Below are 55,135 nucleotides of genomic sequence, written 5' to 3' on the forward strand. Positions count from 1 at the left end.
TGGTTGGGTTCGGACGCTTACATGAAAGCTGGGAATGCACTTGGCTCACAAGCGAAAAAAAGTGAGTGTGTCATTCCTTTTTTGATCGACCTTCAGGGCCCTTTCGCGGGTAAACCCGCTCCCGCAGTGGCTGCGCAACGCCCTTGTGGGAGCGGGTTTACCCGCGAAGAGGCCCTCAAGCCTGAAGCTGCTCGTGAATCCATTCCACCAACGCCCGCACCTTGGGCACCTCCGCCGCATGCTCGGCATACGCCAGGTAATGCGCCCCGGCACTGCGCATCGCATGGTTCCACGGCACCACCAGGCTCCCGTCCGCCAGTTCCTTCGCCGCCAGGTAACGCGGCACCAGCGCCACGCCGCACCCGGCCTGTGCCGCGCTCAACGCCATATAGAACGTATCGAAGCGCGGCCCGTGATAGGCGCTGACGCTCTGCAAGCCCAGCTCCTGGAACCACTCATGCCACGCTTCCGGCCGCGACGTGCTTTGCAGCAGCACCAGGTCGGCAAGCTCTGCCGCATCGCCCAGCGTGCGCCCGGCCAGCAGCTCCGGCGCGCACACCGGTACGACCTCTTCGCGGAACAGCTCCACGCAGGTGGCCCCCGGCCACGTGCCCTGGCCATAGAAGAACACCACGTCAGCCGAACCCTGCAGCAAGGCGAACGGCTCCATCTCGTTGCGGATGTCCAGGTGGATATTGCTGTGCCGTTTGCCAAAGCCCTTCAGTTGCGGGATCAACCAGCGCACGCCAAAACTCGGTTGCGTGGCTACCTTCAATATCTCGGTCTGCTCGCCATAAGTGAGCACGTAGCGGCTGGACATATCCACCTGGGTGAGGATCTTGTTGACCTCGGCCAGGTACAGGCTTCCGGCCGGGGTCAGCTGCAGGCGCCGGCGGATGCGCAGGAACAGGTGGTGGCGCAGCATGTCTTCAAGCTGCGCCACCTGCTTGCTGACCGCGCTCTGGGTCAGGTGCAGCTCTTCGGCGGCACGGGTAAAGCTCAAGTGGCGGGCTGCAGCTTCAAAGCACTGCAGGGCGGTCATGGAAGGCACCAGGCGTTTGGACATAGCGGTCTCTGCGGCTCGAATCATTACCTGGTGGAATGATATGCGGAATAAAGGTCGTTTGTTGTACCTATGTGATCGGATTAATACTGATCCCCATCAATTTTCCACCCCATCACCCGATGTAGGAGAAGCACTAATGGTTGCTGGATTGCTCGAGCGCCTTGGCGTTGCCGCCGAGGCTTACACCCAGGGCGACTACCCTGTTCACACGCCGATCGACGGCAGCCAGATCGCCTCGGTGAAACTGCTCGGCAAGGCCGAGACCATCGCCCGCATCGATCAGGCTCAAAGCGCCTTCGACGCCTGGCGCACTGTGCCGGCCCCGCGCCGTGGCGAATTGGTACGCCTGTTCGGCGAAGTGCTGCGCGAGCACAAGGCCGACCTGGGCGAGCTGGTTTCGATCGAAGCCGGCAAGATCACTCAGGAAGGCCTGGGTGAAGTGCAGGAAATGATCGACATCTGCGACTTCGCCGTGGGCCTGTCGCGCCAGCTGTACGGCCTGACCATCGCCTCCGAGCGCCCAGGCCACCACATGCGCGAAACCTGGCACCCGCTGGGCGTGGTCGGTGTAATCAGCGCCTTCAACTTCCCGGTTGCGGTGTGGGCCTGGAACACCGCGCTGGCCCTGGTGGCCGGTAACTCGGTAGTGTGGAAGCCGTCCGAGAAGACCCCGCTGACCGCCCTGGCCTGCCAGGCGCTGTTCGAAAAAGCCCTGAAAGCCTTTGGCGACGCCCCGGCTGGCCTGGCGCAACTGGTGATCGGCGGCCGTGAAGCCGGCGAAGCCATGGTCGATGACCCGCGTGTCCCGCTGGTCAGCGCCACCGGCAGCACCCGCATGGGGCGCGAAGTCGGCCCACGTGTGGCCGCCCGCTTTGGCCGCAGCATCCTGGAACTGGGCGGCAACAACGCCATGATTCTGGCCCCGAGCGCGGACCTGGACCTGGCCGTGCGCGGCATCCTGTTCTCCGCTGTCGGCACCGCCGGCCAGCGTTGCACCACGCTGCGCCGCCTGATCGTGCACCGCTCGATCAAGGACGAAGTGGTTGCCCGCGTCAAAGCCGCCTACGGCAAAGTGCGCATTGGCGACCCGCGCAAGGACAACCTGGTGGGCCCGCTGATCGACAAGCTGTCGTTCGACGCCATGCAAGGTGCGCTGGCCAAGGCCCGCGACGAGGGTGGCCAGGTATTTGGTGGCGAGCGTCAGCTGGCCGACCAGTACCCGAACGCCTACTACGTGTCGCCTGCCATTGCCGAAATGCCGGCGCAAAGCGACGTGGTGCGCCACGAAACCTTCGCCCCGATCCTGTACGTGCTGGCTTATGACGACTTCGAAGAGGCCCTGCGCCTGAACAACGAAGTGCCACAAGGCCTGTCGTCGTGCATCTTCACCACCGACATTCGCGAAGCCGAGCGCTTCCAGAGTGCTTCGGGCAGCGACTGCGGCATCGCCAACGTCAACATCGGCACCAGCGGCGCCGAGATCGGCGGTGCGTTCGGTGGCGAGAAGGAAACCGGTGGTGGCCGTGAGTCGGGTTCGGATGCCTGGAAGGGCTACATGCGTCGTCAGACCAACACCGTGAACTATTCGCGTGAGCTGCCGCTGGCACAGGGTATCGTGTTCGACTGATGGTTTGATGCTGCATGGCCGGGGGCTATGCCCCCGGTTCGCGGGTGAACCCGCTCCCACAGGGACAACACAGCTTTCGGAACCTGTGATGTCCCTGTGGGAGCGGGTTCACCCGCGAATGGGCCGCAAAGCGGCCCCAATAAACCAGATGCACCTGCAATAAGAACAACACTGCTGGAGCCGGGCCATGTCCGAACTGCGTCAAGAATGCTTGTGGGAATTCGTCAGCAAACCGAGCGTTGCCGCCCAGGCCCTGGCCGGTGAGCACAAGGCCGATGTCTGCGTGATCGGCGGCGGTATCACCGGTCTGTCGGCGGCCATCCATCTGCTCGAACAGGGCAAGTCGGTGATCTTGCTGGAAGCGTGGAAGATCGGCCACGGTGGTTCCGGGCGCAACGTCGGCCTGGTCAACGCTGGCACCTGGATCCGCCCCGACGACGTCGAGGCCACCCTCGGCCAGAAGCAAGGCAGCCGCCTGAACAAGGTGCTTGGCGAAGCCCCGGCTGAAGTGTTCGCCATGATCGAACGCCTTGGCATCGACTGCCAGGCCCAGCACAAAGGCACGCTGCACATGGCGCATAACGCCACGGGCATCGCCGACCTCGAAGCCCGCCACGAACAATGGCGCCGCCGTGGTGCCGACGTCGAGCTGCTGACCGGCGCCCAATGCCAGGAATACTGCGGCACCAACAAGATCTCTGCCGCGCTGCTCGACCGCCGCGCCGGCACCATCAACCCGATGGGCTACACCCAGGGCCTGGCCGCCGCCGTGGCCCGCCTGGGCGGCAAGCTGTTCCAGCAGTCTTCGGTCGAAGGCCTGGAGCGTGACGGCGATGCTTGGCGGGTGAAGACTGCGCGGGGTTCGGTGCGCGCCGACAAGGTGGTGATTTCCACTGGTGCCTACACCGAAGGCGACTGGAGCAACCTGCAGAAGCAGTTTTTCCGCGGTTACTACTACCAGGTGGCTTCCAAGCCTTTGCAAGGCGCAGCCGCCGACAAGGTGCTGCCGCATGGCCAGGGCTCGTGGGACACCCGCACCGTGCTCAGCAGCATCCGCCGCGACGACCAGGGCCGCCTGCTGCTCGGCAGCCTGGGCCGGGTCGACAACAAGCCAGCGTGGTTCGTGCGCAGCTGGGCGGACCGGATCCAGAGCCACTACTACCCGGAACTGGGCAAGGTCGAGTGGGAAATGCACTGGACCGGTTGCATCGACTTCACCCCCGACCACCTGATGCGCCTGTTCGAGCCGGCGCCGGGGCTGGTGGCGGTGACGGGGTACAACGGGCGGGGCAATACCACGGGCACCGTGATCGGTCGGGCATTTGCCGAGTTTTTGCTGAAAGGGGAAGCGGACAGCCTGCCGATTCCGTTTTCGCCCATGAGCGGGGTGAGTGCGCCTTCATTGCGCACCGCGTTCTATGAGTCCGGCTTCTCGCTGTACCACGCGGGGCAATGCTTGAGAGTTGTGCTGTAAGCACTGGCCTCTTCGCGGGTGAACCCGCGAAGAGGCCAGTGCCGGCTTACTTGTGTAACCAGCTGAGGAAGCCGCCTTTCTTGATCAGGGCCGGCTTCTGCAGCAACAACGACTCGCGGTTCTGCCGCCGAAACCGCTGCAACTTGCTCAACGCCGTCTGCACTTCGCCACGCTGCTGCAGGCAGCTCTTCACCTGTTCCTTGTCGATGCGGTACAGCACGCAGCTGGTCAGCGTGCGGAACTCGGCCAGCGAATCGTCTTCGTCGATGATGCCCTCGATCCCCAGCACTTCACCCGGCCCCATGCGCCCGGCTTCCAGCAGTTTGTCGCCATCGCGCACCGACGCCGATACCACCCCGCTGCCAATCACCAGCAAATGATCTGAATGCTCGCCAACCCCCAGGATCACCTGGTCCGGCAGGTACTCCACTGCGGTCATGCGCTGGCTCAAGGCGTCTCGCTCTTCATCGCTCAGCGAGCGGAACACGCGGACCTCGTCCAGCACTTCGCGCTGGCGGCTGCGCGGCGGCACGGCCAGGTCGACGTTCCACATCACTCCGCTGGCTTCCAGATGCCGGTGCGCCAGGTCGAACAGCTGGTTGCGCGCGTCACCCTTGGCGCCCATATCGGCCACGAAGCCACTGGCCTCGTACTCCACTGACTCCAGCGTCGAGGCCTTCACCGTTACTTTCGGTTTTGGGGTGGCAAGAATGGCACTGACGCCTTGCAAGGCCTTTTCCAGCGCGTCGAACACCCGCTTGGGGCGCACCTTGGCCGGCACCACCACGCTGATCGTGACCCCATGCACATCGGCCGGGCGGCTGTGGTTGAGCAGCCGTGCCTTGGCCGCCACCGAGTTGGGGATTACCGCCAAACTGCCGCTGCCGGTGAGCAAGCGGGTGGCGCGCCAGTCGATGTCCAGCACCTTGCCTTCGGTGCCGTCGATAGAGATGGAGTCGCCGATCTGGTAGGGCCGCGTGGTGTTCAGCACGATGCCGCTGAACACGTCGGCCAGGGTGCTCTGCAGCGCCAGGCCAATGACGATGGCCATCACCCCGGAGGTGGCCAGCAGGCCCTTCACCGGCAGCTGCATCACATAGCCTGCGGCAGCCACCACGGCGGCGAGGAAGATCAACGCCCCCAGCACATCCTGCAGCAACCGCCCGCCATGGCTGCCACGGGCTACCAGCAACAGGCCGAACACCACGGTTACCGTGCGTGCGCCAAACAGCCACCAGCCGATCGCCAGTACCGTGGCCATCAGGTTGCGCGAGACATCGTCGGGCCAGGGTGGCGGCTGCAGCGGGCTCATGCCGGCGGCCACCAGCACTGAACTGAACAGCAGGAATATCACCAGCCGCGTGCCGATGCGCCAGGCTCGGCGCTGCATGGGGATGGCTTGCCAGAGCACGAGGTCGAGCAGGATCAGGGCGGTACCGAGCAACAACGGGGATGACTGGATGAACGCCAGCATGGTGGTCTCGGGGTGAGGGGAGGGCTGTGGGTAGTAATAGAGCAGGTTTGCAGGGCAGGCAATGGCAGCCCGCGAAGAGGCCAGCAAAATCAACGCCAATCTATCGTTCCTAAAACAGAACGTTAAAGCCAAAAACCACCATCTACCGCTCCAAAGGTCCTGGTTTTAATCTTCAACCATCAACGCGAAACACCCTACTTACTGAAAATCAAAACCATCAGGAGCTGCCACCATGACCCACTTCAAATACAACCGCCTGAACAAAGACGACGCCGCCGTACTGCTGGTCGACCACCAGGCAGGCCTGCTGTCCCTGGTCCGCGATATCGAACCCGACGCATTCAAGAACAACGTGCTGGCCCTGGCTGACCTGGCCAAGTTCTTCAACCTGCCGACCATCCTCACCACCAGCTTCGAGCAAGGCCCCAACGGCCCGCTGGTGCCAGAACTGAAAGCCCTGTTCCCGGACGCCCCGTACATCGCCCGCCCAGGCCAGATCAACGCCTGGGACAACGAAGACTTCGTCAAGGCCGTGAAGTCCACCGGCAAGAAGCAGCTGATCATCGCCGGCGTCGTGACCGAAGTGTGTGTTGCCTTCCCGGCCCTGGCGGCACTGGAGGAAGAGTTCGAAGTGTTCGTGGTGACCGATGCCTCCGGGACCTTCAACGCCATGACCCGTGACGCCGCCCATGACCGCATGAGCCGGGCCGGTGCGCAGCTGATGACCTGGTTCGGCGTGGCCTGTGAGCTGCACCGCGACTGGCGCAACGACATCGAAGGCCTGGCCGCGCTGTGCTCCAACCACATCCCGGACTACCGCAACCTGATGACTAGCTACAACGCCTTCAACGCCGGCAAGTAAGCCAACCTTTCCGGGCACCCCCAGGCGGTGCCCGGCCAGGGCTGCATACCCATCCAATCCACCGCCCGTCCGCCGTTGCACAGTGGATGCGGGCAAGCTCATCCCAAGGAACGCCGATGAACACCGCACTCCAAGACAACCGCGAAGTGGTGACCGTATGCCTGCAACACAAGGTGCTCGGTAGCCCAACGGGCGCCACGGTAGCTCAACCGCCGCGCTGGAAGCAGGCGCTGCTGACCTACCTGGTGATCTGCCCGATGACCATGGTCATTCCGCAACTGCTGGCGCCGCTGTTCGCACGCTTCCCGCAGTTGGGCGGCCCGATCACCGGCAACCTGGTCGTGAACCTGTTCGTCATCCTGCCCGTGGTGTTCTACATCATGCCTTGGGTAACCCGCCGCTGCGCCAATTGGCTGCGCGGTTGAGCCGCGCCGTCGCGGGCTTGACCCCGAAGGGTACAGCCTTGGCGGCACGAAACTTGATCAGGGCTAACCTTCTACAACTCTGCACCAACCGGCATGCCCCGCAGTTGCGCCTGCCACCGCACCCAGAGACGGAGAACAGCATGTCCCAGGACCGCAACGACAAGACCCGTCGCCAGTTCCTCGCCACCAGCACCGTGCTCGGTGCCGCCGGCGCGCTCTGGTCCGCATTGCCCTTCACCGGCCAAGCCGGTTCAGCTCACGCATCCAGCCAAGGAGGTTCCATGTCCGCCGACCTGATTCTGTTCAACGGCAAACTGCACACCGTTGACCGTGAAAAACCTACCGCGACTGCTGTCGCCATCAAGGACGGCCGCTTCGTTGCCGTGGGCAACGATGCCGAGGCCATGGCCCACAAGGGGGCAGCCACGCAAATCATCGACCTCAAACAGCGCACGGTGATCCCAGGCCTGAACGACTCGCACCTGCACTTGATCCGCGGCGGCCTGAACTACAACCTGGAGTTGCGCTGGGAAGGCGTGCCGTCGGTGGCTGATGCCTTGCGCATGCTCAAGGACCAGGCCGCACGCACGCCTACGCCGCAGTGGGTGCGTGTGGTCGGTGGCTGGAACGAATTCCAGTTCGCCGAGAAACGCATGCCGACCCTGGAAGAGATCAACCAGGCCGCGCCCGACACCCCGGTGTTCCTGCTGCACCTTTACGACCGCGCACTGCTCAACCGCGCGGCACTCAAGGCTGTTGGCTACTCCAAGGACACGCCGAACCCGCCGGGTGGTGAAATCCAGCGGGACAAGTTCGGCAACCCGACCGGCATGCTGATCGCCCGCCCCAATGCAATGATCCTCTACGCCACGCTGGCCAAGGGGCCGAAGCTGCCACTGGAGTACCAGGTCAACTCCACCCGCCAGTTCATGCGTGAACTCAACCGCTTGGGCCTGACCAGTGCCATCGACGCCGGTGGCGGCTACCAGAACTTCCCCGACGACTACTCGGTGATCCAGGAGCTGGCCGACAACAACCAGCTGACCGTGCGCATTGCCTACAACCTGTTCACCCAGAAGCCCAAGGAAGAACTGGACGACTTCAAGAAGTGGACCGCCAGCGTCAAGCTGCACAGCGGCACCGACTTCCTGCGCCATAACGGCGCCGGTGAAATGCTGGTGTTCTCGGCCGCCGACTTCGAAGACTTCCTCGAGCCGCGCCCGGACCTGCCACAGACCATGGAGGAAGAGCTGGAGCCGGTGGTGCGCCACCTGGTCGAGCAACGCTGGCCATTCCGCTTGCACGCCACCTACAACGAATCGATCACGCGGATGCTCGACGTGTTCGAGAAGGTCAACCGCGACATCCCGTTCAACGGCCTGCCGTGGTTCTTCGACCACGCCGAAACCATCACCCCGCAGAACATCGAGCGCGTGCGCGCCTTGGGCGGTGGTATCGCCGTCCAGGACCGCATGGCCTTCCAGGGTGAATATTTCGTCGATCGCTACGGCGCCAAGGCGGCTGAGCAGACCCCGCCAATCAAGCGCATGCTCGACATGGGCGTGCCGGTGGGCGCTGGTACCGACGCCACCCGTGTGTCCAGCTACAACCCGTGGACCTCGCTGTACTGGCTGGTCAGCGGCAAGACCGTTGGCGGCATGGCGCTGTACCCGGAAGGCCTGAGCCGCGATACCGCGCTGCAGCTGTTTACCCAGGGCAGTGCCTGGTTTTCCAGCGAACAGGGCAAGAAGGGCCAGATCAAAGTGGGCCAGTTGGCCGACCTGGCGGCGTTGTCGCTGGACTTCTTCAGCGTCGATGAAGAGGCGATCAAGGGCATCGAGTCGGTGCTGACGATCGTCGATGGCAAGGTGGTGTACGGCGCAGGTGAGTTCGACAAACTGGGCCCGCCGCAGGTGCCTGTGTTGCCGGAATGGTCGCCGGTGGTCAAGGTGCCGGGGCACTGGCGCGTCGGTACGCCATCGTTGGCCGCCGCCGTGCACCAGTGCAGCGGGCCATGCGGGGTGCATGCGCACAGCCATGAGAAAGCGCGGCATTCGAGCGTACCGGTGAATGACTTCCAGGGCTTCTGGGGTGCGCTGGGTTGTTCATGCTTTGCTTTCTAAGCTGAACTGATGTGAAAAAGGGGGCCAGTTTTGGCCCCCTTTTCTGTTCTTTCACTGCTGGCGCTTTCGCCGGTGCTCAAGCCATGTCGCTGATGGCAAATTCCTCAGCCAGATGATCGATCAACGCTCGCACCGACGGCAGCAACCCGCGCCGCGACGGGAAGATCGCATGCACGATCCCGCAACGCGGGTGCCACTCAGGCAGCAGCTCTACCAGCCGCCCTGCCGCCAGGTCTTCACGCACCGCCACTCGCGGCAAGTGGGCAATCCCCACGCCTGCCACCACGAAGTGGCGCAACGCGAACAGATCGTCAGTCACCATGCGCGGCTTATGCGGGATGACGATGCTGCGGCTGTTGCCCTCACCCTGAAACAGCTCCCACTGGTACTCACGCTGGGCACTGCCCCAGTGCACGCTCGGTAGCGTGCCGAGCAGCTGTGGGTCGAAACCTTTGGGCAATTGCTCCAGGTATTGCGGCTGGCCGACCAGGCACTGGGTGCTGTTGCTCAGCACCTTCATCACCATGTCGGTGTTCTCCAGCGGCGGAAAGCGCACCCGCAGGGCAATGTCGAAGCCCTCGTGCAACAGGTCGACACGGCGGTTGGTACTTTCGATGAACAACTCCACCTGCGGGTACTTGAGCATGTAGCGGGTCAGCATCGGCCCAACCCAGGAATTGAGCAGGGTAGTCGGGCAACTGATGCGCACCAGCCCGCGTGGTTCGCTGCGGTTGCGCTCGATGATCTCTGCCGCGCCCTCGGCCTCTACGCGCATGGCCAGGCAGCGGTTGTAGTAGGCCTGGCCGATCTCGGTCAGTGAGCAGTGCCGGCTGGTGCGGTGCAGCAAGCGCACGCCCAGGCGGTCTTCAAGGTCGGCGATGCGCCGGCTGAGCTTTGACTTGGGCATGTCCAGCGCCCGGCCGGCTGGGGCGAAGCCACCGTGCTCAACGACTTGGGTGAAGTAGTAGAGGGAGTTGAGGTCTTCCAATGATCGTTCTCCAAATGGAACGCTAAAGGCATTTTTCGCAGTCTACCGCCGTGAAGGTGATGATTTTAATCTGTGCCCATCAACGCGAAACACCCCGAATTGCTGAAAAACTCATAACCCTTAGGAGCACAGACCATGAGCAAATTCACCTACAACCGCCTGAACAAAGACGACGCCGCCGTGCTGCTGGTGGACCACCAGGCTGGCCTGCTGTCCCTGGTGCGCGACATCGAGCCGGACAAGTTCAAGAACAACGTGCTGGCCCTGGCTGACCTGGCCAAGTTCTTCAACCTGCCGACCATCCTCACCACCAGCTTCGAGCAAGGCCCCAACGGCCCGCTGGTGCCAGAACTGAAAGCCCTGTTCCCGGATGCCCCGTACATCGCCCGCCCAGGCCAGATCAACGCCTGGGACAACGAAGACTTCGTCAAGGCGGTGAAGGCCACCGGCAAGAAGCAGCTGATCATTGCCGGTGTGGTGACTGAGGTCTGCGTAGCCTTCCCGGCGCTGTCGGCGCTGGAAGAAGAGTTCGATGTGTTTGTGGTGACTGATGCTTCCGGTACTTTCAACGAAATGACCCGCGATGCCGCCCATGACCGCATGAGCCAGGCGGGCGCCCAGCTGATGACCTGGTTCGGCGTGGCCTGTGAGCTGCACCGCGACTGGCGCAACGATGTGGAAGGGCTGGCTGCGCTGTGCTCCAACCACATTCCGGACTATCGGAATTTGATGACCAGCTACAACGCGTTGACTGCGGGGAAGTAATCAACCGATAGCAGCACGCACAAAGGCCGGCTCTCTCTATAGGGGGCCGGCCTTTTTTGTTTGCTGTGCTGGCCTCTTCGCGGGTCCACCCGCGAAAGGGCCGGTACAGGCGGCATCAATTCATTGGCTGTGACTCAATCCCATCCAGCAGTGCCTCAACCAGCCCTTCTGCCATTTCGAGTGAGTTTAGGTTGCTCCAGAACAGGCTTTTGCCTGTCTCATCCAGATGCTCCAGGGCTTTGTAGCCACAGTCGTAGGCACCGCGCAGGTACTGGGCGACATGTACCAGGGCGTCGTGGGCTGAGACGCCGGGGTTTACGGTGAACAATGGGGGATGGCCGGCATCGCAGCGGCTGAAAGGGCGTTGTGTGGTGTTGGGGAGGGGTGGATCGGGAACAATCTTTTTCATAGCCAAACTCCGATAGAGGTTGGCCGGCACCATCCGTTTCCACGCGAAGGGTGGCGGCTGCACGCGGGGTGGAAAGCCGGGCTATCGGAACCCCGGCAGGCCATACGGCCTCCCGCGTGCAACTGCCATGACGACAGCTGTTCCGATTACCTGCCGGGTTTCCACACCCGATCGCTGAACCGACAGCGACCCGGTCAGCCTAGAGAGCAGGCCTTCCCCGGACAATCAGACGGGCGTCGACACGGGGTGTAGGATAAATCCTCGGGATCGGCGGTGACGTAGGAAATGGTTGGTCGGGAAGTAGGATCTTGCTGAGAATCGGACGATTCCGTGATGGTTTCTTGGGTGCGCGTAATGGCGCCACAACCCTCAAGGCGTACGACAAAGGCCCTCAATCCGCATCCGAATCAAACAACCGCGCCAGCTCCACCCGCGCCTCCTTGGCCGTCTGCATCACCTTGGCCCGGTCATCGCGCACATGCCCCTGGGCCACCAGCACTTCTTCGTCATGTTGGGTAAACCGCGCAATACGGTCCGCCGCCTGTTCATCGCTCAAGCCCAACCCCACCAGCGCCCGGCGGGTCATTTCCAGGCTGGAGTAGAACGTCTCGCGAATCGGCTCGGCGCCTGCATCCACCAACTTGTGCACATGCTGGCGGTTACGTGCCCGGGCGAGCACTTTAAGGTGTGGGTACAGGCGTTTCACCCGTTCGGCGGTATGAATGGCAGCTTCAGGGTCATCGATGGTGATGATGAAGTACTCCGCTTCACCCACCTTGGCGGCGTGCAGCACCTCGGGGCGCAGGGGGTCGCCGTAGAACACCGGCACCTGTTCGAACATGCGGGTCATCTCGATGGTGTCCACCGAGGTTTCCAGGGCAATGAACGGGATCTTCTGCGCACGCAGGATGCGCGCGACGATCTGGCCCATGCGGCCCATGCCGACGATCACCACCCGCGGCGTATCCGTCTGGATCTGCTTGTACTGCTCGGGCACTTCACGCGCCGGTTGCGGGCGTTTGAGGGCGCGGGCGCAGCCCAGCATCAGCATCGGGGTAATGGCCATCGACAGGGTGATGGTCATCAGCAGCAGGTCGTAGGTCTGGGTGTCGAACAGGCCCTGGTCCTTGCCCAGCTTGAACACCACGAAGGCGAACTCGCCACCCGCCGCCAGCACCATGCCCAGGCGCAGGGCGCTGGCGCTGTTCAGGCCACCAACCATTCGGCCGACGCCTATCAGCAGCACCAGCTTTACCGCCACCAGCAGCAGGGTCAGGCCCAGCACCACCAGCGGCATGTCCAGCAGCAGGCGAAGGTTGGCGCCCATGCCCACGCTGATGAAGAACAGCCCCAGCAGCAGGCCCTTGAACGGCTCGATCTGCGATTCCAGCTCGTGGCGATATTCCGAATCGGCCAGCAGCAGGCCGGCGAGGAAGGCGCCAAGGGCCATGGAAATGCCGGCTTCTTCCATCAGCCAGGCCGTGCCGATCACCACCAGCAGCGCGGTGGCGGTGGACACTTCCGGCAGGCCGGTGCGGGCCACGGTGCGGAACACCGGGCGCAGCAGGTAGCGGCCGCCGATGATCACCACGGCGATGCTGGCGAACACCTTGAGGCCGTGTTGCAGGCTGTCGCCGTGACTGGTGTCCGGGCCACTGGCGGCCAGCAGCGGCACCAGGGCGATAAGCGGTATGGCGGCGATGTCCTGGAACAACAGGATGGCGAATGCCAGGCGGCCGTGCGGGGCGTTGAGCTGCTTGCTCTCAGCCAGGCTCTGCAGGCCAAGGGCGGTGGAGGATAGCGCCAGGCCCAGGCCGAGCACGATGGCAGCCGGCAGTGTCTGGCTGAAGCCGAACAGGGCGATGGCACCGATCAGCGCGCCGGTCAGCAGCACCTGGGCAGTACCGACACCGAACACCGACTTGCGCATCAGCCACAAGCGCTTGGGCGACAGTTCCAGGCCGATGATGAACAGCAGCAGCACCACCCCCAGCTCGGAAATGTGCGCCACGCTTTCGGTGTCGCGGATCAAACCCAGCGCTTGCGGGCCGATGACCACGCCGGCCAGCAGGTAACCGAGCACGGCACCCAGTTGCAGGCGCTTGGCCAGCGGGACAGCGAGGACGGCGGCAAGCAGGAAAATCACCGCGGTTTGCAGAAGGCTGCCTTCGTGTGGCATTGGCTCGTACTCCATGAGCTGCCGGGGCAGCGTTTGAACAGTTTGGCCGACGATTCTGGGGCTTGGAGTGGGGGCAGACAATCTGCTACCAGGGAGAAACATTGTCCTGATAAAAGAGACGATAGCGGTGGCCAGCGATCAATTGGCGAGCAGCCATGGGCCGCACAAGGCGAATCTAACCGCTCCCTGGTCGGTATTGCAGGGCCTCGGCCAGATGCGGCCGGCCAATCGTCTCACAACACTCCAGGTCCGCCAGTGTCCGCGCCACTTTCAACAACCGGTGTGCCGATCGCAACGACAAGGTCAGCCGCTCGCAGGCCCCTTCCAGCCAGGCCTGGTCCGCCGGCGCCAACCCGCAGTGGCGGCGCAAGCCCTCGAGATCGAGAAAAGCATTCGCACACCCTTGCCGCTTGTGCTGCACCGCGCGCGCCTGGGCCACTTTGGCCGCCACATCGGCACTGGGCTCACCGCAGGGTTGGTTGTTCAGCGTAGTGCTCTCGCGGGCCACGGTCAGGTGCAGGTCGATGCGGTCCAGCAGTGGTCCGGACAGCTTGTTGCGATACCGTGCGATCTGCTCGGTGCTGCAGCGGCAGCGGCCGGTGGGGTCGCCCAGGTAGCCGCAAGGGCACGGGTTCATCGCCGCCACCAGTTGGAAGCGCGCTGGGAAGCGCACCTTGTCGCGGGCCCGGGCAATCACGATTTCGCCCGACTCGAGCGGCTCGCGCAGCACCTCCAGCACGCGCCGCTCGAACTCTGGCAGCTCATCCAGAAACAGTACGCCGTGATGGGCCAGGGTTATTTCGCCTGGTTGCGGTCGGCTGCTGCCCCCGACCAGCGCCGGGCCGGAGGCGGAGTGATGAGGGTGGCGGAACGGCCGCTGCGGCCAGCTGTTCAGCGGTGCATGCCCGCTGATTGACTGGATTGCCGCCACTTCGAGCGCCTCGTGCTCGTCCAGCGGCGGCAGCAGCCCCGGCAAGCGGCTGGCAAGCAACGTTTTACCGGTGCCGGGAGGCCCGGTGAACAGCAGGTTGTGTGCCCCGGCGGCCGCCAGCAACAGGGCACGCTTGGCCGCCAGCTGCCCCTGCACTTCACTCAGGTCCGGGTAAGGCCGTTGCTGCAGGATCAGGCCGTTGGCAGCATACGGCGGCAGCGGCACCTGGCCATTCAGGTGGGCGACCAGCTCCAACAGGTGCCCCACCGCATACACCACCAGCCCGCCTGCCAGGCTGGCTTCCTCGGCATTCTCCCGTGGTACTACCAGTGCCCGGCCTGCCTCGCGCGCCGCCAGTGCCGCCGGCAGCACACCCTGCACCGGGCGCAGTTTGCCAGACAGCGCCAGTTCGCCCAGGCACTCGACCTCGGTAAGGGCGGCAACCGGCACCTGGCCGTCGGCGGCGAGGATGCCCAAGGCAATGGCCAGGTCGTAACGCCCGCCATCCTTGGGCAGGTCGGCGGGCGCGAGGTTTTGGGTAATGCGACGCTGCGGGTAGTTCAGCCCGGAATTGACGATGGCACTGCGCACCCGGTCCTTGCTTTCCTTGACCGTGGTTTCCGGCAGGCCGACTAGGGTGAGATGGGGCAAGCCATTGGCCAGGTGGGTTTCGACACTGACTGCTGGAGCCTGCACGCCCACTTGGGCGCGGCTGTGGACGAGTGCTAGGGACATGGACACTCCGTTGTCACTGGAAAGGGCCGCTTCCTGCGGCAGGTGCAAAGGATAGCCAGCACTGCCACGGCAGGCGCAACAACTATGCGTCCTGGTATTTCAGGGCAGTGTTTTTCCCTGTGTTTCGATGCCGTCCGGCAAAAATGGATCCAATAGACTTTGCGCAGTCGCCAGGTATGGCTTAGTGTTGTTGGGCAATTGCAGTTGCCATGGGATGGCACCGCGTCTTTTTTCAAATGGACTTGAGGTATTGCGCCGTGCAAACGCTTACCCGCACGCGCCAGGTAATCCGCGAACTGGTACAGGCCAGTGCATTCGTTGAACTCAACCGCTTTTTCGACAGCCTTGAGGCACGGTGGCGCCAAGCCCCGTTCGGCGAGTTCCCGGCCTACCTGGCTGCCATCGAAGGGCACATGCTGGTCGACCTGGAAAACCAGGGTGACAGGGCCCTGAGCCAAGCGCTCAAAGCCTGGATTGACGCCTGCCCCAAGGCGTACCACCCACAAGTGGTCATGGGCATGCATTGCTTCCACCGAGCCTGCCAGGTGCAGGGGGGCGGCCAACGCAACGCTGCCCGCGTGCTGGCCGTCGAGCAAATGTGTGAAACCGCAACCGCGCACCTGTTGCGTGCAATGGACCGGTCTGCACAACCCGTGGCCGCGGCCATTGGCATGCTGCGTATCAGTGCGCAGCTGCGCGAGCCTGGCTGGTTGATCGAACTGTTTCAGGGGCATCCAGCGCGTTACAGGCCCAGTGCCCATGCTGATGTGGAAGTGCAGGAAGCCGCAGCGCCCTTGCTGGTGAAGCATGGGGTATTCCCCCTGGCTGAGCTGCCACAGGCGTTGCCGCCTTGCCTGGGCAGGCGGGTCGATCATGAAAACGAAGACCCCCGCTATTACTGGCTGCGCCATGCACTGGTCGCTCGCCCTGGATGCTTCGAAGCGATTCAGGCCATTGCCGTTTACCTGCAGCCCCGCTGGGGTGGCAGGATCGATGCGCTTGAGCTTTTGGCCAATGGCCCGTTGTGTTCAACCTGGGACGAAAGCTTGCGCAATGCGCTGCGCTGGATGGCCGTCGAATGCAGGCTGATGCTGCCGCATGCCAACCCGTTGCAGGCCGTCGCCGAATGGCAGCCGGTGTTCGAAAGCTGGTCACAACGCCCGAAAAGGCCCCGAGAAAGCGCGGTCGTGCTGGCCTGGCGGGGGGCGCTGCGCAGCCGTGCAGTGCAAGACCATGCCGGCGCAATGCGCGATTTTGCCGCGAGCTTTGCGTGCAATACCGACCACGGCGCCATCCGTGCCATGGGCGAGCCATTTCGCTGCCTGGTCGAACTGATACTGCGCAAAGGCATGACGGATGAGAAACACCTGTTGCGCAGCGCCATCGAGCGGTTGTGTGAAGGCCGCTCCCATGCGGGCGCCTGTGCATTGCGCGCTGCCGGGCACCGGTTCGGGCTGTGGGGGCTGCCACGCTCGGTCGAGCAGGCAAGGCTTTGGTCGCAGCGGGCGGTGAAACGCCAGTGCGCGGGTCAAGCACCGGGGCTCGAGGTGCTCGAGGTGGCGAAGTTGCTGTGGGCAGCCAACCGGCATGAAGTGGCCTGCTACCTGTATGAACGCTGCGCCGAACTGAACCTGCCTGGGGCCGCCCTGGGCCTGTACGAGCTGCACAATGGCGGCTTGGCCAACACACCGGCGCATTACCTGGATGATGAGGCAGCCGAGTACTGGCTGCAGCGCGCGGTGGAAGCGGGCAGCCGGCAGGCCAAGTACAACCTGGCCTGCCTGCGCATGGATGGCGATGAGGACCTGAGTGAGCGCAGTGCCATGCTGGCCGTCAGGCAGCTGCTGGTCGACGCGCTGGGCAATGCGCAGACCAATGCCCGTGCACGTTTGCACCTGGGGATTTTGTTGCGTCAGTTTGGTGAAGCACAGGAGCGAGCCGAGGCAGTTACCTACCTGCTGAGCCTGGTGGAGTACCCGGACCCTTGGATTGCCGGGCGTGCCAGCGCCGAACTGGGGCTGGCGTGGATGCAGGGCCGCGGCACCCGCAAGCAGAGCCGCTTTGCCGCCATCGAATGGGCCAACCGGGCGGCCAGATTACAGCCGGGGGATACGGCCATCGAGGATATCCAGGCCGAGATCCTCAATTCGCACAACCGGGTGAAGACGTTGTTTACCCAGTGTGGCGCGGCATTGTTCCGCGGCACCTTGCATGCCAGCGAGTTGCCACCGAAACAGGCCTGTATGAATTAGACCGGGGCTGCAAAGCAGCCCCCTCTCATTCAGGGCTTGGCGCCAAGGATGATGTGCGAGGCCTTGATCAGCGCGGTGGCCTTCACGCCTGGCGCCAGCCCCAGCTCCTGCACGGCTTCGCGGGTGACGATGGCATACACCTCGGTGCCACCGGCCAGCTTCAGCACTACCTCGGCGTTCACAGCACCATCGCCAACCCGTACCACTTCACCTTCCAGGGCATTACGGGCCGACAGCTTGTAACCGGCAGCGTCAGTCAGCAGCACCACCCAAGGCGCCTTGACCAGCGCCACGGCGTCTTTACCGACATTGATGTTGAGGTTATGCAGGCTGGCCATGGTGACCACTGCCACCAGTTTTTCACCACCACCGAGGGTCAGCTCGACTTCGGCATTGACCGCACCGGGCTGAACTTGGGTGACTTTGCCTTCGAAAACATTGCGTGCGCTGACTTTCATGGGGAAACGCTCCGTGTAACAACCCGCGCCCGAGGGATTCAGGCGCGCACATAAACCCAGGCAGTCAGGCCCGAGGCGAGGGTGACGGCGACGCGCTTGTAGTCGGCGACTTCATAGCGGTCCGCCGCCGCCAGCTCTTCTTCGCTGATCTGGAAGACCATCCCGGCCACGCTGTCGTCGGCCTGGCTGCTGGGGGAAACGATGGGGTGATGGGGCTTGCCGCTGGCGGCCAGTACGCCCGGGTCGGTGATCTCGACCCAGTCCTGGCGGTAGCCAAGCATACGGTCGGCCTGGCCGCTCAGCTCACGGCCGAAGTTGGCCAGTTGCACGGCTTTGTCCTGCAATGTGCCGTAGGAAAACAGCAGTACCGGGTATGCGCTGGAGGGCTGCATTCACTCACCTTGTGGGTTCAGCCGTGCTTCCAGCTCGGCTACTTGTTTTTCCAGTGCTTCCAGGCGCGCGCGGGTGCGCGCCAGCACGACCATCTGGCTGTCGAATTCGTCGCGGCTGACCAAGTCCAGCTTGCTGAAGGCACCTTGCATCAGCACCTTGAACTGGCTTTCCAGTTCTGCACGGGGCTGGGCGGTATCGTTGCTGAACAGGCGCGAGGCTTGATCGCTCAGGGCATCGAGAAGGGCTTTTGGCGCGAGCATGGGGCGGTCCACTGAAACTGAAAGTGGTCGGCAGTGTAGCACGGGCCATTCAGCCACTCAGGCTCGCTCCCCCTGCACATTTTTCGCGCAGTACGCCCTGCCAGCGCGCACCGATATTGTGCATGTTTTCCATACTGGCGACTGGCCAATCCCGACTGTTTCACATAACCCACTGTTTTCCGGTGCTTTGCCGGAACTGGCAAGGTTTCTGCAAAGACCTGAACGAGCCATGCACTGATGCAGTTCCTTGTGACCGGGCAGTGCGCACGCGGAGCCGTATACCGACGACGCGTTACAAAGCCAAGCGCTGCGCTTAGACTTGAGACGGGTTTGTTTTCCTGGGGCAAGTCCACCAAATCGGGAGAGAGTTTCATGAAGCTAGTCACAGCCATCATCAAGCCGTTCAAGCTGGACGACGTGCGCGAGTCGCTGTCGGAAATCGGCGTGCAGGGCATCACCGTCACCGAAGTCAAAGGCTTCGGTCGGCAGAAGGGCCACACCGAGCTGTATCGCGGTGCTGAATATGTGGTCGATTTCCTGCCCAAGGTGAAGATCGATGTCGCCATCGATGACAAGGACCTTGATCGGGTAATCGAAGCCATCACCAAGGCAGCCAACACCGGCAAGATCGGTGACGGCAAGATTTTCGTGGTGAATCTGGAGCAGGCAATCCGTATCCGTACCGGCGAAACCGATACCGACGCGATCTAAGCAGCAAAAAAGCCTCACCAAACCCAACGCCCCAGGAGAAAACAACATGACTCTGCGTAAGATCGCAGGGCTAGGAGCCCTATTGTCCCTCGTAATGCCCGGGCTTGCCCTGGCAGAGGAAGCTGCCCCAGCGCTGAACTCCGGCGATACCGCCTGGATGCTGACCGCAACGGCGCTGGTGCTGTTCATGACCATTCCGGGCCTGGCCCTGTTCTATGGCGGCATGGTGCGTTCCAAGAACGTGCTGTCGGTGATGATGCAGTGCTTTGCAATCACCGGCCTGATGAGCATTCTCTGGGTCGTTTACGGCTACAGCATGGCCTTCGATACCACCGGTATGGAAAAGGGCGTGCTCAACTTCAACTCCTTCGTTGGCGGTTTCTCCAAAGCCTTTCTCAGCGGCGTGACGCCCGAGAACTTGACCTCGGCCACCGCGCTGTTCCCTGAAGCGGTATTCATCACCTTCCAGATGACATTTGCCATCATCACCCCGGCGCTGATCGTCGGTGCCTTCGCCGAGCGCATGAAGTTCTCCGCGATGCTGGTGTTCATGGGTATCTGGTTCACCCTGGTGTATGCGCCTATCGCGCACATGGTGTGGAGTGGTGACGGCGCACTGATGTGGGACTGGGGCGTGCTGGACTTCGCTGGCGGCACCGTGGTGCACATCAACGCCGGTATCGCAGGCCTGGTCTGCTGCCTGGTGTTGGGCAAGCGCAAAGGCTACCCGACCACGCCGATGGCCCCGCACAACCTGGGCTATACCCTGATGGGCGCGGCCATGCTGTGGATCGGCTGGTTCGGCTTCAACGCAGGCTCCGCCGCTGCGGCCAACGGCACCGCCGGCATGGCCATGCTGGTCACCCAGATCGCCACTGCCGCTGCGGCACTGGGCTGGATGTTCGCCGAGTGGATCGGCCACGGTAAACCCAGTGCCCTGGGCATCGCCTCGGGTGTGGTTGCCGGCCTGGTCGCCATTACCCCGGCTGCAGGCACCGTGGGCCCGATGGGCGCTCTGGTGATTGGCCTGGCGTCGGGTGTGATCTGCTACTTCTGTGCCACCACCCTCAAGCGCAAGCTGGGCTATGACGACTCGCTGGACGCTTTCGGCGTGCACGGAATCGGCGGCATCATCGGCGCCATCCTCACCGGCGTGTTCGCAGCCCCTGCACTGGGCGGCTTCGGTACCGTCACCGACATCGGCATGCAGGTCTGGATCCAGGCCAAGGGCGTGATCTTCACCGTGGTGTACACCGCCATCGTCACCTACGTGATCCTCAAGGTGCTGGATGTGGTGATGGGCCTGCGGGTCAACGAAGAAGAAGAGTCGGTCGGCCTCGACCTGGCTCAGCACAACGAACGCGGCTACAACCTGTAACTGCGACGCGGTAAAAATTTGCCCGGCTTGCCGGGCATTTTTTTGTCAGATTTTCAGCATTTCGCGCTCGGCAAACGGTTTATTCGACACGTTCGCGACGTAGGTAAAAAACTTACAAGTCGTAGGGCGTTTATGGAGCTTTGCTTTTTCCACGGGCGCGCTAGAATGCGCGCCGAAGGGTGTTTGACGTGTAGTCCACACACTTCGCCAGCCTTTGCTAGGCTTGCCAATAGCGTGTGGCCAGCAGGGGTTAATGGATTTGTCAGGTCCTGCCAGGAGCAGGGCCTGCTGGGTGCCGCCTCCCATCAGGAGTGCCGACCCAAGGGCAGTGGCCTAACCCACGGCCAGTTGAATTTTCACTGGTGGCTGCCGGTCTACGGCTGCACTGGTCTATAACTAACCTGCTTTTCGCAAGTCATGAGGTAGAACATGAGCGACGACGATCTGGAAAATGATGACCTCGAAGTAGGCGACGAAGACGAGGCTGATGAAGGCCTCGAAGCGGCGGCTGACGACGGCGCCGAAGATGCTGGCGATGACGACAGCAGCCCGGCACCCGCTGCCAAGGGCAAATCCAAGGCGGCGGTCTCGGTAGACGAGATGCCGAGCATGGAAGCCAAGCAGAAAGAGCGTGATGCCCTGGCCAAGGCGATGGAAGAGTTCCTTTCGCGCGGTGGCAAGGTGCAGGAAGTCGAGGCCAACGTGGTCGCCGACCCGCCCAAGAAGCCGGACAACAAGTACGGCAGCCGCCCTATCTGAGTGGCTGATCGCAAAAAAGCCCGCCGTCGCTGCGGGCTTTTTTGTGCCTGTTGTTCAGAACAGGTTGCTGTGCAGGCCGGGCCTTCAACGCCAGCGCGAAAGGATGTCGGGCAGCTGCGACAGGCGCTGGATCTCGGCATCCGGTGCCTGTTCGCCCGCCCATGCCTTACCCTGTGGGTTGAACCATACCGCACGCAGACCGGCGCGCTGGGCGCCAGCGATGTCATCGCCGGGGTGATCGCCAATGTGCACCGCCGCGCTGGCTTCCGATTCTCCACGGCGTAGGGCTTCCAGAAACGGCGCCGGGTCCGGCTTGCCGATACCGAGGTCCTCAGCGCACAGGGCAAAGCGGAAGTAGTCCGCCAGCCCCAGCCGGCTCACATCGGCGTTGCCGTTGGTGACCACGCCCAGGGTGTAGTGGTGGCGCAGAATCTCCAGCACCGGTTGCACTTCGGGGAAGATCTCCACCTGATGGCGGGCATGCAGGAATACTTCGAAACCTTCGTTGGCCAGTTCCTGCGCATGTTTCTCGCTGTAGCCGACCTCTTCCAAGGCATGGAACAGCACGCGCCGGCGCAGGGCGCTGATGCGGTGCTTGAGGCCGGGCTCGGCTTGTACCAGGCGCTCGCGGATGGCGAACAGGTGCTCCACCGGCACGCCGCCAAGGATCGGGGCGTTGGCTTCGAGCCAGTCGCGCAGCACGACTTCGGCAGTGGCAATCACTGGCGCGGTGTCCCACAGGGTATCGTCCAGGTCGAAGGTGATCAGCTTGATGCTCATGAGTCATTGCCCTTGCTGCGTTTGGCCCGAGGGTGGGCGCTGTCATACACCGCGGCCAGGTGCTGGAAGTCCAGGTGGGTGTAGATCTGCGTGGTGCTGATGTCGGCATGGCCGAGCAGCTCTTGCACCGCACGCAGGTCCTGGGACGATTCCAGCACATGGCTGGCGAAGGAATGGCGAAGCATGTGCGGGTGCAGGTGCTGGCCCAGCTCGCGCTCACCGGCGGCCTTTACCCGCAGCCGGACGGCCTGGGGGCTGATGCGGTTGCCCTGGCGGGTAATGAACACCGCGCGGTCGCGCGGGTTGCCAATGCCGCGCAGGCGGTACCACGCCTGCAGCGCCTCGCGCGCCTTGCGGCCAACAGGCAGTACGCGGGCCTTGCCGCCCTTGCCCAGTACCTGTACCAGGCCGGCGGCGAGGTCGAGGTGATCGAGGTCGAGGTTGGTCAGCTCGGACAGGCGCAGGCCCGACGAATAGAACAGCTCAAGGATCGCCTGGTCGCGTCGGGCGATGAAGTCGTCGTCGACGCCGCCATCGAGCAATTGCAGAGCGCGGTCGGTGTCCAGCACCTTGGGCAAGCGGCGCTCACCCTTGGGCGCGCTCAGGCCGGTGGCTGGGTCGTGCTGGCACAGGCCTTCGCGGTTGAGGTAGCGGTACAGGCCGCGCACGGCCGACAGTAGCCGCGCCAGGCTGCGCGAAGACTGGCCATGGTGGTGCAGGCGGGCGATCAGCTGGCGCAGTTGCTGGATCTGCAGCGCCTGCCAGTCGGCAATCCCGTGTTCCTTGCAGTAGGCGATGACCTTGTCCAGGTCACGGCGGTAGCCCAGCAAGGTGTGCTCCGATACCTGGCGCTCGTTGCGCAGGTGTGCGCAATAAGCCTCCAGCTGGCGTTCCATCAGCGTACCGAGCGCAGGGTCTGGGTAACGCGTGGCACAACGCGGCCGAGTACTTCGGCGATGTAGCCGAGGAACAGGGTGCCGACGCTGCTCTTGTAGTGTTGCGGGTCGCGGCTGCCGATGGCCAGCACCCCATGCAGCCCCTGGTACTCAAGGGTGGCCACGGCACTGGAGCCTACTTCCCGGCGCTGTTCCTCGCCGAACAGGAAGGCCAGCTCGTGCTCGCGCAGGTTGCCGCTGACCGTCTTGCCGCCGCCCAGCAGGGCGCCGATGGCCTGCTGGGCCTCGGCGTTGCTGACCCAGCGCCCGACCGGCGCGACGTTGTCGCCGAACAGGATCAAGCTGACGAAGGGCACCTGGAACTCCTGACGCAGGCTGTCTTCGACCGCCATGACCACGTCTTCCAGGCTGCCGGCATCCAGCAGGTCAAGGATCAGCCGGCGGGTCTTGTCGAACAGCCGGTCGTTGTCGCGGGCCACGTCCATCAGTTGCGACAGACGATGGCGCATTTCGATGTTGCGGTCACGCAGCAGCTTGAGCTGGCGCTCCACCAGCGACACGCTGTCACCACGCTGGTGCGGGATGTGCTGTTCGATCAGCAGCTCGTCGTGCTCGGCGAAGAAGGTGGGGTGGGCGCGCAGGTAGGCGACCACCGCTTCGGCATCGAGTTCGGTGGACTGCTTGGGTACAACCTTGGGCTGATCGGTCATGGCGGTTACTCGCTTAGAGACGAACCTGTCCTTCGTAGACGCGTACGGCCGGGCCGGTCATCACTACGGGCTTGCCGGGGCCGGCCCATTCGATGTGCAGGCGCCCGCCGGGCAGGTCGAGGGACACCGGAGAGTCCATCCAGCCCTGACTGATGGCTGCCACGGCTGCGGCGCAGGCGCCGGTGCCGCAGGCCTGGGTTTCGCCCGCGCCGCGTTCCCACACGCGCAAGTTGGCGCGGTGGCGGTCGATGACCTGGATGAAGCCGGCATTCACCCGCTGCGGGAAGCGTGGGTGGTTTTCGATCTTCGGGCCCAGCTCATGCACGGGGGCAGTACGCACGTCGTCGACACGCAGCACGGCGTGCGGGTTACCCATGGACACGGCGGCAATCGAATGCAGCTGGCCGTCGACTTCCAGTGGGTAGCTCAGCGCCTGTGCGTCGGCGACGAAGGGGATTTCGGCAGGGATGAAGCGCGGCGGGCCCATGTCGACACTCACCTGGCCGTCGTTCTGCACGTCCAGCACGATGATGCCGCTCTTGGTTTCCACACGAATGCGCTTTTTCGCAGTCAGGCGCTTGTCCAGCACGAAGCGGGCGAAACAACGGGCACCGTTGCCACATTGCTCGACCTCGGAGCCGTCGGCATTGAAGATGCGGTAGCGGAAGTCCACTTCCGGGTTGTTCGGCGCCTCGACGATCAGCAATTGGTCGAAGCCGATGCCGGTATGGCGATCACCCCATTGCTTGGCGTGCTTGGGCTGGATATGCGCGTGCTGGCTGACCAGGTCGAGGACCATGAAGTCATTGCCCAGCCCATGCATCTTGGTAAAACGCAGCAGCATGGGCTTACTCCGGCAGCAGGCTTTCGCCAGCGTACAGTTCGGCGATGGTCTCGCGGCGGCGTACTTCGAACGCCTGGTCGCCGTCGACCAGGATTTCAGCGCAACGGCCACGGGTGTTGTAGTTGGAACTCATGACAAAACCATAGGCGCCCGCAGACGCTACGGCCAGCAAGTCACCTTCGGCCAGGTTCAGCACGCGGTCCTTGCCAAGGAAGTCGCCGGTCTCGCAGATAGGGCCGACCAGGTCGTAGGCACGGCCTTCGCCCGCACGAGGCTTGACCGCGCTGACACCCATCCAGGCTTGATACAGGGCCGGCCGAATCAGGTCGTTCATCGCCGCATCGATGATGGCGAAGTCCTTGTGTTCGGTGTGCTTGAGGTATTCCACACGGGTCAGCAGCACGCCAGCGTTGGCCACGATGTAGCGGCCCGGCTCGAACACCAGGGCCAGGTCGCGCTCGCCCACGCGCTCGCGGATGGCTTTGATGTAGTCGGCCACCAGCGGCGGCTGTTCGTCGCGGTAGCGAACGCCAACACCGCCGCCCAAGTCCAGGTGGCGCAGGTGGATACCGCATTCGGCCAGGCGGTCGACCAGTACCAGCAGGCGGTCGAGTGCGTCGAGGAACGGCTCCACGGTGGTCAGCTGCGAGCCAATGTGGCAGTCGACACCGACCACTTCCAGGTTCGGCAGCTGCGCGGCACGCACGTAGATGGCCTCGGCGTCGGCGATGGCGATGCCGAACTTGTTTTCTTTGAGGCCTGTGGAGATGTAAGGGTGGGTACCGGCATCGACGTCCGGGTTGACGCGCAGCGACACCGGGGCAACCTTGCCCATTTCAGCGGCCACTACTTGCAGGCGCTCCAGTTCGTCGGTGGATTCGACGTTGAAGCAGTGCACGCCAACTTCCAGGGCGCGGCGCATGTCTTCACGGGTTTTACCGACGCCGGAGAAGACCACGCGGTCTGCGCGCCCGCCAGCGGCCAGCACGCGCTCCAGCTCACCGCCGGAGACAATGTCGAAACCTGCGCCCAGGCGCGCCAGTACATTCAGTACGCCCAGGTTGGAGTTGGCCTTTACCGCGAAGCACACCAAGTGTTCAGTGCCTTGCAGGGCATCGGCGTAGCTACGGTACTGGGCCTCGATGTGGGCGCGCGAATACACGTAGGTGGGGGTGCCGTAGCGCTCGGCGATGGCCGACAGGGCCACGCCTTCCGCGAACAGCTCACCGTCGCGGTAGTTGAAAGCGTTCATCTGGTTTCCTTACTGCGCTGGCGACTGCTCGGGCTCGGGCTGCAGTTCGGGCTGCTGCTCTTGTACCGGGGCCGGCTTGGCTTTGGGCTGGTGCTGGTGCGCCTTGTGCGCTTTGCCGTTATCGCCGTCTTCAGGCAGATACAACGGGCCTTTCTGGCCGCAGGCAGAAACGAGGCAGGCAACAGCGACCAGCGCCGCGAAGGAGGAAATCAGGCGCTTCATGGGTGAAATCCTTAGAAAAATGCAGTATTGCGCCCGAGTATACCGAGCGACCGGCGGCTTGCCTATGCAAGGACCGGTCCGCCGGGCGGGCTATTCTTACCCCCTTCAGTGGCTAATCTTTGCATTCGGCGGCAAGCGCCCGTATCTTGCCCGGCTTGCCTGTAACGCAGCCAATTTCGAGGTTCCTGCAATGAGTTTGAGTGAAGCGCGTTTCCATGATCTGGTCGACGCGACCCAACAGGCCCTGGAAGACCTGTTCGACGAGAGCGGCATGGACCTGGACATGGAGAACTCCGCCGGCGTCCTTACCGTCAAGTTCGAGGGCGGCGCCCAACTGATCTTCAGCCGCCAGGAGCCGCTGCGCCAGCTGTGGCTGGCCGACCGTTCCGGTGGTTTCCACTTCGACTACGACGAAGAGAGCAAGAAGTGGGTGTGCGAAAAGAGCGAAGAACTGCTGGGCGAAATGCTCGAGCGCATCGTCTGGGAGCGGGCCGGCGAGAAGCTGGACTTCGACGAGATCTGACATGAGCAGCGCCCAGGCTCGGCCGCCCAAGCCGCTTTACAGCAACGTCAGCCCCGCCGTGCCATCGCCGTGCATCAGCGTATGCCGGCTGGACGAACAGCGGGTGTGCACAGGTTGCCACCGGCATGTCGAGCACATCCGCGAATGGCGCTCGGCTGACGACGAACGGCGTCGGCAGATCTGCCGCGAGGCCCAGGCCTTGCGCGACCAGGCTAAGGCACACTGAGCGCAGGGGCTTGAGTATTTACCCGGCTGTGGTAGTGTCGGGTTCTGCGTCGGTGACGCCAAAGCCTTCTCAAACCCCGCCCTTGGGCGGGGTTTTGCTTTATTTGCACATTGAAAACTGCCTGTTCAAAGGAGTCTGACTGGATCATGAGCACCAAGCCTTCCCTCATCCTCACCCGATTGGACGTACAACGTCTGGAGCGTCTGATCGACAGCCTCGACGAGAGTACGCCGGGTGTGCTCGCCTTGCAGGACGAGCTGGACCGCGCCGGGCAGGTGGTCGGTCACGAGGAAGTGCCAGCGGGCGTGGTGACCATGAACTCGCGCGTGCACTGCCGTGAGGAAGCCAGCGGCAAGGATTACCACCTGACGTTGGTTTACCCGAAGGATGCCGGGCCGGAAGGCAAGGTTTCGATCCTGGCGCCCATTGGCTGCGCCTTGCTGGGGTTGTCGGTGGGCGAGCAGATCGACTGGCCGGCACCGGGTGGCAAGACCCTCAAGCTGAAGCTGCTGGAAGTGGAATACCAACCGGAAGCGGCGGGCGATTTCGACCTGTAAGGGCCAAGGGGGCCGCTTTGCGGCCCATCGCGACACAAGGCCGCTCCTACAAGGAATCGCATTCCCCTGTAGGAGCGGCCTTGTGTCGCGATGGGGTGCAAAGCACCCCCGGCAATTCAGGCGCTTTGCGCCAAAACCTGCTCCAGCCCCTCATTCAAAGCCTGCTCCAGCACCCGCTTGTAGCTCAGGTACACCTGCGTCGCCCCCAGCCGGTCATCCAGCAACTCGGATAAATCCAGGTCGGTGATATAGCACTGGTACTGCCCTGCGCCGTGGCGCTGGCCAATGATCTGCCGGGCCACCACCGCATACAGCTGCTCGCCATGCTCCAGCTCGGAAAACTCCTGTTGGTCGCAATACAGCGTCACATGCGCCGCGCCCGCGACCCCGGCCTGGATGATCGCCTGCACCTCATAGTAAGGCTGGTCGCTGCCCTCGATCGGGGCCAGGCGCGGCTCGATGCTGCGTGCCTTGCCTGCGCCAGAGGGCAGAAGCTGCGCATAGTGGATATCCAGCGAGGCCGGCCGCAGGCCGTCGAGCGGCAGGCGGGCATCGCGACGCATCACCACCGAGCGCAGAAAGCGTTGCAGCGGCAGCAGCAAGTGCGTTTCGTCATGCAATGGCAGGCGTTGTTGCCACAGCGCGTTGTACTCATCCAACACATACAGCTCGGCCCAACCGTCCTGCAGGCGATAGAACACCTGGATACAGGCCGGCCTGCCGTGCTCCAGTACCAGGCGCAGGTCGTGGTCTTGCAGGGCGTTGGCGTCCAGGTACAGCGGGCTGTAGGCGCCGCGCTCTTCGCCCAGGTAGGCTAGCAGCGCCTCATGCTCGTCCAGGGTGGTCAGGCTGACATGCTGGGGTAGCAGCTCCAGTACATGGGTGTGCTGGGCTACCTGCAGCAGGTAGCGATGGTGCAGCCCCTGGTCCAGCAGCAGTTGCACGGTGTCGAAAATCTCCTCTACACGCTGGCCGATGGCCTGGGCGCGGCTCTGGCAGAAGCAGCGCACCCGCACCCGCGGCCGGTGGCCGTGCAGTACCGGGCTGTTGAGGAAATCGCGCAGGCAGCGCACCAGTGCGTGCTCGCCGTCATAGCGCTGGACCAGCACCTCGTTCCAGCTGTTGATGGTGACCTGGTCCAGGGTCAGCACCAGGTTTTCGCGCACGCCGGCGTAGCTCAGCGAGTCGGTGCGCTCGGTGGTCATCAGAATGTTCAGGTCGCGGTGATGGCGCAGCGGGTCGATGGCGACATTGACCAGCAACAGCACCTCGTCGGCAACGCTGGGCTGCAGCAGGCGCACTTCACTGACGGTCGGCAAGGGCAGGGGAATGCTCTGCTGCAGGCAGCCCAGCAGGTTGAACAGCTCGTACTCGCCAAGGTCGCTACTGCCTGGGTGCAGCGCCAGGCGGGTGCTGCTGTCGATCACGCCGTTGCGATGGGCCCAGGCGAGCAGCTCGAGCAGCTCGCGGCAGCGCTTGATCGGGCTGAAGTGCTCCACCTCGTGGGTGCTCAAGTTGCCGCTGTAAAGCTCCCAGTGGTGGTTGCCCGGCTCCTTGCGGTTGGGTGCCTGGACCAAGGTCAAGGTGCCTTCGGCGAGGTCTGGGGCGATACCGGGGTTGATCACTTCGACCTTGCCGGCGCGGCGCTCGAACGCCGCATACAGGCGCCGGCCCAGTACATTGAGGTCGCGCTGGTCGGCGCGGCTGCTGGCGTTCTGGGTGAGCGCGAACTGGCTGAGGAAGCGGTAACTGTGGTTCAGCTCGGCCACCAGTTCGCGGCGCTCGACAGCAACCTGTTGCACTTTCCATTGACGGCGGCTGTCCAGCAAGGCCAGCTGTTGCTGGCTCCAGCCCCACTCGTCGGTCAGGCGCTGCAGCAGCCGGCGTTGCCAGCCCATGCTGCGACCCTGGTCGCTGAGCTTCTTGTTCACCTTGAGGTACAGGCTGCGGCGTACCAGCTCCAGGCGCGCGTGTTCGCCACGTTGCAGCAGGTAGCGTTCGATGCGCCGGTAAACCATCACGTAGGGGTCGAGCTCGTCGAGGTCTAGCTGGTTGGCGAACACGGCCTGCTTGTAGTCCAGGCTCAGGCAGCGCACGGCAGGGTGTTCGCTGGCGTAGGCTTCGGTCAGCAGCAGTTTGAGCAGCGATTTGTAGGGCGAGTCGATACCTTTGAACAACTGCCACAGGCCGGCGCCGACGAACTCGCCGGGCGGAATGTGCGCCAGGTTGCCGAGGTCGAGGGCGTCATGGCTGCGGATGAACCGCTTGGACAGCAGGGTCTGGGTATAACTGTGGTAGTTGTGTTCCTGATACACCGGCACCAGCCACCATAGCGGTGTGCGCCCGGCCAGCCACAGGGTGGTGCGGTAGAACTCGTCCAGCAGCAAGTAGTGCTGGGTGGTGCCACAGTCGTCGGAGCCGAGCTGGCCATCGCGCTCGCCATGGGCGAAGCCCTGCGTGTCGATCAGGAAAAAGTGTGCTTCGGCTCCCAGGCTTGCCGCCCAGGCCTCCAGTTGCTGGCACTTGCGGCGCAGTTCATCCAACTGGTGTTCGGGCAAGCCGGGTGCGTGGCACACCCACAGGTCCATGTCGCTGTGCTCGGCCTGGGCCAGCGAGCCCAGGCTGCCCATCAGGAACAGGCCGTGAATCGGACGTGGCGGGTTGCCATGCGCGGCCTTGTAGGTGAACGAGCGCGCCAGGCGCTGGGCCTCCGCCACCAGCTCGGCACCTGGCGCATAGCCCGATACGCCGGCAGGCGTACTGCCCGAGACGTAGCCTGGCAACAGCGGGTGGTTTACGTGAAACAGCAGCGGTAGCAGCGTCAGTACCTGTTGCTGACGTGTCGACAGGCCTTCCATTGCCCGCTGCAGCCGCCCTTGGTTTAACTGCAGGAAGCGCGCACGCAATGTCGCCAGGACCTTGCGGTCGATGCCTTCGTCCAGGTCGGGGCGGATTTCGTGAGGGTGGTTCATTGCGCGCTCGGGCAGGCCAGTGAAGCTGTGGCGAGTTTAGCCTGAGTGGCGGGGTCGGATAAGCAGTAATTGTAATTCTGGCGCCATTTTTCCAGCGTTCTCGCGCTCCAGCTTTCGCTGTGCTTCAGGCATGATGGGCGCATTGAGTCCAAGTCGAGAATTTCCGATGCGTGTATGGATCGATGCCGATGCCTGCCCCAAAGCGGCCAGGGATCTGATCGTCAAGTTCGCCCTCAAGCGCAAGTTCGAGGTGGTGATGGTGGCGGGGCAGGCCGTGGCCAAGCCGGCGTTCGCGATCGTGCGCCTGATTGTGGTACCCAGCGGCATGGACGCGGCCGACGATTACCTGGTCGAGCACGCCGTGCCTGGCGAGTTGGTGATCTGCAGTGACGTACCGCTGGCCGACCGCCTGGTGAAAAAGGGCGTGGCGGCACTGGACCCGCGTGGGCGAGAGTTCGACGAACGCAACATGGGCGACCGCCTGGCGGCGCGCAACCTGTTCACCGAGCTGCGCGAGCAGGGCCAGGTGGGGGGTGGGCAGGGCGCTTACGGCGAGCGGGAGAAGCAGGCATTTGCCAATGCGCTGGACCGGATCATTGCCCGGCTGTCCAAGTCCTGAAGAGCTTGCGGTTCTCTGTGGGAACGGCCTTGTGTCGCGAAAGGGGCGCGTTGCGGCCCTTTCGCGAGGCACAGAAGGCCGCGCCGCTTTCGGTGCTTACTCGTGTGTCAGTTCCAGCACCCGGTCCACCAGCTTGTAGATGCCCCCCGCCGCTTCGCTGATCGACTTGGCTTCCATGTAAGCCGGCGTAGTCACCAGTTTGCGCTGGGAGTCTTCGACAATATCGTGCACATCGCACTCCTCATGGGTACCGCCCATCTTCTCGACCGCCGCCGCCGTGCCGGCGTCGCTGCCGATGGTGCAGACCACGCCCGGCCCGTAGATCTTCGCGGCCAGTGCCGGCGAGATGCAGATCAGCCCAACCGGCTTGCAGGCGTCGGCAAAGGCTTCGGCCAGGGTCAGTACGTCCGGGTTGATGCTGCAGTTGGCACCTTCCACGGCAAAATTGGAGAGGTTCTTTGCCGCCCCAAAACCGCCTGGCACGATCAACGCATCGAAGTCCTCGGCCTTGGCCTCGCGGATGTCCTTGACCTCGCCGCGGGCTATGCGCGCCGATTCCACCAGCACATTACGCGACTCGGGCATTTCCTCGCCGGTCAGGTGGTTGATGACGTGCATCTGTGCAATGTTCGGCGCGAAGCACTGCACCTGCGCACCGCGCTGGTCGAGGCGCAGCAGGGTGATCACGCTTTCGTGGATTTCGGCGCCGTCGTACACGCCACAGCCGGAAAGAATCACCGCTACTTTTTTTGTCATGTTCACTACTCCAGTGTCGAGGCGCTAAATGTCCTCTAGTTTGGCAGATGTCGCCATAGGGATTCCCGCGAGTGCGGCCTAATCTTGGTGGATAACGCCTGAGGTCGTGCCCATGGACCTGATACTGCTGGCCGTGCCGTTCTTCTTTGTGCTGATTGCCGTCGAGCTGGTAGCTGACCGCGTGCGTGGCCAGCGCAATTTCACCCTGGCCGACTCGATCAACAGCCTTAGCACCGGCGCACTGTCGACCAGTACCGGGCTGCTGACCAAAGGGGTAGGGCTGGTCACCTATGCGCTGGCCTTCGAACACCTGGCGGTTTTGCGGTTGCCGGCAGAGGCGTGGTGGGTATGGCTGCTGGCCTTTGTCCTGTACGACTTCTGTTACTACTGGCTGCATCGCCTGGGGCATGAGCGCAACGTGCTGTGGGCCGCACACTCGGTGCATCACCAGAGCGAGGAGTACAACCTCACCACGGCGCTGCGCCAGACCAGTAGCGGGTTCATCTTCTCGTGGCTGTTCTACCTGCCGCTGGCGCTGGTGGGCGTACCGCCACTGGTGTTCATCACCGTGGCCTCGCTCAACCTGCTGTATCAGTTCTGGGTGCATACCCGACACATCCCCAAGCTTGGCTGGCTCGAGTGGGTGTTGATCACACCATCCAACCATCGCGTCCACCATGCGCAAAACCCTGCTTACTTGGATCGCAATTACGGCGGTGTGTTCATTCTCTGGGACCGTCTGTTCGGCACCTTCAAAGAGGAAGACCCGGCCGAGCCGGTGGTGTTCGGGGTGACGACACCGTTGGCCAGCTGGAACCCGCTGTGGGCCAACCTGCAGTTCTATGCCCAGCTCTGGCATGACGCCCGGCACACCGCCAGCCTGTGGGACAAGCTGCGCATCTGGTTCATGCCCACCGGTTGGCGCCCGGCCGACGTGGCTGCGCGCTACCCGCAGGCCAAGCAGGACCTGGCGCTGTTTCGCAAGTTCGAGATTGCCCTGGGCCGCGCGCAACAAGCCTACGTGGCGGCGCAGTTCGTGGTGTATGTGGCTTTGGGCAGCTACCTGATGGATGTGGCCGACCGCGTGCCGATCGCCGCGCTGGTGCTCGGCTGGTCGCTGATGGCGTTTGGTCTGTTCGTGCTGGGCGCTTTGCTGGAGAACCGGCGCTGGGCTGCGCGCCTGGAGCTGGCGCGGCTGCTGCTGAATGCGCCGGCGTTGTACCTGGCCGGCGCCTTGGGCTTAGCGGTGGTCGCGCCGCTGGCCTGGTTCCTGCTCGTGGCTTACAGCTTGCTCAGCCTCTGGGGCCTGGGCCAGGCCCGCCGCCTTGCGCTCCGCGCGCAGGGTGCGGAAGCGCCGACGCAGCCACAGCAGGCCGCCCAGCGCCACCAGGCCGCCGAGCACCCATAGCTCGTAACGTTTCACGTTGCCCAGCAGGCCTTCGAGAATGGCGCCGAAGTGGTACGCGGCCGCGCCCAGGGCGATTGCCCAGATAGCCGCGCCAATGCCGTTCAGCAGCAGATAGCGGCGGGGTGGATAGCCCGACAGGCCAATGGCCACCGGCATGACCGTGCGCAGGCCATAGACGAAGCGAAAACTCAGCACCCAAATATCAGGATGGCGGCGGATGTGGTCCAGCGCCCGGTCACCCATTGCCTGCCAGCGCGGCTTGCGCGCCAGGATCCTGCGCCCGTGGCGGCGGCCCATGAAGTACCACAGCTGATCGCCCGCGTAGCTGCCGAAGAAGGCCACCAGGCACACCAGCTTGATGTCCATGTAACCACGGAACGCAAGGAAACCCGCAAGCACCAGGATGGTCTCGCCTTCGAAGAAGGTGCCTAGAAAAAGGGCAAAGTAGCCGAAATCCTGCAGGAATTGTTGAAGCATTTTCTGAGGTGCTGGCGAAATGAACGCGAAGCCTACCCCTTCGCGCGCATTCGTGAAAGTGTCCAAATGTGTCTCGACGTGAACAATTCCTACACAGACAATGCCAGAGGCCACGCGCCATGGCTTGCCCTGGTGTGTAACACAGGCGTCATAATGGGCGCTTATCTTGCCGCTCAATTGATGATAGGGCGTTAACGTCCTCAGGAACGCCAGATGAATAATGAAGTGCTCACCCCTGTCGCGATCAAGGATGCCCAGGAGCTCCCAGAAGAGATGGTGCAGACCCCGCCTGACCTGCCGCCGGCGCCCGAGCCCGTAGCGGAGCAGGTGGCCGAGCCTGTGGCCCCGGTGCCCGCACCGGCCCCGGCAATCACTGTCCCTGGCCTGGACGACAGCAGCCTGTACATTCATCGCGAACTCTCGCAGTTGCAGTTCAACATCCGCGTGCTGGAACAGGCACTGGACGAGAACTACCCGTTGCTTGAACGGCTCAAGTTCCTGCTGATCTTCTCCAGCAACCTCGATGAGTTCTTCGAGATCCGCGTGGCCGGGTTGAAGAAGCAGATCAATTTTGCCCGTGAACAGGCCGGTGCCGATGGCTTGCAGCCGCACCAGGCGTTGGCGCGTATCAGCGAACTGGTGCACATCGAGGTAGAGCGCCAGTACGCGATCCTCAATGACGTGCTGCTGCCGGAGCTGGAAAAGCATCAGATTCGCTTCATTCGCCGTCGTTACTGGACGCCCAAACTCAAGACCTGGGTGCGCCGCTATTTCCGCGACGAAATCGCCCCGATCATCACCCCGATCGGCCTCGACCCGACCCACCCGTTCCCGTTGCTGGTGAACAAGAGCCTCAACTTCATCGTCGAGCTTGAGGGTGTGGACGCCTTCGGTCGCGATTCGGGCTTGGCGATCATCCCTGCCCCACGCCTGCTGCCACGGGTCATCCGCGTGCCTGAAGAGGTGGGTGGCCCGGGTGCCAACTACGTGTTCCTGTCGTCGATGATCCACGCGCACGCCGACGACCTGTTCCAGGGCATGAAGGTGAAGGGCTGCTACCAGTTCCGCCTCACCCGTAACGCCGACCTGGCGCTGGACTCCGAAGAAGTCGACGACCTGGCCCGTGCTCTGCGTGGTGAGCTGTTCTCGCGCCGTTACGGCGATGCCGTGCGCCTGGAAGTGGCCGACACCTGCCCGAAACACCTGTCGGACTACCTGCTCAAGCAGTTCAGCCTCAGCGAAAGCGAGCTGTACCAGGTCAATGGCCCGGTCAACCTCACCCGCCTGTTCAGCATTACCGGCCTGGACAGCCACCCGGAGCTTCAGTACACGCCGTTCACCCCGGCAATCCCCAAGCTGCTGGTGAACGCCGACAACATTTTCAGCGTGATCAGCAAGCAGGACATCCTGCTGATGCACCCGTTCGAGTCCTTCACCCCGGTGGTCGACCTGCTGCGCCAGGCCGCCAAGGACCCACATGTGCTCGCCGTGCGCCAGACCCTGTACCGCTCCGGGGCCAACTCGGAAATCGTCGACGCCCTGGTGGACGCGGCGCGTAACGGCAAGGAGGTCACTGCGGTGATCGAGTTGCGTGCGCGCTTCGACGAAGAGTCCAACCTGCAGATGGCCAGCCGCCTGCAAGCGGCCGGTGCGGTGGTGATCTACGGCGTGGTCGGGTTCAAGACCCACGCCAAGATGATGCTGATCCTGCGCCGCGAACAGGGCGAGATCGTGCGTTATGCGCACCTGGGTACCGGCAACTACCACGCCGGCAACGCCCGCCTGTACACCGACTACAGCCTGCTGACCTCTGACGACGCCCTCACCGAGGACGTTGGCAAGCTGTTCAGCCAGCTGATCGGCATGGGCAAGACCCTGCGCATGAAGAAGCTGCTGCACGCGCCGTTCACCCTGAAAAAGGGCATGCTCGACATGATCGCGCGGGAAACCCAGTTCGCCCTCGAAGGCAAGCCGGCGCACATCATCGCCAAGTTCAACTCGCTGACCGACGCCAAGGTCATCAAGGCGCTGTACAAGGCCAGCCAGTCGGGTGTGAAAATCGACCTGGTGGTGCGCGGCATGTGCTGCTTGCGCCCAGGTATTCCGGGGGTTTCGCACAACATTCAGGTGCGCTCGATCATCGGCCGCTTCCTCGAGCACACGCGGGTGTTCTACTTCCTCAATGGCGGCGAAGAGCAGATCTACCTGTCCAGCGCCGACTGGATGGAGCGCAACCTCGACAAGCGCGTCGAGACCTGCTTCCCGGTGGAAGGCAAGAAGCTGTTGCTGCGGGTGAAGAAGGAGCTGGAAGGCTACCTGACCGACAACACCCACGCCTGGACGTTGCAGCCAGACGGGCGCTACGTGCGTAGCACCCCGACCGGCAATCAGAACCCGCGCAGTGCCCAGGCGACCCTGCTGGAGCGCCTGAGCAACCCGGTCCTCAACGTACGCTGAGGACGAAGCCGACCCGGGCCAGCCACTCCGCCTCGTTGGCGAAGTCGGCCTGGGTCAGCTGGTTCTGCTCCAGCCAACCTTCAGGGAAGGCTACATCCAGGCTGTTGTCGCCGCCCTTGAGCTCTACCTTTGGCATCTGCTGGGTGCCGCGAATGTGGTGGAACAGAATGGCAAAGCGCAGCAGCACGCACAGGCGCAGCAGCTTGACCCCTTCATCACCCAGCTCAGCGTAACGGTCCTTGGGGATGTTGCGACGGTGGCCGCGCACCAGCAGGGCCATCATCTGCTGATCTTCGCGAGAAAAGCCCGACAGGTCGGAGTGCTCGATCAGGTAGGCGCCATGCTTGTGGTAGTGATAGTGGGCAATGTCTAGCCCTATTTCGTGTATTTTCGCGGCCCAGCCAAGCAGATCGCGCCAATTTCCGTCTTTAAGGTCCCAGGCGTCGGCCACTTGGTCGAAGGCGTGCAATGCCTTGCGTTCCACACGCGCAGCCTGGCCCTGGTCCACGTGGTAGCGCTCCATCAACGAGTTCAGGGTGCGTTCGCGCACATCCTCGTGGTGGTGACGGCCGAGCAGGTCGAACAGCACACCTTCGCGCAGGGCACCGTCACAGTGGTCCATGCGCTGCAGCTCCAGGGCATCGAAGATCGCTTCGAGAATCGCAAGGCCTGCGGGGAAGATGGTCCGGCGGTCCGGCTTGACGCCGTCGAAGTCGATTTTGTCGACCTCGCCCAGCTTGAACAGCTTGCGCTTGACCCAGGCCAGGCCTTCGGCGTTGACCTCGCCATTGCCCAGGCCGCCGGCCTTGATGGCGGCACCGATGGCGCGAATGGTACCGGACGAGCCAATGGCCTCGTCCCAGGTCAGGCGGTGCAGGGCATTTTCGATACTCATCAGCTCCAGGCGCGCGGCGGTGTACGCCTGGGCATAGCGGGCCGGGGTGATCTTGCCATCGCGGAAGTAGCGCTGGGTAAAGCTTACGCAACCCATCTGCAGGCTTTCGCGCAGCAGCGGCTCGAAACGCTGGCCGATGATGAACTCGGTACTGCCGCCACCGATGTCTGCCACCAGGCGCTTGCCGGGGGTATCGGCCAGGGTGTGCGATACGCCCAGGTAGATCAGGCGCGCTTCTTCACGGCCGGAGATGACCTCGACCGGGTGGCCGAGGATGGCCTCGGCGCGCTGGATGAATTCGTTGCGGTTGCGCGCTTCGCGCAAGGCGTTGGTACCGACGATGCGTACGGAGCCTGCCGGCATGCCGTTGATCAGTTGAGAAAAGCGCTTGAGGCAATCCAGGCCTCTTTCCATAGACTCTTCACTGAGCTTGCGCTCTTCGTCGATGCCGGCGGCTAGCTGAACCTTCTCGCCGAGCCGCTCGAGAATGCGGATTTCGGTATGGTGGGCCTTGGCCACGACCATATGAAAACTGTTGGAGCCAAGGTCGATGGCGGCGATCAGGGACAGGTTCTTCGCGATGGTATGCGGCATGATCTGGTTGTTCTCGGTCGTTAACCTGGCAATCGTGCCACGATAGCAGGCTGTCGCCAACGCGTGACACTCAGCCGGTGTGCTGGCCTTGATGCAAGGCAATGTGCCATTCGATTCTATGACGGCGACATGACAGTTTCGATTCGCGGCTTCTTGCACAACTATAGTTACACTCAATCGTCCGCGGCTTCCTGTAGGCGGCGGGGGCGGCTATGATGGGCAACGTTTTTTATTGCTTACGACCTTGGAGATTTCCATGAGCGACAAAATCAAACACGTCACCGACGCCAGCTTCGAAGCCGACGTACTGCAGGCTCAAGGCCCGGTGCTGGTCGACTACTGGGCTGAATGGTGCGGCCCATGCAAGATGATCGCTCCGGTTCTGGACGACATCGCTGCCACCTACGAGGGCAAACTGACCGTCGCCAAGCTGAACATCGACGAGAACCAGGAAACCCCGGCCAAGCACGGCGTGCGCGGTATCCCGACGCTGATGCTGTTCAAGAACGGCAACGTCGAAGCCACCAAGGTTGGCGCTTTGTCCAAATCGCAGCTGGCCGCGTTCCTCGACGCCCACCTGTGATGTGAAAAGGCCCCGCAAATGCGGGGCTTTTCTTTTTCAGAGCACTAGACGCAGAAAAAAGCAAGTGTTACATTCGGCCTCGCACTGCTTTTCCAGTGCCCTCTACACGCCGTCGCCGAAGCATCCCTAATTCGAATCAGTACGCGATCCTGTCGCCATCTAGCGGCGCGGCCTCATTAAGCCAGAAGCTTAATTCTCCCTTCTTACATGATTACGTCACTCCCCTTATGAACCTGACTGAACTCAAGCAAAAGCCGATTACCGATCTTTTGGAAATGGCCGAACAGATGGGCATCGAAAACATGGCCCGTTCGCGCAAACAGGACGTGATTTTCGCCCTGCTGAAGAAGCATGCGAAAAGCGGCGAAGAGATCTCGGGTGACGGCGTGCTGGAGATTCTCCAGGATGGTTTCGGTTTCCTGCGTTCGGCTGATGCGTCCTACCTGGCCGGCCCAGACGATATCTACGTCTCGCCCAGCCAGATCCGCCGTTTCAACCTGCGTACCGGCGACACCATCGTCGGCAAGATCCGCCCACCGAAGGAAGGGGAGCGTTACTTCGCCCTGCTGAAGGTCGATACCATCAACTTCGACCGCCCGGAAAACGCGAAGAACAAGATCCTGTTCGAGAACCTGACGCCGCTGTTCCCGAACAAGCGCCTGAAGATGGAGGCCGGCAACGGCTCCACCGAAGACTTGACCGGCCGCGTCATCGACCTGTGCGCCCCGATCGGCAAAGGCCAGCGCGGCCTGATCGTTGCCCCGCCAAAAGCGGGCAAGACGATCATGCTGCAGAACATCGCGGCCAACATCACCCGTAACAACCCCGAGTGCCACCTGATCGTCCTGCTGATCGACGAGCGCCCGGAAGAAGTGACCGAAATGCAGCGCACCGTGCGCGGCGAAGTGGTTGCTTCCACCTTCGACGAGCCGCCAACCCGCCACGTGCAGGTTGCCGAAATGGTGATCGAGAAGGCCAAGCGCCTGGTCGAGCACAAGAAGGACGTGGTCATTCTGCTGGACTCCATCACCCGTCTGGCGCGTGCCTACAACACCGTGATCCCGAGCTCCGGCAAGGTGCTGACCGGTGGTGTCGATGCCCACGCCCTGGAGAAGCCGAAGCGTTTCTTCGGTGCTGCGCGTAACATCGAGGAAGGCGGCTCGCTGACCATCATCGCCACCGCGCTGGTCGAAACCGGCTCGAAGATGGACGAAGTGATCTACGAAGAGTTCAAGGGCACCGGCAACATGGAGCTGCCGCTGGACCGCCGCATCGCCGAGAAGCGTGTGTTCCCGGCCATCAACATCAACCGCTCCGGTACCCGCCGCGAAGAGTTGCTGACTGCCGACGACGAACTGCAACGCATGTGGATCCTGCGCAAGCTGCTGCACCCGATGGACGAAATCGCCGCCATCGAGTTCTTGGTCGACAAGCTCAAGCAGACCAAGACCAACGACGAGTTCTTCCTGTCGATGAAGCGCAAGTAAGATCGTCGTACCACGCAAAGGCCGGGGAAACCCGGCTTTTTGCTATCTGTATTTTGGCTATTGCGGCCCTATCGGCGCTACACTCTGCACCCCCGACCGATACGGCCAACACGAGGCTCCTGCATGCAGTATCGCGACTTGCGCGACTTCATCCGTGGCCTGGAACAGCGCGGCGAGCTCAAGCGCATCCAGGTTCCGATCTCCCCCGTCCTGGAAATGACCGAGGTCTGCGACCGCACCCTGCGTGCCAAAGGCCCGGCGTTGCTGTTCGAAAAGCCCACCGGTTTCGACATCCCGGTGCTGGGCAACCTGTTCGGCACCCCGGAGCGGGTGGCCATGGGCATGGGCGCCGAGTCGGTCGATGAGCTGCGGGAAATCGGCAAGCTGCTGGCCTTCCTCAAGGAGCCCGAGCCGCCCAAGGGCCTGAAGGACGCCTGGTCGAAGCTGCCGATCTTCAAGAAGGTCGTGTCGATGGCGCCGAAAGTGGTCAAGGACGCGGTGTGCCAGGAAGTGGTGGTCGAGGGTGACGATGTCGACCTCGGCGCTCTGCCGATTCAGCACTGCTGGCCAGGCGACGTGGCGCCGCTGATCACCTGGGGCCTTACCGTGACCCGTGGCCCGAACAAGGACCGCCAGAACCTGGGCATCTACCGCCAGCAGGTGATCGGCCGCAACAAGGTCATCATGCGCTGGCTGAGCCACCGTGGCGGTGCCTTGGATTACCGTGAGTGGTGCGAGAAGAATCCCGGCCAGCCGTTCCCGGTCGCCGTGGCCCTGGGCGCTGACCCCGCGACCATCCTCGGTGCCGTGACCCCGGTGCCGGACACCCTCTCCGAGTACGCCTTTGCCGGCCTGCTGCGCGGCAATCGCACCGAGCTGGTCAAGTGCCGCGGCAGCAACCTGCAGGTACCGGCCACCGCCGAAATCATTCTGGAAGGCGTGATCCACCCAGGCGAAATGGCCCCGGAAGGCCCCTATGGCGACCACACTGGCTACTACAACGAAGTGGACAGCTTCCCGGTGTTCACTGTCGAGCGCATCACCCACCGGCAGAAACCGATCTACCACAGCACCTACACCGGTCGGCCGCCAGATGAGCCGGCGATTCTCGGTGTGGCACTGAACGAAGTGTTCGTGCCGATCCTGCAAAAGCAGTTCCCGGAAATCACCGATTTCTACCTGCCGCCGGAAGGCTGTTCGTACCGCATGGCGGTGGTGACCATGAAAAAGCAGTATCCGGGCCATGCCAAGCGCGTAATGCTGGGTGTGTGGTCGTTCCTGCGACAGTTCATGTACACCAAGTTCGTTATTGTCACCGATGACGATATCAACGCCCGCGACTGGAACGATGTGATCTGGGCCATTACCACGCGCATGGACCCCAAGCGTGATACGGTGATGATCGACAACACGCCGATCGACTACCTGGACTTCGCGTCGCCGGTATCGGGCCTGGGGTCGAAGATGGGCCTGGACGCCACGCACAAGTGGCCGGGCGAGACTACACGCGAATGGGGACGGGTTATCGTCAAGGACGAAGCCGTCACCCGCCGTATCGATGAGCTGTGGGATCAGTTGGGAATAGATTGATGCAGGTAACGTTGCAGCCGTCCGGGGCGGTGCTGGCGCTCGAACCCGGGGAACGGATCCTGGATGGAGCGCGGCGGCTGGGCTATGACTGCCCGAACAGCTGCCGCAATGGCAATTGCCATGTCTGCGCCGCGTTATTGGTCGAAGGCCGGGTACGCCAGGAAGGCGAAGTCCGCGACCATGGCGAGTTGTTCACCTGCATTGCCGAACCGCTGGAGGATTGCGTGTTGCTCTGGGATGGTGTGCTCGCCTTGGGCGAGCTGCCGGTGCGCAAGCTGGCGTGCAGCGTCAGCGAATGCGTCGACGTTGGTGGCGACGTCTGGCGGGTGCGTTTGCGCGCGCCGGCCGGCAAGCCACCGCGCTACCACGCCGGGCAGTACCTGATGATCGAGCGTGAGGGTGGCAAGCAGGCCGCTTTTTCTCTGGCCTCCGCCCCCCACGCCGGGCGTGAGCTGGAGCTGCACGTGCTGGCGCGAGAGCCCAGCGCACAGCAACTGATCGAGCAACTCAAGCGTGACGGTCTGGCACGTATCGAAATGCCGTTTGGCGACACCCACCTGGCCGAGTTGCCCGACGGGCCGTTGGTGCTGATTGCCGCCGGTACCGGCATGGGCCAGATGCACAGCCTGCTCGAGCATTGCCGAGCCAATGGCTTCAAGCACCCGGTACACCTGTACTGGGGCGTGCGCCGGCCCGAAGACTTCTATCAGATCGAGCACTGGGACGAATGGCAGCGCCTGCCTAACCTGTTCCTGCACCAGGTGGTCAGCGACCTGTGCGGCTGGGAAGGCCGTTGCGGCATGTTGCATGAAGCGGTTTGCGAAGACATTGACGACCTCAACAGCGTGCATGTGTATGCCAGCGGTTCGCCGAACATGATCTACGCCACCCTCGACGCCCTGGTCGAGGCCGGTATGGATGCGCACCGCATGCGTGCCGATGTGTTTGCCTACGCGCCACGTGGTTAATAACCAAAGTTTGCAAGTATGGGTATAAGGCGGTAATTGTTACCGCCTTGGCCATTAACTTTCACAGTGGCTGAAACAGTATTTCCCAGTCGTCGGAACCGCGCATGAAACACTGACGCGAGGGCTTGAGTATTCCTGCAATTCTGGCCTATGGTTACTGCAAGCGCCCCGGGTAAAGCGGCCTGGGGCTGCAACGTAATCGAATTTCGCTACATCCGTAGTTCACAGGGATAATGGCGGCAGCTTATGTCGGCACTTGAAAGTATGTCCTGGGAAGTTTCATATCCTCCGGCACTCGACTTCGGTCAGCAACATACTCACGATCAGTTGTTCAACTCCATGAAGACGACCATGTCTCGGCATCAGGGCGGGCCTGTGTGGCTGTTCGCTTATGGTTCGTTGATTTGGCGCCCCGAGTGCAATTCGGTGGAACGTCAGCGCGCGCGGGTGCATGGTTATCACCGGGGCTTGTACCTGTGGTCGCACGAACACCGTGGCACCCCGGAAACCCCTGGGCTGGTGTTTGGCCTGGACCGTGGTGGCTCCTGCAGCGGCTTTGCCTATCGGCTGGATGAAAGCAGCCTGGATGACTCGCTGATGGCCCTATGGCAACGGGAGATGCCGTACCCGGCCTACCGGCCGCACTGGCTTAGCTGCCGGTTGGGCGATGGCAGCAAGGTGCAGGCATTGGGCTTTGTGCTGGAGCGGCATTTACCCTGTTATGCGGGGAATCTGCCGGATACCTTGCTCAGCCAGATTCTGGCCAGTGCCAAGGGGCGTTATGGCACCACGCGCGACTATGTGGAGCAGACGTTGAATGCCTTGCGCAGCCACCAGATGCCCGATCGCAACCTGGAGGCGCGGTTCCGGCGTTGCCATAACCTGCGCGAAGTGTGAACAACCTCTACCGGCCTCTTCGCGGGGTTTTCTGCGAAGAGGCCTGAACTGCCTTACTTGGCCAACACCACCAACTTACCCACAGCCTGGCGCTGCCCCAGCTTCTCGATGGCGGCCCCGGCCTCGGCCAGTGGATAAGTCTGCGACACCAATGGCTTCAACTTGCCCTCGGCATGCCAGGCAAACAGCTGCTTGAAGTTGGCTGCATTATCCTGCGGCTGGCGCTGGGCAAACGCGCCCCAGAACACCCCCAGTACCGCCGCACCCTTGAGCAGCACCAGGTTGGCCGCCAGCTGGGGAATGCTGCCGCTGGCAAAACCCACCACCAGCAGCCGGCCATTCCAGGCCAACCCGCGTACCGCTTGCTCGAATAGCTCGCCACCGACCGGGTCGTAGATCACGTCGACCCCCTGGCCGCCGGTCAGGCGCTTGATTTCTTCGCGCAGGCTGGCCTGGCTGTAGTCGATCAGCTCATCCGCCCCGGCCGCTTTGGCCACGGCCAGTTTCTCGGCACTGCTGGCTGCCGCGATCACTCGCGCGCCCATGGCCTTGCCGATTTCCACCGCCGCCAGCCCGACCCCACCGGAAGCGCCCAGCACCAGCAAGGTCTCGCCTGCTTGTAACTGACCGCGCTGACGCAGGGCGTGCATCGAGGTGCCGTAGGTCATGCCGAACGCCGCAGCGGTGGTGAAGTCCATGCTCGCCGGGATCGGCAGCACGTTGTAGAAAGGCACCGCCACCTGCTCGGCGAACGCACCCCAGCCGGTCAGCGCCATGACCCGGTCGCCCACCTTGAACGTGCCAGCCTTTTCCCCGACTGCAGCCACCACCCCCGCCGCTTCGCCGCCAGGGGAGAACGGTAGTGGAGGTTGGAACTGGTACTTGCCTTCGATGATCAGCGTGTCGGGGAAGTTGACCCCGGCAGCCTGCACGTCCAGCAGGATCTCGTTTTTCTTCGGCTGCGGGCTGGCCACGTCTTCCAGTACCAGATCGCGCGCCGGACCCAGGGTTTTGCACAACACGGCTTTCATCGGGGCTATTCCTTTGCGGGTAATGGCCGATAAGTGTAGGAGGGCCGCTTGCCGGGTCAACGAGCATGGCCTGCCCTGATGGGCCGGCATAAGCCCGGGCTTGGGTTTGAGCGGTGTGCTGGGTAAGCTGGCGCCAACTGTATTGAGGAGCGAATTCGTGAAAGCGTTGATCTTGATGGTGCTGGCGTTGCTGCTGCCGGCTGCGGCCATGGCCGAAGAAGCCAAGGAAGGGGCGCCCAAGGTCGCCTACATCAGCCTGAGCCCGCCCTTTGTCGGCAACTATGCCCTCGACGGCGGCCCGCGGCTGCGGGTGTACAAGGCCGACGTGGCCCTGCGCGTGACCGGCGACGAAGCAGCCAAGGCGGTGCAGCACCACGAGCCATTGATCCGTAATCAGCTGGTGGCGCTGTTCACTCAGCAGACGGTGGACAGCATGAGCAATGTCGAGGCCAAGGAACACCTGCGCCAAGAGGCACTGAAGCAGGTGCAGCAAGTGCTGGAGGCGGAAGAGGGCAAGCCGATTGTTGAAGACTTGCTGTTCAACAACCTGATCGTGCAGTGATCAACTGTGGGAGCGGGCGAGCCCGCGAACACCGGCGAAGCCGGTGCCATTCACCGCACTGCCTGCTTCGCGGGCTCGCCCGCTCCCACAGGGTCAGGACGCCAGGCTGCGACGGAACCGCGAAAGCGCCACGCTGAAAAACACCAGGCCGATCAGCGCCAGTGCCAGGATATCCGGCCACACCACCGCCCACCCGGCATCGCGGAACAGGATCGCGGCCCCCAGGCTGACGAAATGCGTCGACGGCGACCCCTGCATCACCCACTGCAGCCACTGCGGCATGCTGTCCAGCGGTGTGCTGCCGCCGGACAGCAACAGCATCGGGATGATCACCGGGATCGCCAGCAGGCCGAACTGCGGCGTCGAGCGTGCCAGGGTGGCGAGGAAGATACCCAGCGCCGTACTGGCGAACAGGTACAGCGCGGTCACGGCCAGGAACAACCCCATCGAGCCGGACAACGGCACGCCCAGCGCGCCTTTCACTACCACCACCAACGAAATCCAGGTGCATATCACCACCACCAGGGCGTTGCTGCCGATCTTGGCCAGCATGATCTCCAGCGCGGTCAGTGGCAGCACCAGCAGGTGGTCGAGGGTGCCGTGCTCACGCTCGCGCAGCAGCGCGGTGCCGGTGAGGATGATTGCCAGGATGGTGATGTTGTTGACGATCTGGATCACCGCCAGGAACCAACCGCCCTCCAGGTTGGGGTTGAACAGCGCCTTGGGGTTGATCAGCACCGGGCTTTGCACGTTGCCCCGCTGGCTGTAGTCGAGCAGCTCGCGCTCGAAGATGCGGCCGATGTAGCCGGCGCCCATGAACGCCTGGCTCATGGCCGTGGCATCGACGTTTATCTGCAGCTCCGGCGAGCGCCCGGCCAGCAGGTCACTCTGGAAATTCACCGGTACGTTGATCACGAAGGTGTACTGGCCGCTGTCCATGGCCTGGTCCAGGTGTTGCGCGGTCAGCGGAACGGCAGGCTGAAACTCCGGTGGTTGCAGGGCTTCACTGAGCTTGCGCGAGAGCAGGCTGTGGTCTTCGTCCACCACCGCGACGCTGGCGTTGTGCACACCGATCACCGAGCCGGCGGCCGGCATGTAGATCGCCACGCTGAAGGCATACAGCAGGAACAGCAGCAGTACGCTGTCATGACGCAGGCTGGTCAGTTCTTTCAGGCCTAGGCGCAGGGTGTGGTTCAGGCGCGACATGTCAGGCCTCCTGCTTCTTCAGCATGGCCAGGCTCAGGCCGGTGAATGCGGCAAAGAAGCCCAACAGGATCAGGCACTGCGGCCACAGCTCGCGCAGGCCCAGCGCCTTGGTGAAGGTGCCGACCGCGATGTCGAGGAAGTAGCCCGCCGGGAACAGCTGGCCCATCACCGCCGCCGCGCCGTCCAGCGACGAGCGTGGCACGATCAGCCCGGAAAACTGGATGGTCGGCAGGCTGGTAATGATCATGGTGCCGAGAATGGCGGCGATCTGGGTGCGGGTGAATGCTGAAATCAGCAGGCCCAGGCTGGTGGTGGCCAGCAGGTAGGCCACGCCACCACAGGCCAGGGCCAGCACACTGCCCTTGAGCGGCACGGCGAACAGCCAGCGGTTCATCGCCACCAGCAGCGCCAGGTTGACCAGGCTTACCGCCAGGTAGGGCATCTGCTTGCCCAGCAGGAACTCCAGGCGGGTGAGGGGTGTGGCGTAGAAGTTGGTGATGGAGCCCAGCTCCTTCTCGCGAACGATGCCCAGTGCAGTGAGCATGGCCGGTATGAAGGCCAGGATCAGCGCCATCACGCCCGGGCCGATGGCATTCACGCTGACCACGTCCTGGTTGTAGCGAAAACGCGTTTCCAGGCGCACCAGGTCCTGGCGCGGCTGCGGCTGTGGGCTGGCCTTGGCCAGTTGCTCCAGGTTGGCCTGGTGCACGGCTTCCACGTAGTTGCGGCTGGTTTCGGCGCGGAACGGCATGCCGCCGTCGAGCCAGGCGGCCACCACCGGTTGGCGCCCGGCGTACAGGTCGCGGCCAAAACCGGGCGGAATCTCCAGTGCCAGTTTGATTTCCGAGCGCTGCAGCCGCTGATGCAGTTCGCGGCTGTCGCGGATCGGCGCCTGTTCGGCGAAATAGCGTGAGCCTCGGAAGGCTTCGAGGTAGGCGCGGCTTTGCGGGCTTTGATCCTGGTCGTGCACGGCGAAGGCAAGGTTTTCTACATCCAGTGAAATGCCGTAGCCGAAAATCACCATCATGAACAGTGCACCCAGCAAGGCGAAGGCCAGGCGTACCTTGTCGCGCAGCAGTTCCTTGCCTTCTCGGCTGGCCACCGCCAGCAGGCGGCGCAGGCTGAAGCCTTGGCGCAGTGGTGGGGCAGGCGAAGCTGCTTGCTCCAGTACGGTGTTATCCGTGGTTTGCGGCGCGAGCTCCTGGGCTTGTTCCAGGCACCGCACGAAAGCGTCCTCCAGGGTTTCGCCCTGGTACTGGCGCTGCAAGGCCTCCGGCGTGTCGCAGGCCAGTACCCGCCCGGCGTGCATCAGCGAAATACGGTCGCAGCGCTGGGCTTCGTTCATGAAGTGGGTGGAGAGGAAAATGGTCACGCCTTGCTCGCGGGACAGCTCTACCAGCAGGCGCCAGAAGTCGTCGCGGGCGGCCGGGTCGACGCCGGAAGTCGGTTCGTCGAGGATCAGCACTTCAGGGCGATGCAACACCGCCACGGCCAGCGACAGGCGCTGGCGCAGGCCAAGGGGCAGTGCGCCAGACGGTTGGTCGGCGATGGCGGCGAGGTCGAAGCGATTTATCAGCTCATCGATGCGCTGGGCGCTCTGGGCTTTGGGCAAGTCGAACAGGCGGGCATGGAGGGCCAGGTTCTGCCGGGTGCTGAGCTCGCCATACAGCGAGAAGCTCTGTGACATGAAGCCGACCCGCTTGCGCGTGGCCAGGTCACTGGCATCCACCGGGCGCCCCAGCAGGCTGGCGCTGCCCTCGCTGGCAGGCATCAGGCCGGTGAGCACTTTCATGGTGGTGGTCTTGCCGCAGCCGTTGGAGCCGAGGAAGCCGAAGATCTCCCCACGGCCAATGGCGAAACTGACCTTGTTCACCGCTGTGAAGTCGCCAAAGCGCAGGGTCAGGTCGTGCGCCTCGATGGCGACCGGGCCATCCGTGGCCTGGCGCGGTGGAATGCTCAGGGGTTGATGCTGCGCCTTGCCCGCGCCCTGGTAGTGGGTGAAGGCGTCGTCCAGTTTGCCACTGGGGGTGACTGCGGCCAGTTCGTGGCTGGCGCCTGCGGCCAGCAGGCGGCCGCCATCGAGCATCAGGCAATGCTCGAACTGTTCGGCTTCTTCCATGTAGGCGGTGGCCACCAGCAGGGTCAGTTGCGGGCGCTGCGCGCGAACCTGTTCGACCAGTTCCCAGAAACGCCGCCGCGACAGCGGGTCGACGCCGGTGGTCGGCTCGTCGAGGATCAGCAGGTCTGGTTCGTGGATCAGCGCGCAGCACAAGCCCAGCTTCTGCTTCATGCCGCCCGACAGCTTGCCGGCCGGGCGCTCGGCAAAGCGCTGCAGGTCGGTGGCCTGCAGCAAGTTGGCCATGCGCTGCTCGCATTCGCGGCGGCCCAGGCCGAACAGCGTGGCGAAAAAGCGGATGTTCTCGCTGATCGACAGCTCTGGGTACAGGTTGTTGCCTAGTCCCTGCGGCATGAATGCCACTTTCGGGTACAGCGCTGCGCGATGGCGCCGTTGGCGGATCGAGCCGCCCAGAACCTGCAGTTCACCCTGCTGCAGGCGTTTGACGCCGGCGATCAACCCCAGCAGAGTGGACTTGCCGGCGCCATCTGGGCCAATCAGCGCGCAGCGGGTGCCCGCAGGCAGGCTGAAACCCAGGGTATGCAGGGCCGTCAGGTCGCCGTAGCGGTGGCTGATGCCATCGGCCAGCAGTGCCGGGGCGTTCATTGCAGGTTGGCCGGCCAGTCCACCTCGGCCGTGCGCACATAGCCGGCGCCTGGCATGCCAGGTTTAGCCTGTGGCACGACACCTGGGTCGGTCAGGCGGAGTTTGACCCTGAACACCAGCTTTTGCCGCTCGTCGCGGGTCTCCACCTGTTTGGGCGTGAACTGGGCCTTGGCTGCGACAAAAGCCACTTTGGCCGGCAGGGCGCGTTCGGGCAGGGCGTCGAGCACGATGCGCGCCTGGTCGCCCACGGTCAGCTGGCCGCTGGTGGAGGCCGGCAGGTACAGGTTCATGTACTGGTCGCTGGGGTCGATCAGCATCAGCACTCGGCCGCCGGCACCCAGCACCTCACCGGGTTCGGCCAGGCGCAGCTGGATGATGCCGTCGATGGGCGCTCGCAGGCTGCTGTCGTCGATTTCACTGGTGAGCTGGGCCACCTGGGCTTCGGCGGCGCCGATGGCGGCCTTGATCGCTGCAAGCTGGGCGCGGGCGGCGACTACCGCTGCGTTGGCCGTGTCGAAGCGCGCCTGCTGTTGATCGAGCAACTGTTGGCTGGCGTACTTGCGCTGGAAGATCTCGCGCACGCGCTTGAGCTCCTGGCTGGCCAGCAGCAGTTCGCTCTGGCGCAGTTGCACGCTGGCCTGGGCGGCGGCGTAGTTCTCCCGGGCGCGCAGCACTTCGGCTTCGGCCTGGCTGCGTTGGGCTTCCATGGTGCGGGTGTCGATACGCGCCAGCAGTTGGCCGCGGGTGACCTTGTCACCTTCGTCGACCAGCACTTCGGCCAGGCGGCCTGGGATTTTGCTGGCGATTTGTACTTCGGTGGCTTCAAGGCGGCCGTTGCCCATGCTCAGGCCTTCGGGCAACTGGTCGTGGAGCGACTTCCAGTACCCCAGCCCGCCAGCTGCGGCGAGCAGGGCGATTAGCGCGGTGGCGAAAATTCTGGGGGCGTATCGGTTCATCGTTCTGCATCCTTGCGGTCATGCACAGCACATCATGGCCTGCGGCCACGGGTGGCGTGTTGATATCGGTCAAACCCTTGACCTTAGCTACACATTTAGCGCAACGCGACAATCACCGCCCATTGTTCGGGCGTTACCGGCATTACCGACAGGCGGCTGCCTTTTTGCACCAGTGGCAACTCGGCCAGGCCGGCCTGCTGTTTCAGCCAGCCCAGTTCCAGCACCCGTGGCAGGGTTTGCACATGGGCTACATCCACCGCGCTCCACGGGTTTTTGTCGGCGGTGGCCTTGGCATCGTAATAGTGGCTTTGCGGGTCCAGCGCGGTCGGGTCCGGATAGGCCGCGCGGGTAATTCTGGCAATGCCGGCGATGCCCGGCTGCGGGCAACTGGAGTGATAGAAGAAAAACTCGTCACCCTCGCTCATGGCCCGCAGAAAATTACGCGCCTGATAGTTGCGCACGCCGTCCCAGCGCGCTTCGCCCAGGCGGCCGAGGGCTTCGATGGAAAGCTCGTCGGGCTCGGATTTCATCAGCCAGTAGGCCATGGATGCTGCTCCTGAAAAGGTTTGAAATAACCTGTTGCACGAAACCGACAGCCGGTTGGCGTCAAGGTTTGCGTGTGGACGCAGGTTGTCGGAAAATGCGCCCCGTTTAAAGCGCTATGCGCCGGCGGTGCCCAGAAAACCGCCGAGCACTGAACAGTTTGCCTGGGGGGCAATCTTCGATGAATCAACGTAAAAAGCCGGATCTGCTGTGGATCCTGGTGTTCATTTTTGGCCTGGGTGTGGTCACGACCGGTTATGCGCAAGGGTTCTGGGAGCGCAAGCTGGACAACGCCTATCAGATGCCGGTCGACGCCGGCCAGCCGCAACGTTGATGCCCCCGCTGGCGCCGCTCAACGCGGCGCCAGGTACCAGCCACGGTCCGAGACCGTGCCCTGCAGCGGTACATCCCAACTGGCCTGCGCCAGCCGCTCGACCTTCTGGCATTCATGCGCCAGCCCCAACAGCAACGGTTTTTTCCAGGTCTGCCGACGCGCCTGGTAGGCCAGGCTGCGATCATAAAAGCCACCGCCCATGCCCAGGCGCCCGCCCACTTCATCAAAACCGACCAGCGGCAGCAGGATCAGGTCCAGCGCCCAGATCGGCCGTTGGCGTTTGCGGTCAGTGACCGGCTCGGGAATACGGAAGCGGTTGGGCTTGAGCTTTTCACCCTGCTCGAAGCGCTGGAACACCATGCGCGTGCGCGGCCAGGCGTGCAACACCGGCAGGTAGGTGCGCTTGCCGCGACGCTGGGCTTCGCGCAGCAGTAGGCAGGGGTCGATTTCGCTGTCGTTGGGCAGGTACAAGGCAATGTGGCGTGCGCGGCGGAACAAGGGGTGTTGCGCCAGCTGGCGGTACAGGCCGAGGGTGGCCTGGCGTTGCTGGGCAGGGGTAAGGGCGCGGCGGGCATTGCGAAGCAGACGACGGAGCTGGGGACGGGTGAGCGGCGCAGTGTCGGTCATGGCACGAGCTATCCCAGGTGTGCTGGCCAACCTCTGGGCGGTCGGCCAAAACGAATTGCCCGCCGGGGGGCGGGCAAGAGAATTCAGGCTCCCCGATAAGACCGCTATCGGTGTAGCCCTTGAACCCGAAAGTTCAAGGTGGAGATTGCAGGGGGCGTTAAGGCTTTCCGTCGGGCGGACATGCACACCGGCCCCAGCGTGCAACCCCCGTGGTTGTGCGTATCGGCTCAGGGACATAACCGACTGGCGCATCCCCCAGGGAGTGGCGCCAGTATACCAATCTCAGCCGATTTTGGTATCCGTGTCGTCGGACAAAGCCTTGTCTACCCGATCCAGCAGGTCGCGCACCTGTTCGCGGTTGGTGCCGGTGACCGGCGCGTCGTTGCGATCTTCCTGGCGGTGCAGCATTTCGTGGGTAATGTTCAACGCCGCCATTACCGCGATGCGGTCGGCACCGATCACCTTGCCGCTGCTGCGGATCTCGCGCATCTTGCCGTCCAGGTAGCGCGCGGCGCTGACCAGGTTGTTGCGCTCTTCCGGCGGGCAGATGATCGAGTACTCCTTGTCGAGGATCTGCACGGTGACGCTATTGCTTGAACTCATGAGTCTTGCTCCAGAGCCTTGAGGCGTAAAATCATCGACTCGACTTTGCGCTTGGCGATCTCGTTTTTTTCGATGAGGTGGGCGCGCTCTTCGCGCCAGGATTTTTCCTGCGCTAATAGGAGTGCATTTTGCCGTTTTAGTTGCTCGACGCGTTCGATCAGCAACTCGAATCGGCTCATCAGTGCCTGCAGGTCGTTCTCTTGCGTGGGTTGCACTCGATTCGCTCCGTCGTTGAGTCACCTGGCGATGATGCCTCTCCCTGGGCGGCAACGGCCAGTGCCGATGGTCTTGGCGCGCCTGCCGGTGCTAGGATACAAGGTCTCCATTCTAGTCATTGCGCCGTCTGGCGCCTAGCTGCCCATGCCCAATACTCAATCGCCCTACATCGCCTTCGCCATGCTGCTTTCCAGTAATGGCCACCCTGTCACCCCTGCCGAACTGCACGGCCTGCTGATCGGCCGCAGCTGTGCCGGCGCCGGCTTCGATGCCGATGCCTGGCTGGCCGATGCCGCCCAACTGCTGGAAACCGAGCCGGGTGACACCGTGCGCAACGCCCTGATCGGCCTGCAGGAAATGGTCAAGGGCGAGCTGACCAGCGACGACATGGCCATCGTCCTGCTGCTGCCTTCCGACGACGCTGCCCTGAGCGACCGCGCCACCGCGCTGGGCCAGTGGTGCCAAGGCTTCATTACCGGTTTCGGCCTGAATGCCGGTGGCAAGGACCTGTCCGACGAGGCCAAGGATGTGCTGCAGGACCTGGTGGCCATTTCCCAGGTACAAGAAGCCCTCGAAGAGTCCGAAGACGGCGAGAGCGACTACATGGAAGTCATGGAGTACCTGCGCGTGGCACCTCTGTTGCTGTTCTCCGAGCTGGCCAAGCCGGCCGCACCCGCGCCCAAGCCATCGCTGCACTGATCAACCGGGGGAAGTCTGCCCATGAGCCACATACCCAAGGCCGAGTATGCCCGTCGGCGCAAGGCGCTGATGGCGCAGATGGTCCCCAACAGCATCGCCATTCTGCCCGCCGCTGCGGTTGCCATCCGCAACCGTGACGTCGAGCACGTGTACCGCCAGGACAGCGACTTCCAGTACCTCAGCGGCTTCCCGGAGCCTGAGGCGGTGATTGCGCTGATACCGGGGCGCGAGCATGGCGAATATGTACTGTTCTGCCGTGAACGCAACCCCGAGCGCGAACTGTGGGACGGCCTGCGGGCCGGCCAGGAAGGCGCGGTGGGCGATTTCGGCGCCGACGATGCCTTCCCCATTACCGACATCGATGAGATCTTGCCGGGCCTGATCGAAGGCCGTGAGCGGGTCTACAGCGCCATGGGCAGCAACCCCGAATTCGACCGCCGGCTGATGGACTGGATCAACGTGATCCGCTCCAAGGCACGCCTGGGCGCCCAGCCACCGAACGAGTTCGTTGCGCTGGATCATCTGCTGCACGACATGCGCCTGTATAAATCGGCGGCGGAAGTGAAGGTGATGCGCGCGGCCGCAGACATTTCGGCGCGGGCCCATGTGCGGGCCATGCAGGCCTGCCGGGCCGGGCTGCACGAATACAGCCTGGAAGCCGAGCTGGACTACGAATTCCGCAAGGGCGGGGCGAAGATGCCGGCCTACGGCTCGATCGTCGCGGCCGGGCGCAATGGCTGCATCCTGCACTATCAGCAGAACGACGCGCCGCTCAAGGATGGCGACCTGGTGCTGATCGACGCTGGCTGCGAAATCGACTGCTACGCCAGCGACATCACCCGCACCTTCCCGGTCAGCGGGCGCTTTTCGCCCGAGCAGAAGGCCATCTACGAGCTGGTGCTCAAGGCCCAGGCGGCGGCGTTTACCGAAATCGCCCCCGGCAAACACTGGAACCACGCCCATGAGGCGACCGTACGGGTGATCACCGCTGGCCTGGTGGAGCTGGGCTTGCTGGAAGGGGATGTGCAGGCGCTGATCGACAGCGAGGCCTATCGCGCCTTCTACATGCACCGCGCCGGGCACTGGTTGGGCATGGATGTGCACGACGTGGGCGACTACAAGGTGGGCGGCGAATGGCGGGTGCTGGAACCCGGCATGGCGCTGACCGTGGAGCCGGGGATCTACATTGGCGCCGACAATCAGGCCGTGGCCAAGAAGTGGCGCGGCATTGGGGTAAGGATCGAGGACGACGTGGTGGTGACCAGGCAAGGTTGTGAAATCCTGACTTCGGGCGTGCCGCGCACGGTTGCCGAGATCGAGGCGCTGATGCAGGCCGCCCGCAAGGACGCGGCATGAACCGGGTAAACCTGGCGATCATCGGTGGTGGCCTGGTGGGTGCAAGCCTGGCCTTGGCGCTGCAGGCAGGGGCCAAGGCGCGTGGCTGGAAGATCCTGCTGATCGAGCCGTTCGCTCCCGGCGACAGCTTTCAGCCCAGCTACGATGCGCGCTCGTCGGCGTTGTCATTCGGCACCCAGCAGATCTATCAACAACTTGGCCTGTGGCAAGCCATCGGCCGCCGCGCCGAGCCGATCCGGCAGATTCACGTATCCGACCGTGGCCGCTTTGGCGCCACCCGCCTGGATGCCCTGGAAGAGGGAGTCCCGGCGCTGGGTTACGTGGTGGAGAACGCCTGGCTCGGGCAGTGCCTGTGGCAAGGGCTGGACAGCGAGGTGGTGAGCTGGCGCTGCCCGGCGGAAGTGACCGCGATGCAGGCCATCGAAGGCGGTTACCGCCTGCGGCTCAACGATGACACCCAACTGGAATGCGACCTGGCGGTACTGGCCGACGGTGGCCGCTCCGGCCTGCGCGAGCAGCTGGGTATCCATGTGCGCCACACGCCTTACCAGCAGAGTGCGTTGATCGCCAACATCACCCCGGGTGAAGCCCACGGTGGCCAGGCTTTCGAGCGCTTCACCGAAGAGGGCCCCATGGCCCTGCTGCCGCTGCCGGAAAACCGCTGCGCATTGGTGTGGACCCGTCAGGGCATGGATGCACGGCGTCTGGCTGACATCGACGAGCGCAGCTTCCTGCGCGAGCTGCAGGGAGTGTTCGGCTATCGCCTGGGCGCGCTGCGCCAGGTGGGCGCACGGCACCTCTACCCGCTGTCGTTGATCGAGGCCCAGGAGCAGGTACGGCCGCACCTGGTGGTGCTGGGCAATGCAGCGCACAGCCTGCACCCCATCGCCGGCCAAGGCTTCAACCTGTCGCTGCGTGACGTGCAGTCGCTGGCCGAAGCGTTGCTGGCCGGCCCGCAGCAGCCTGGCGACCTGACCACGCTGCAGGCTTATCACCAGCGCCAGCGCCTGGACCAGGCCATGACCATTGGCTTCTCCGACCAGGTCACCCGCCTGTTCGGCAGCAACCAGCCGCTGCTGGCCGCCGGGCGCAACCTTGGCCTGCTCGGGCTCGACCTGTTGCCACCGGCAAAAAGCTGGTTCGCCCGCCAGGCCATGGGCCTGGGCACCCGCCCTGATTCGCGGGGCCAGGCATGAGCAACCCGCGTAAACTGGCACGACGGGCGCGCATGCTGCGCTGGCTGCTGAACCTTTACCCACCGTACCTGGGCGCCGGTATCCGTGTGCAGCACATCAGCC

At 63.4% G+C, this 55,135-nt stretch carries 53 protein-coding genes, 1 other RNA gene and 1 pseudogene (1 of these 55 cut by a window edge); 27 read left to right on the forward strand and 28 right to left on the reverse strand.

The window, feature by feature from the left end; all coding sequences use genetic code 11:
* Positions 1-175: 175 nt before the first annotated feature.
* Positions 176-1,066, reverse strand: a complete 891-nt coding sequence (locus tag APH42_RS09240; protein WP_060493191.1) for a LysR family transcriptional regulator — start codon at positions 1,064-1,066, stop codon at positions 176-178.
* A 136-nt stretch (positions 1,067-1,202) separates the two neighbouring features.
* Here APH42_RS09240 and APH42_RS09245 point away from each other — a divergent pair, with 136 nt between their 5' ends.
* Both APH42_RS09245 and APH42_RS09250 read left to right on the forward strand, forming a co-directional pair.
* Positions 1,203-2,693 (forward strand): aldehyde dehydrogenase family protein, encoded by a 1,491-nt coding sequence (locus tag APH42_RS09245; protein WP_012274799.1) that lies wholly within the window; start codon positions 1,203-1,205, stop codon positions 2,691-2,693.
* A 187-nt stretch (positions 2,694-2,880) separates the two neighbouring features.
* Positions 2,881-4,167 carry an FAD-binding oxidoreductase gene (locus tag APH42_RS09250; RefSeq protein ID WP_012274798.1) on the forward strand — a complete coding sequence of 429 codons (1,287 nt, stop codon included), beginning with the start codon at positions 2,881-2,883 and terminating at the stop codon, positions 4,165-4,167.
* A gap of 46 nt (positions 4,168-4,213) precedes the next feature.
* Here the strand turns inward: APH42_RS09250 and APH42_RS09255 are convergent, their stop codons facing one another.
* Positions 4,214-5,641, reverse strand: a complete 1,428-nt coding sequence (locus APH42_RS09255; protein ID WP_041166807.1) for a mechanosensitive ion channel family protein — start codon at positions 5,639-5,641, stop codon at positions 4,214-4,216.
* Between the two features lie 232 nt (positions 5,642-5,873).
* Between APH42_RS09255 and ycaC (APH42_RS09260) the strand changes: the two genes are divergently transcribed.
* The 3 genes from ycaC (APH42_RS09260) to APH42_RS09270 all read left to right on the forward strand — a co-directional run bounded on the left by ycaC (APH42_RS09260) (position 5,874) and on the right by APH42_RS09270 (position 9,051).
* Positions 5,874-6,503, forward strand: coding sequence for an isochorismate family cysteine hydrolase YcaC (gene ycaC / locus APH42_RS09260; protein WP_060493192.1), 630 nt, complete (start codon positions 5,874-5,876; stop codon positions 6,501-6,503).
* Positions 6,504-6,619: 116 nt separating this feature from the next.
* Entirely contained in the window at positions 6,620-6,928 is a 309-nt protein-coding gene (locus APH42_RS09265; protein ID WP_012274795.1) for a hypothetical protein, read from the forward strand.
* A gap of 281 nt (positions 6,929-7,209) precedes the next feature.
* Positions 7,210-9,051: an amidohydrolase gene (locus APH42_RS09270; RefSeq protein WP_177336845.1), complete on the forward strand. Its 1,842-nt coding sequence runs from the start codon at positions 7,210-7,212 to the stop codon at positions 9,049-9,051.
* A gap of 76 nt (positions 9,052-9,127) precedes the next feature.
* On the opposite strand, the gene APH42_RS09275 is transcribed toward APH42_RS09270, so the two are convergent.
* Entirely contained in the window at positions 9,128-10,039 is a 912-nt protein-coding gene (locus tag APH42_RS09275; RefSeq protein ID WP_012274793.1) for a LysR substrate-binding domain-containing protein, read from the reverse strand.
* A 135-nt stretch (positions 10,040-10,174) separates the two neighbouring features.
* Between APH42_RS09275 and ycaC (APH42_RS09280) the strand changes: the two genes are divergently transcribed.
* Positions 10,175-10,804: an isochorismate family cysteine hydrolase YcaC gene (gene ycaC, locus APH42_RS09280; RefSeq protein ID WP_012274792.1), complete on the forward strand. Its 630-nt coding sequence runs from the start codon at positions 10,175-10,177 to the stop codon at positions 10,802-10,804.
* A 115-nt stretch (positions 10,805-10,919) separates the two neighbouring features.
* Here ycaC (APH42_RS09280) and APH42_RS09285 read toward each other — a convergent pair whose 3' ends face one another.
* From APH42_RS09285 to APH42_RS09295, 3 genes are all read right to left on the reverse strand, one after another.
* Entirely contained in the window at positions 10,920-11,213 is a 294-nt protein-coding gene (locus tag APH42_RS09285) for a hypothetical protein (protein WP_012274791.1), read from the reverse strand.
* 391 nt (positions 11,214-11,604) lie between these two features.
* A complete protein-coding gene (locus tag APH42_RS09290; protein WP_060493193.1) occupies positions 11,605-13,392 on the reverse strand; it encodes a monovalent cation:proton antiporter-2 (CPA2) family protein in 1,788 nt (595 codons plus the stop codon).
* A gap of 175 nt (positions 13,393-13,567) precedes the next feature.
* Entirely contained in the window at positions 13,568-15,100 is a 1,533-nt protein-coding gene (locus APH42_RS09295; protein ID WP_256098736.1) for a YifB family Mg chelatase-like AAA ATPase, read from the reverse strand.
* 215 nt (positions 15,101-15,315) lie between these two features.
* On the opposite strand from APH42_RS09295, the gene APH42_RS09300 reads away from it, so the two are divergent.
* Complete coding sequence (locus APH42_RS09300; protein ID WP_060493195.1) at positions 15,316-17,310, forward strand: DUF4034 domain-containing protein; 1,995 nt, start codon at positions 15,316-15,318, stop codon at positions 17,308-17,310.
* Positions 17,311-17,339: 29 nt separating this feature from the next.
* Here APH42_RS09300 and APH42_RS09305 read toward each other — a convergent pair whose 3' ends face one another.
* From APH42_RS09305 to APH42_RS09315, 3 genes are read right to left on the reverse strand one after another with little or no spacing between them, the layout of a single operon-like run.
* A complete protein-coding gene (locus tag APH42_RS09305; protein ID WP_012274787.1) occupies positions 17,340-17,768 on the reverse strand; it encodes a molybdopterin-binding protein in 429 nt (142 codons plus the stop codon).
* A gap of 38 nt (positions 17,769-17,806) precedes the next feature.
* Positions 17,807-18,160 carry a gamma-glutamylcyclotransferase family protein gene (locus APH42_RS09310; protein WP_060493196.1) on the reverse strand — a complete coding sequence of 118 codons (354 nt, stop codon included), beginning with the start codon at positions 18,158-18,160 and terminating at the stop codon, positions 17,807-17,809.
* Positions 18,161-18,421, reverse strand: coding sequence for an accessory factor UbiK family protein (locus tag APH42_RS09315; RefSeq protein ID WP_041166618.1), 261 nt, complete (start codon positions 18,419-18,421; stop codon positions 18,161-18,163).
* A gap of 372 nt (positions 18,422-18,793) precedes the next feature.
* On the opposite strand from APH42_RS09315, the gene glnK reads away from it, so the two are divergent.
* The 3 genes from glnK to sutA all read left to right on the forward strand — a co-directional run bounded on the left by glnK (position 18,794) and on the right by sutA (position 21,269).
* Entirely contained in the window at positions 18,794-19,132 is a 339-nt protein-coding gene (gene glnK, locus APH42_RS09320) for a P-II family nitrogen regulator (protein WP_002555808.1), read from the forward strand.
* Between the two features lie 46 nt (positions 19,133-19,178).
* A complete protein-coding gene (locus APH42_RS09325; protein ID WP_016712640.1) occupies positions 19,179-20,510 on the forward strand; it encodes an ammonium transporter in 1,332 nt (443 codons plus the stop codon).
* A gap of 429 nt (positions 20,511-20,939) precedes the next feature.
* Positions 20,940-21,269 carry a transcriptional regulator SutA gene (gene sutA / locus APH42_RS09330; protein WP_011536349.1) on the forward strand — a complete coding sequence of 110 codons (330 nt, stop codon included), beginning with the start codon at positions 20,940-20,942 and terminating at the stop codon, positions 21,267-21,269.
* A gap of 84 nt (positions 21,270-21,353) precedes the next feature.
* Here the strand turns inward: sutA and APH42_RS09335 are convergent, their stop codons facing one another.
* Genes APH42_RS09335 through APH42_RS09360 form a run of 6 tightly spaced genes read right to left on the reverse strand, consistent with a single transcriptional unit; the run spans position 21,354 to position 25,973 of the window.
* Positions 21,354-22,049 (reverse strand): HAD family hydrolase, encoded by a 696-nt coding sequence (locus tag APH42_RS09335; protein ID WP_012274783.1) that lies wholly within the window; start codon positions 22,047-22,049, stop codon positions 21,354-21,356.
* A complete protein-coding gene (gene xerC, locus APH42_RS09340) occupies positions 22,046-22,945 on the reverse strand; it encodes a tyrosine recombinase XerC (protein ID WP_012274782.1) in 900 nt (299 codons plus the stop codon). Before xerC ends, APH42_RS09335 begins: the two co-directional genes overlap by 4 nt.
* Positions 22,945-23,655: a DUF484 family protein gene (locus tag APH42_RS09345; RefSeq protein WP_012274781.1), complete on the reverse strand. Its 711-nt coding sequence runs from the start codon at positions 23,653-23,655 to the stop codon at positions 22,945-22,947. The genes xerC and APH42_RS09345 overlap by 1 nt, the downstream gene beginning before the upstream one ends.
* A 13-nt stretch (positions 23,656-23,668) precedes the next feature.
* A complete protein-coding gene (gene dapF, locus APH42_RS09350) occupies positions 23,669-24,499 on the reverse strand; it encodes a diaminopimelate epimerase (protein WP_060493197.1) in 831 nt (276 codons plus the stop codon).
* Positions 24,500-24,503: 4 nt separating this feature from the next.
* A complete protein-coding gene (gene lysA / locus APH42_RS09355; RefSeq protein WP_012274779.1) occupies positions 24,504-25,751 on the reverse strand; it encodes a diaminopimelate decarboxylase in 1,248 nt (415 codons plus the stop codon).
* Positions 25,752-25,760: 9 nt separating this feature from the next.
* Positions 25,761-25,973, reverse strand: coding sequence for a lipoprotein (locus APH42_RS09360; RefSeq protein ID WP_012274778.1), 213 nt, complete (start codon positions 25,971-25,973; stop codon positions 25,761-25,763).
* 190 nt (positions 25,974-26,163) lie between these two features.
* Between APH42_RS09360 and cyaY the strand changes: the two genes are divergently transcribed.
* From cyaY to rnk, 3 genes are all read left to right on the forward strand, one after another.
* Positions 26,164-26,496 carry an iron donor protein CyaY gene (cyaY, locus tag APH42_RS09365; protein WP_012274777.1) on the forward strand — a complete coding sequence of 111 codons (333 nt, stop codon included), beginning with the start codon at positions 26,164-26,166 and terminating at the stop codon, positions 26,494-26,496.
* A gap of 1 nt (position 26,497) precedes the next feature.
* On the forward strand, positions 26,498-26,722 hold the full coding sequence (locus tag APH42_RS09370; RefSeq protein ID WP_012274776.1) for a DUF1289 domain-containing protein: 225 nt from the start codon (positions 26,498-26,500) through the stop codon (positions 26,720-26,722).
* 146 nt (positions 26,723-26,868) lie between these two features.
* Positions 26,869-27,279, forward strand: a complete 411-nt coding sequence (rnk, locus tag APH42_RS09375; RefSeq protein ID WP_012274775.1) for a nucleoside diphosphate kinase regulator — start codon at positions 26,869-26,871, stop codon at positions 27,277-27,279.
* 116 nt (positions 27,280-27,395) lie between these two features.
* Here rnk and APH42_RS09380 read toward each other — a convergent pair whose 3' ends face one another.
* The gene (locus APH42_RS09380) at positions 27,396-30,251 is read right to left on the reverse strand and encodes a class I adenylate cyclase (protein WP_060493198.1); all 2,856 of its coding nucleotides are present in this window, start codon (positions 30,249-30,251) and stop codon (positions 27,396-27,398) included.
* Positions 30,252-30,417: 166 nt separating this feature from the next.
* On the opposite strand from APH42_RS09380, the gene APH42_RS09385 reads away from it, so the two are divergent.
* A complete protein-coding gene (locus APH42_RS09385; protein WP_012274773.1) occupies positions 30,418-30,870 on the forward strand; it encodes a YaiI/YqxD family protein in 453 nt (150 codons plus the stop codon).
* Positions 30,871-30,966: 96 nt separating this feature from the next.
* On the opposite strand, the gene elbB is transcribed toward APH42_RS09385, so the two are convergent.
* Positions 30,967-31,626, reverse strand: coding sequence for an isoprenoid biosynthesis glyoxalase ElbB (gene elbB, locus APH42_RS09390; RefSeq protein WP_012274772.1), 660 nt, complete (start codon positions 31,624-31,626; stop codon positions 30,967-30,969).
* Positions 31,627-31,738: 112 nt separating this feature from the next.
* Between elbB and APH42_RS30435 the strand changes: the two are divergent.
* Positions 31,739-32,365: pseudogene (locus APH42_RS30435) on the forward strand (sterol desaturase family protein); the annotation flags it as partial.
* A 501-nt stretch (positions 32,366-32,866) separates the two neighbouring features.
* Here the strand turns inward: APH42_RS30435 and APH42_RS29115 are convergent.
* Positions 32,867-33,511 (reverse strand): DedA family protein, encoded by a 645-nt coding sequence (locus tag APH42_RS29115; RefSeq protein ID WP_151884243.1) that lies wholly within the window; start codon positions 33,509-33,511, stop codon positions 32,867-32,869.
* A 213-nt stretch (positions 33,512-33,724) separates the two neighbouring features.
* Between APH42_RS29115 and ppk1 the strand changes: the two genes are divergently transcribed.
* Complete coding sequence (ppk1, locus tag APH42_RS09405) at positions 33,725-35,968, forward strand: polyphosphate kinase 1 (protein WP_012274770.1); 2,244 nt, start codon at positions 33,725-33,727, stop codon at positions 35,966-35,968.
* Here ppk1 and ppx read toward each other — a convergent pair.
* Positions 35,955-37,457 (reverse strand): exopolyphosphatase, encoded by a 1,503-nt coding sequence (ppx, locus tag APH42_RS09410; RefSeq protein WP_012274769.1) that lies wholly within the window; start codon positions 37,455-37,457, stop codon positions 35,955-35,957. The genes ppk1 and ppx overlap by 14 nt on opposite strands.
* Before the next feature lie 256 nt (positions 37,458-37,713).
* Between ppx and trxA the strand changes: the two genes are divergently transcribed.
* From trxA to APH42_RS09435, 5 genes are all read left to right on the forward strand, one after another.
* Entirely contained in the window at positions 37,714-38,040 is a 327-nt protein-coding gene (trxA, locus tag APH42_RS09415) for a thioredoxin TrxA (RefSeq protein ID WP_012274768.1), read from the forward strand.
* Between the two features lie 227 nt (positions 38,041-38,267).
* Positions 38,268-39,527 carry a transcription termination factor Rho gene (gene rho / locus APH42_RS09420; protein WP_003253661.1) on the forward strand — a complete coding sequence of 420 codons (1,260 nt, stop codon included), beginning with the start codon at positions 38,268-38,270 and terminating at the stop codon, positions 39,525-39,527.
* A gap of 123 nt (positions 39,528-39,650) precedes the next feature.
* Positions 39,651-41,117, forward strand: coding sequence for a 4-hydroxy-3-polyprenylbenzoate decarboxylase (gene ubiD, locus APH42_RS09425; RefSeq protein WP_016489755.1), 1,467 nt, complete (start codon positions 39,651-39,653; stop codon positions 41,115-41,117).
* Positions 41,117-42,085 carry a CDP-6-deoxy-delta-3,4-glucoseen reductase gene (locus APH42_RS09430; RefSeq protein ID WP_012274766.1) on the forward strand — a complete coding sequence of 323 codons (969 nt, stop codon included), beginning with the start codon at positions 41,117-41,119 and terminating at the stop codon, positions 42,083-42,085. Before ubiD ends, APH42_RS09430 begins: the two co-directional genes overlap by 1 nt.
* A gap of 246 nt (positions 42,086-42,331) precedes the next feature.
* Positions 42,332-42,982 carry a gamma-glutamylcyclotransferase gene (locus APH42_RS09435; protein WP_012274765.1) on the forward strand — a complete coding sequence of 217 codons (651 nt, stop codon included), beginning with the start codon at positions 42,332-42,334 and terminating at the stop codon, positions 42,980-42,982.
* A 53-nt stretch (positions 42,983-43,035) separates the two neighbouring features.
* On the opposite strand, the gene APH42_RS09440 is transcribed toward APH42_RS09435, so the two are convergent.
* Entirely contained in the window at positions 43,036-44,013 is a 978-nt protein-coding gene (locus tag APH42_RS09440; protein ID WP_012274764.1) for an NADPH:quinone oxidoreductase family protein, read from the reverse strand.
* Positions 44,014-44,170: 157 nt separating this feature from the next.
* Between APH42_RS09440 and APH42_RS09445 the strand changes: the two genes are divergently transcribed.
* Positions 44,171-44,575 carry a flagellar basal body-associated protein FliL gene (locus APH42_RS09445; RefSeq protein ID WP_012274763.1) on the forward strand — a complete coding sequence of 135 codons (405 nt, stop codon included), beginning with the start codon at positions 44,171-44,173 and terminating at the stop codon, positions 44,573-44,575.
* Positions 44,576-44,668: 93 nt separating this feature from the next.
* On the opposite strand, the gene APH42_RS09450 is transcribed toward APH42_RS09445, so the two are convergent.
* The 4 genes from APH42_RS09450 to APH42_RS09465 all read right to left on the reverse strand — a co-directional run bounded on the left by APH42_RS09450 (position 44,669) and on the right by APH42_RS09465 (position 50,004).
* Entirely contained in the window at positions 44,669-45,781 is a 1,113-nt protein-coding gene (locus APH42_RS09450; RefSeq protein WP_012274762.1) for an ABC transporter permease, read from the reverse strand.
* A gap of 1 nt (position 45,782) precedes the next feature.
* Positions 45,783-48,503 carry a ribosome-associated ATPase/putative transporter RbbA gene (gene rbbA, locus APH42_RS09455; RefSeq protein ID WP_012274761.1) on the reverse strand — a complete coding sequence of 907 codons (2,721 nt, stop codon included), beginning with the start codon at positions 48,501-48,503 and terminating at the stop codon, positions 45,783-45,785.
* Positions 48,500-49,459: an HlyD family secretion protein gene (locus APH42_RS09460; RefSeq protein WP_012274760.1), complete on the reverse strand. Its 960-nt coding sequence runs from the start codon at positions 49,457-49,459 to the stop codon at positions 48,500-48,502. The genes rbbA and APH42_RS09460 overlap by 4 nt, the downstream gene beginning before the upstream one ends.
* A 95-nt stretch (positions 49,460-49,554) precedes the next feature.
* A complete protein-coding gene (locus APH42_RS09465; RefSeq protein ID WP_060493201.1) occupies positions 49,555-50,004 on the reverse strand; it encodes an EVE domain-containing protein in 450 nt (149 codons plus the stop codon).
* A 179-nt stretch (positions 50,005-50,183) separates the two neighbouring features.
* Between APH42_RS09465 and APH42_RS30135 the strand changes: the two genes are divergently transcribed.
* On the forward strand, positions 50,184-50,336 hold the full coding sequence (locus tag APH42_RS30135; protein WP_012274758.1) for a hypothetical protein: 153 nt from the start codon (positions 50,184-50,186) through the stop codon (positions 50,334-50,336).
* 18 nt (positions 50,337-50,354) lie between these two features.
* On the opposite strand, the gene APH42_RS09470 is transcribed toward APH42_RS30135, so the two are convergent.
* The 4 genes from APH42_RS09470 to APH42_RS09485 all read right to left on the reverse strand — a co-directional run bounded on the left by APH42_RS09470 (position 50,355) and on the right by APH42_RS09485 (position 51,745).
* Positions 50,355-50,963: a 5-formyltetrahydrofolate cyclo-ligase gene (locus tag APH42_RS09470; RefSeq protein ID WP_060493202.1), complete on the reverse strand. Its 609-nt coding sequence runs from the start codon at positions 50,961-50,963 to the stop codon at positions 50,355-50,357.
* Between the two features lie 85 nt (positions 50,964-51,048).
* Positions 51,049-51,228, reverse strand: a non-coding RNA gene (ssrS, locus tag APH42_RS09475) — 6S RNA.
* Positions 51,229-51,245: 17 nt separating this feature from the next.
* Positions 51,246-51,566 (reverse strand): cell division protein ZapA, encoded by a 321-nt coding sequence (locus APH42_RS09480; RefSeq protein WP_010955726.1) that lies wholly within the window; start codon positions 51,564-51,566, stop codon positions 51,246-51,248.
* Positions 51,563-51,745 (reverse strand): TIGR02449 family protein, encoded by a 183-nt coding sequence (locus tag APH42_RS09485; RefSeq protein WP_041166806.1) that lies wholly within the window; start codon positions 51,743-51,745, stop codon positions 51,563-51,565. The genes APH42_RS09480 and APH42_RS09485 overlap by 4 nt, the downstream gene beginning before the upstream one ends.
* A gap of 181 nt (positions 51,746-51,926) precedes the next feature.
* On the opposite strand from APH42_RS09485, the gene APH42_RS09490 reads away from it, so the two are divergent.
* The 4 genes in view from APH42_RS09490 to APH42_RS09505 are tightly spaced (at most 21 nt apart) and all read left to right on the forward strand, a layout consistent with a single transcriptional unit that may run on beyond the window.
* Positions 51,927-52,481 (forward strand): YecA family protein, encoded by a 555-nt coding sequence (locus APH42_RS09490; RefSeq protein WP_016489744.1) that lies wholly within the window; start codon positions 51,927-51,929, stop codon positions 52,479-52,481.
* A gap of 21 nt (positions 52,482-52,502) precedes the next feature.
* Complete coding sequence (gene pepP / locus APH42_RS09495) at positions 52,503-53,837, forward strand: Xaa-Pro aminopeptidase (RefSeq protein WP_060493203.1); 1,335 nt, start codon at positions 52,503-52,505, stop codon at positions 53,835-53,837.
* Positions 53,834-55,033 (forward strand): 2-octaprenyl-6-methoxyphenyl hydroxylase, encoded by a 1,200-nt coding sequence (ubiH, locus tag APH42_RS09500; protein ID WP_012274753.1) that lies wholly within the window; start codon positions 53,834-53,836, stop codon positions 55,031-55,033. Before pepP ends, ubiH begins: the two co-directional genes overlap by 4 nt.
* On the forward strand, positions 55,030-55,135 hold the 5' portion of the coding sequence (locus APH42_RS09505) for a DUF4442 domain-containing protein (protein WP_012274752.1). 377 nt of this gene lie beyond the right edge of the window; the window shows 106 of its 483 coding nt (coding positions 1-106); its start codon is at positions 55,030-55,032; its stop codon lies beyond the right edge, outside the window. Before ubiH ends, APH42_RS09505 begins: the two co-directional genes overlap by 4 nt.

The organism is Pseudomonas sp. NBRC 111140, assembly GCF_001320885.1.
In the GTDB taxonomy this organism is placed as follows: domain Bacteria; phylum Pseudomonadota; class Gammaproteobacteria; order Pseudomonadales; family Pseudomonadaceae; genus Aquipseudomonas; species Aquipseudomonas putida_P.

Coding starts and splice junctions, on each gene's coding strand:
- cyaY (WP_012274777.1), top strand. CDS start 26,164: ATGAGTTTGAGTGAAGCGCGTTTCCATGATCTGGTCGACGCGACCCAA.
- APH42_RS09240 (WP_060493191.1), bottom strand. CDS start 1,066: ATGTCCAAACGCCTGGTGCCTTCCATGACCGCCCTGCAGTGCTTTGAA.
- APH42_RS29115 (WP_151884243.1), bottom strand. CDS start 33,511: ATGCTTCAACAATTCCTGCAGGATTTCGGCTACTTTGCCCTTTTTCTA.
- APH42_RS09245 (WP_012274799.1), top strand. CDS start 1,203: ATGGTTGCTGGATTGCTCGAGCGCCTTGGCGTTGCCGCCGAGGCTTAC.
- APH42_RS09370 (WP_012274776.1), top strand. CDS start 26,498: ATGAGCAGCGCCCAGGCTCGGCCGCCCAAGCCGCTTTACAGCAACGTC.
- lysA (WP_012274779.1), bottom strand. CDS start 25,751: ATGAACGCTTTCAACTACCGCGACGGTGAGCTGTTCGCGGAAGGCGTG.
- APH42_RS09440 (WP_012274764.1), bottom strand. CDS start 44,013: ATGAAAGCCGTGTTGTGCAAAACCCTGGGTCCGGCGCGCGATCTGGTA.
- ppk1 (WP_012274770.1), top strand. CDS start 33,725: ATGAATAATGAAGTGCTCACCCCTGTCGCGATCAAGGATGCCCAGGAG.
- APH42_RS09315 (WP_041166618.1), bottom strand. CDS start 18,421: ATGCTCGCGCCAAAAGCCCTTCTCGATGCCCTGAGCGATCAAGCCTCG.
- APH42_RS09380 (WP_060493198.1), bottom strand. CDS start 30,251: ATGAACCACCCTCACGAAATCCGCCCCGACCTGGACGAAGGCATCGAC.
- rho (WP_003253661.1), top strand. CDS start 38,268: ATGAACCTGACTGAACTCAAGCAAAAGCCGATTACCGATCTTTTGGAA.
- APH42_RS09460 (WP_012274760.1), bottom strand. CDS start 49,459: ATGAACCGATACGCCCCCAGAATTTTCGCCACCGCGCTAATCGCCCTG.
- APH42_RS09490 (WP_016489744.1), top strand. CDS start 51,927: ATGCCCAATACTCAATCGCCCTACATCGCCTTCGCCATGCTGCTTTCC.
- dapF (WP_060493197.1), bottom strand. CDS start 24,499: ATGCTGCTGCGTTTTACCAAGATGCATGGGCTGGGCAATGACTTCATG.
- glnK (WP_002555808.1), top strand. CDS start 18,794: ATGAAGCTAGTCACAGCCATCATCAAGCCGTTCAAGCTGGACGACGTG.
- APH42_RS09255 (WP_041166807.1), bottom strand. CDS start 5,641: ATGCTGGCGTTCATCCAGTCATCCCCGTTGTTGCTCGGTACCGCCCTG.
- ubiH (WP_012274753.1), top strand. CDS start 53,834: ATGAACCGGGTAAACCTGGCGATCATCGGTGGTGGCCTGGTGGGTGCA.
- APH42_RS09325 (WP_016712640.1), top strand. CDS start 19,179: ATGACTCTGCGTAAGATCGCAGGGCTAGGAGCCCTATTGTCCCTCGTA.
- APH42_RS30135 (WP_012274758.1), top strand. CDS start 50,184: ATGAATCAACGTAAAAAGCCGGATCTGCTGTGGATCCTGGTGTTCATT.
- trxA (WP_012274768.1), top strand. CDS start 37,714: ATGAGCGACAAAATCAAACACGTCACCGACGCCAGCTTCGAAGCCGAC.
- rbbA (WP_012274761.1), bottom strand. CDS start 48,503: ATGAACGCCCCGGCACTGCTGGCCGATGGCATCAGCCACCGCTACGGC.
- rnk (WP_012274775.1), top strand. CDS start 26,869: ATGAGCACCAAGCCTTCCCTCATCCTCACCCGATTGGACGTACAACGT.
- ubiD (WP_016489755.1), top strand. CDS start 39,651: ATGCAGTATCGCGACTTGCGCGACTTCATCCGTGGCCTGGAACAGCGC.
- APH42_RS09285 (WP_012274791.1), bottom strand. CDS start 11,213: ATGAAAAAGATTGTTCCCGATCCACCCCTCCCCAACACCACACAACGC.
- xerC (WP_012274782.1), bottom strand. CDS start 22,945: ATGGAACGCCAGCTGGAGGCTTATTGCGCACACCTGCGCAACGAGCGC.
- ycaC (WP_060493192.1), top strand. CDS start 5,874: ATGACCCACTTCAAATACAACCGCCTGAACAAAGACGACGCCGCCGTA.
- APH42_RS09470 (WP_060493202.1), bottom strand. CDS start 50,963: ATGACCGACACTGCGCCGCTCACCCGTCCCCAGCTCCGTCGTCTGCTT.
- APH42_RS09430 (WP_012274766.1), top strand. CDS start 41,117: ATGCAGGTAACGTTGCAGCCGTCCGGGGCGGTGCTGGCGCTCGAACCC.
- APH42_RS09335 (WP_012274783.1), bottom strand. CDS start 22,049: ATGAGCATCAAGCTGATCACCTTCGACCTGGACGATACCCTGTGGGAC.
- APH42_RS09290 (WP_060493193.1), bottom strand. CDS start 13,392: ATGCCACACGAAGGCAGCCTTCTGCAAACCGCGGTGATTTTCCTGCTT.
- APH42_RS09345 (WP_012274781.1), bottom strand. CDS start 23,655: ATGACCGATCAGCCCAAGGTTGTACCCAAGCAGTCCACCGAACTCGAT.
- ycaC (WP_012274792.1), top strand. CDS start 10,175: ATGAGCAAATTCACCTACAACCGCCTGAACAAAGACGACGCCGCCGTG.
- APH42_RS09360 (WP_012274778.1), bottom strand. CDS start 25,973: ATGAAGCGCCTGATTTCCTCCTTCGCGGCGCTGGTCGCTGTTGCCTGC.
- APH42_RS09265 (WP_012274795.1), top strand. CDS start 6,620: ATGAACACCGCACTCCAAGACAACCGCGAAGTGGTGACCGTATGCCTG.
- ppx (WP_012274769.1), bottom strand. CDS start 37,457: ATGCCGCATACCATCGCGAAGAACCTGTCCCTGATCGCCGCCATCGAC.
- APH42_RS09305 (WP_012274787.1), bottom strand. CDS start 17,768: ATGAAAGTCAGCGCACGCAATGTTTTCGAAGGCAAAGTCACCCAAGTT.
- APH42_RS09450 (WP_012274762.1), bottom strand. CDS start 45,781: ATGTCGCGCCTGAACCACACCCTGCGCCTAGGCCTGAAAGAACTGACC.
- APH42_RS09270 (WP_177336845.1), top strand. CDS start 7,210: ATGTCCGCCGACCTGATTCTGTTCAACGGCAAACTGCACACCGTTGAC.
- APH42_RS09465 (WP_060493201.1), bottom strand. CDS start 50,004: ATGGCCTACTGGCTGATGAAATCCGAGCCCGACGAGCTTTCCATCGAA.
- APH42_RS09480 (WP_010955726.1), bottom strand. CDS start 51,566: ATGAGTTCAAGCAATAGCGTCACCGTGCAGATCCTCGACAAGGAGTAC.
- APH42_RS09250 (WP_012274798.1), top strand. CDS start 2,881: ATGTCCGAACTGCGTCAAGAATGCTTGTGGGAATTCGTCAGCAAACCG.
- APH42_RS09385 (WP_012274773.1), top strand. CDS start 30,418: ATGCGTGTATGGATCGATGCCGATGCCTGCCCCAAAGCGGCCAGGGAT.
- sutA (WP_011536349.1), top strand. CDS start 20,940: ATGAGCGACGACGATCTGGAAAATGATGACCTCGAAGTAGGCGACGAA.
- APH42_RS09485 (WP_041166806.1), bottom strand. CDS start 51,745: ATGAGCCGATTCGAGTTGCTGATCGAACGCGTCGAGCAACTAAAACGG.
- APH42_RS09310 (WP_060493196.1), bottom strand. CDS start 18,160: ATGCAGCCCTCCAGCGCATACCCGGTACTGCTGTTTTCCTACGGCACA.
- elbB (WP_012274772.1), bottom strand. CDS start 31,626: ATGACAAAAAAAGTAGCGGTGATTCTTTCCGGCTGTGGCGTGTACGAC.
- APH42_RS09435 (WP_012274765.1), top strand. CDS start 42,332: ATGTCGGCACTTGAAAGTATGTCCTGGGAAGTTTCATATCCTCCGGCA.
- pepP (WP_060493203.1), top strand. CDS start 52,503: ATGAGCCACATACCCAAGGCCGAGTATGCCCGTCGGCGCAAGGCGCTG.